This is a genomic window from Acinetobacter sp. FDAARGOS_558 (assembly GCF_003937785.1).
In the GTDB taxonomy this organism is placed as follows: domain Bacteria; phylum Pseudomonadota; class Gammaproteobacteria; order Pseudomonadales; family Moraxellaceae; genus Acinetobacter; species Acinetobacter baumannii.
Genome location: NZ_RKJH01000001.1, coordinates 2,422,206 through 2,479,876, shown reverse-complemented (window position 1 = coordinate 2,479,876; position 57,671 = coordinate 2,422,206). Strand labels below are relative to the sequence as shown.

The 57,671-nt window shown below is 37.8% G+C and carries 50 protein-coding genes and 1 pseudogene (2 of these 51 cut by a window edge); 14 read left to right on the top strand and 37 right to left on the bottom strand.

The window, feature by feature from the left end; translation table 11 throughout:
• From EGT34_RS11935 to EGT34_RS11915, 5 genes are all read right to left on the bottom strand, one after another.
• Positions 1-1,284 carry the 5' portion of an amino acid permease gene (locus EGT34_RS11935; protein ID WP_000178999.1) on the bottom strand. Its footprint begins 147 nt before the window's first position, so 1,284 of the gene's 1,431 nt are visible here — the first part of the coding sequence; the start codon lies at positions 1,282-1,284; the stop codon falls past the left edge of the window.
• 370 nt (positions 1,285-1,654) lie between these two features.
• Positions 1,655-3,094 (bottom strand): amino acid permease, encoded by a 1,440-nt coding sequence (locus EGT34_RS11930; protein WP_000205436.1) that lies wholly within the window; start codon positions 3,092-3,094, stop codon positions 1,655-1,657.
• A gap of 162 nt (positions 3,095-3,256) precedes the next feature.
• Entirely contained in the window at positions 3,257-3,616 is a 360-nt protein-coding gene (locus EGT34_RS11925) for a RidA family protein (protein ID WP_000071347.1), read from the bottom strand.
• A gap of 10 nt (positions 3,617-3,626) precedes the next feature.
• Positions 3,627-4,730 (bottom strand): alanine racemase, encoded by a 1,104-nt coding sequence (alr, locus tag EGT34_RS11920; RefSeq protein WP_024437050.1) that lies wholly within the window; start codon positions 4,728-4,730, stop codon positions 3,627-3,629.
• 20 nt (positions 4,731-4,750) lie between these two features.
• Positions 4,751-6,016 carry a D-amino acid dehydrogenase gene (locus EGT34_RS11915; RefSeq protein ID WP_001263977.1) on the bottom strand — a complete coding sequence of 422 codons (1,266 nt, stop codon included), beginning with the start codon at positions 6,014-6,016 and terminating at the stop codon, positions 4,751-4,753.
• A 136-nt stretch (positions 6,017-6,152) separates the two neighbouring features.
• Here EGT34_RS11915 and EGT34_RS11910 point away from each other — a divergent pair, with 136 nt between their 5' ends.
• Positions 6,153-6,620 (top strand): Lrp/AsnC ligand binding domain-containing protein, encoded by a 468-nt coding sequence (locus tag EGT34_RS11910; RefSeq protein ID WP_001247568.1) that lies wholly within the window; start codon positions 6,153-6,155, stop codon positions 6,618-6,620.
• A 40-nt stretch (positions 6,621-6,660) separates the two neighbouring features.
• On the opposite strand, the gene EGT34_RS11905 is transcribed toward EGT34_RS11910, so the two are convergent.
• Positions 6,661-7,806, bottom strand: coding sequence for a DUF1624 domain-containing protein (locus EGT34_RS11905; RefSeq protein WP_000051092.1), 1,146 nt, complete (start codon positions 7,804-7,806; stop codon positions 6,661-6,663).
• A 75-nt stretch (positions 7,807-7,881) separates the two neighbouring features.
• Here EGT34_RS11905 and EGT34_RS11900 point away from each other — a divergent pair, with 75 nt between their 5' ends.
• Positions 7,882-9,972 (top strand): TonB-dependent receptor, encoded by a 2,091-nt coding sequence (locus EGT34_RS11900; protein WP_001216151.1) that lies wholly within the window; start codon positions 7,882-7,884, stop codon positions 9,970-9,972.
• Positions 9,973-10,016: 44 nt separating this feature from the next.
• Here EGT34_RS11900 and EGT34_RS11895 read toward each other — a convergent pair whose 3' ends face one another.
• The 4 genes from EGT34_RS11895 to EGT34_RS11880 all read right to left on the bottom strand — a co-directional run bounded on the left by EGT34_RS11895 (position 10,017) and on the right by EGT34_RS11880 (position 12,389).
• A complete protein-coding gene (locus EGT34_RS11895) occupies positions 10,017-10,397 on the bottom strand; it encodes a nuclear transport factor 2 family protein (RefSeq protein ID WP_000059268.1) in 381 nt (126 codons plus the stop codon).
• Between the two features lie 28 nt (positions 10,398-10,425).
• The gene (locus EGT34_RS11890) at positions 10,426-10,800 is read right to left on the bottom strand and encodes a ribonuclease E inhibitor RraB (RefSeq protein ID WP_001078192.1); all 375 of its coding nucleotides are present in this window, start codon (positions 10,798-10,800) and stop codon (positions 10,426-10,428) included.
• Positions 10,801-10,910: 110 nt separating this feature from the next.
• A complete protein-coding gene (locus EGT34_RS11885; RefSeq protein ID WP_001130511.1) occupies positions 10,911-11,576 on the bottom strand; it encodes an RluA family pseudouridine synthase in 666 nt (221 codons plus the stop codon).
• A gap of 111 nt (positions 11,577-11,687) precedes the next feature.
• Positions 11,688-12,389 carry a DUF1003 domain-containing protein gene (locus EGT34_RS11880; RefSeq protein ID WP_000428564.1) on the bottom strand — a complete coding sequence of 234 codons (702 nt, stop codon included), beginning with the start codon at positions 12,387-12,389 and terminating at the stop codon, positions 11,688-11,690.
• An 802-nt stretch (positions 12,390-13,191) separates the two neighbouring features.
• On the opposite strand from EGT34_RS11880, the gene EGT34_RS11875 reads away from it, so the two are divergent.
• A complete protein-coding gene (locus EGT34_RS11875) occupies positions 13,192-13,893 on the top strand; it encodes an SDR family NAD(P)-dependent oxidoreductase (RefSeq protein ID WP_001063511.1) in 702 nt (233 codons plus the stop codon).
• A 96-nt stretch (positions 13,894-13,989) separates the two neighbouring features.
• Here the strand turns inward: EGT34_RS11875 and EGT34_RS11870 are convergent, their stop codons facing one another.
• Positions 13,990-15,219 (bottom strand): beta-ketoacyl synthase N-terminal-like domain-containing protein, encoded by a 1,230-nt coding sequence (locus tag EGT34_RS11870; protein ID WP_000442897.1) that lies wholly within the window; start codon positions 15,217-15,219, stop codon positions 13,990-13,992.
• A gap of 677 nt (positions 15,220-15,896) precedes the next feature.
• On the opposite strand from EGT34_RS11870, the gene EGT34_RS11860 reads away from it, so the two are divergent.
• Positions 15,897-16,181 carry a hypothetical protein gene (locus EGT34_RS11860; RefSeq protein WP_002040498.1) on the top strand — a complete coding sequence of 95 codons (285 nt, stop codon included), beginning with the start codon at positions 15,897-15,899 and terminating at the stop codon, positions 16,179-16,181.
• A 391-nt stretch (positions 16,182-16,572) separates the two neighbouring features.
• Complete coding sequence (locus EGT34_RS11855) at positions 16,573-17,430, top strand: DUF3800 domain-containing protein (RefSeq protein ID WP_024437049.1); 858 nt, start codon at positions 16,573-16,575, stop codon at positions 17,428-17,430.
• A gap of 126 nt (positions 17,431-17,556) precedes the next feature.
• On the opposite strand, the gene EGT34_RS11850 is transcribed toward EGT34_RS11855, so the two are convergent.
• From EGT34_RS11850 to EGT34_RS11810, 9 genes are all read right to left on the bottom strand, one after another.
• Positions 17,557-17,928 carry a type II toxin-antitoxin system PemK/MazF family toxin gene (locus EGT34_RS11850; protein WP_000911538.1) on the bottom strand — a complete coding sequence of 124 codons (372 nt, stop codon included), beginning with the start codon at positions 17,926-17,928 and terminating at the stop codon, positions 17,557-17,559.
• Positions 17,929-18,496: 568 nt separating this feature from the next.
• Entirely contained in the window at positions 18,497-18,997 is a 501-nt protein-coding gene (locus EGT34_RS11845) for an NUDIX hydrolase (RefSeq protein WP_001065613.1), read from the bottom strand.
• Between the two features lie 265 nt (positions 18,998-19,262).
• Positions 19,263-19,838, bottom strand: a complete 576-nt coding sequence (locus EGT34_RS11840; protein WP_000447792.1) for a DUF4126 domain-containing protein — start codon at positions 19,836-19,838, stop codon at positions 19,263-19,265.
• A 123-nt stretch (positions 19,839-19,961) separates the two neighbouring features.
• The gene (locus tag EGT34_RS21120; RefSeq protein ID WP_001983336.1) at positions 19,962-20,096 is read right to left on the bottom strand and encodes a zinc ribbon-containing protein; all 135 of its coding nucleotides are present in this window, start codon (positions 20,094-20,096) and stop codon (positions 19,962-19,964) included.
• A gap of 330 nt (positions 20,097-20,426) precedes the next feature.
• Complete coding sequence (locus tag EGT34_RS11830) at positions 20,427-20,693, bottom strand: hypothetical protein (protein ID WP_000450436.1); 267 nt, start codon at positions 20,691-20,693, stop codon at positions 20,427-20,429.
• 159 nt (positions 20,694-20,852) lie between these two features.
• The gene (gene acnD / locus EGT34_RS11825; protein ID WP_001093585.1) at positions 20,853-23,459 is read right to left on the bottom strand and encodes a Fe/S-dependent 2-methylisocitrate dehydratase AcnD; all 2,607 of its coding nucleotides are present in this window, start codon (positions 23,457-23,459) and stop codon (positions 20,853-20,855) included.
• Positions 23,459-24,616 (bottom strand): bifunctional 2-methylcitrate synthase/citrate synthase, encoded by a 1,158-nt coding sequence (gene prpC, locus EGT34_RS11820; RefSeq protein WP_000097514.1) that lies wholly within the window; start codon positions 24,614-24,616, stop codon positions 23,459-23,461. Before prpC ends, acnD begins: the two co-directional genes overlap by 1 nt.
• A 265-nt stretch (positions 24,617-24,881) precedes the next feature.
• Positions 24,882-25,766, bottom strand: a complete 885-nt coding sequence (prpB, locus tag EGT34_RS11815) for a methylisocitrate lyase (protein ID WP_017725591.1) — start codon at positions 25,764-25,766, stop codon at positions 24,882-24,884.
• Positions 25,759-26,469 carry a GntR family transcriptional regulator gene (locus EGT34_RS11810; protein ID WP_001153625.1) on the bottom strand — a complete coding sequence of 237 codons (711 nt, stop codon included), beginning with the start codon at positions 26,467-26,469 and terminating at the stop codon, positions 25,759-25,761. The genes prpB and EGT34_RS11810 overlap by 8 nt, the downstream gene beginning before the upstream one ends.
• Before the next feature lie 45 nt (positions 26,470-26,514).
• Between EGT34_RS11810 and EGT34_RS11805 the strand changes: the two genes are divergently transcribed.
• Both EGT34_RS11805 and EGT34_RS11800 read left to right on the top strand, forming a co-directional pair.
• Positions 26,515-26,649 (top strand): hypothetical protein, encoded by a 135-nt coding sequence (locus tag EGT34_RS11805; protein WP_086241980.1) that lies wholly within the window; start codon positions 26,515-26,517, stop codon positions 26,647-26,649.
• A 335-nt stretch (positions 26,650-26,984) separates the two neighbouring features.
• Positions 26,985-28,199, top strand: a complete 1,215-nt coding sequence (locus EGT34_RS11800) for an aromatic amino acid transaminase (protein WP_000486246.1) — start codon at positions 26,985-26,987, stop codon at positions 28,197-28,199.
• A gap of 48 nt (positions 28,200-28,247) precedes the next feature.
• Here the strand turns inward: EGT34_RS11800 and dld are convergent, their stop codons facing one another.
• From dld to lldP, 4 genes are all read right to left on the bottom strand, one after another.
• Positions 28,248-29,954: a D-lactate dehydrogenase gene (dld, locus tag EGT34_RS11795; RefSeq protein ID WP_001193030.1), complete on the bottom strand. Its 1,707-nt coding sequence runs from the start codon at positions 29,952-29,954 to the stop codon at positions 28,248-28,250.
• A gap of 291 nt (positions 29,955-30,245) precedes the next feature.
• Entirely contained in the window at positions 30,246-31,397 is a 1,152-nt protein-coding gene (lldD, locus tag EGT34_RS11790; protein ID WP_000587290.1) for an FMN-dependent L-lactate dehydrogenase LldD, read from the bottom strand.
• The gene (gene lldR / locus EGT34_RS11785; protein WP_001222772.1) at positions 31,394-32,146 is read right to left on the bottom strand and encodes a transcriptional regulator LldR; all 753 of its coding nucleotides are present in this window, start codon (positions 32,144-32,146) and stop codon (positions 31,394-31,396) included. The genes lldD and lldR overlap by 4 nt, the downstream gene beginning before the upstream one ends.
• A 19-nt stretch (positions 32,147-32,165) precedes the next feature.
• Entirely contained in the window at positions 32,166-33,833 is a 1,668-nt protein-coding gene (lldP, locus tag EGT34_RS11780) for an L-lactate permease (protein WP_171057068.1), read from the bottom strand.
• A 374-nt stretch (positions 33,834-34,207) separates the two neighbouring features.
• Between lldP and EGT34_RS11775 the strand changes: the two genes are divergently transcribed.
• The 4 genes and pseudogenes from EGT34_RS11775 (at position 34,208) to EGT34_RS11765 (ending at position 38,517) form a co-directional block, all read left to right on the top strand.
• On the top strand, positions 34,208-35,578 hold the full coding sequence (locus tag EGT34_RS11775) for a phosphomannomutase/phosphoglucomutase (RefSeq protein ID WP_024437048.1): 1,371 nt from the start codon (positions 34,208-34,210) through the stop codon (positions 35,576-35,578).
• Between the two features lie 128 nt (positions 35,579-35,706).
• Positions 35,707-36,780: an acyltransferase family protein gene (locus EGT34_RS21260; protein ID WP_227503877.1), complete on the top strand. Its 1,074-nt coding sequence runs from the start codon at positions 35,707-35,709 to the stop codon at positions 36,778-36,780.
• 64 nt (positions 36,781-36,844) lie between these two features.
• Positions 36,845-37,659 (top strand): annotated as a pseudogene (locus EGT34_RS21255) (SGNH hydrolase domain-containing protein).
• A gap of 6 nt (positions 37,660-37,665) precedes the next feature.
• Complete coding sequence (locus EGT34_RS11765; protein WP_024437047.1) at positions 37,666-38,517, top strand: hypothetical protein; 852 nt, start codon at positions 37,666-37,668, stop codon at positions 38,515-38,517.
• A gap of 97 nt (positions 38,518-38,614) precedes the next feature.
• On the opposite strand, the gene galE is transcribed toward EGT34_RS11765, so the two are convergent.
• The 13 genes from galE to tviB form a co-directional block, all read right to left on the bottom strand.
• On the bottom strand, positions 38,615-39,634 hold the full coding sequence (galE, locus tag EGT34_RS11760) for a UDP-glucose 4-epimerase GalE (RefSeq protein WP_024437046.1): 1,020 nt from the start codon (positions 39,632-39,634) through the stop codon (positions 38,615-38,617).
• Positions 39,627-41,297 carry a glucose-6-phosphate isomerase gene (pgi, locus tag EGT34_RS11755; RefSeq protein ID WP_002133346.1) on the bottom strand — a complete coding sequence of 557 codons (1,671 nt, stop codon included), beginning with the start codon at positions 41,295-41,297 and terminating at the stop codon, positions 39,627-39,629. Before pgi ends, galE begins: the two co-directional genes overlap by 8 nt.
• Positions 41,294-42,556, bottom strand: coding sequence for a nucleotide sugar dehydrogenase (locus EGT34_RS11750; protein ID WP_031974852.1), 1,263 nt, complete (start codon positions 42,554-42,556; stop codon positions 41,294-41,296). Before EGT34_RS11750 ends, pgi begins: the two co-directional genes overlap by 4 nt.
• A 115-nt stretch (positions 42,557-42,671) precedes the next feature.
• Positions 42,672-43,547: a UTP--glucose-1-phosphate uridylyltransferase GalU gene (gene galU / locus EGT34_RS11745; protein WP_031974853.1), complete on the bottom strand. Its 876-nt coding sequence runs from the start codon at positions 43,545-43,547 to the stop codon at positions 42,672-42,674.
• Positions 43,548-43,571: 24 nt separating this feature from the next.
• The gene (locus EGT34_RS11740) at positions 43,572-44,192 is read right to left on the bottom strand and encodes a sugar transferase (protein WP_031974854.1); all 621 of its coding nucleotides are present in this window, start codon (positions 44,190-44,192) and stop codon (positions 43,572-43,574) included.
• Positions 44,193-44,665: 473 nt separating this feature from the next.
• On the bottom strand, positions 44,666-45,832 hold the full coding sequence (locus EGT34_RS11735) for a nucleotide sugar dehydrogenase (RefSeq protein ID WP_031975042.1): 1,167 nt from the start codon (positions 45,830-45,832) through the stop codon (positions 44,666-44,668).
• A 28-nt stretch (positions 45,833-45,860) separates the two neighbouring features.
• Positions 45,861-46,637: a glycosyltransferase family 2 protein gene (locus tag EGT34_RS11730; protein ID WP_031975043.1), complete on the bottom strand. Its 777-nt coding sequence runs from the start codon at positions 46,635-46,637 to the stop codon at positions 45,861-45,863.
• Positions 46,638-47,717, bottom strand: coding sequence for a glycosyltransferase (locus EGT34_RS11725; protein WP_031975044.1), 1,080 nt, complete (start codon positions 47,715-47,717; stop codon positions 46,638-46,640).
• A complete protein-coding gene (locus EGT34_RS11720; protein WP_031975045.1) occupies positions 47,714-48,904 on the bottom strand; it encodes a hypothetical protein in 1,191 nt (396 codons plus the stop codon). The genes EGT34_RS11725 and EGT34_RS11720 overlap by 4 nt, the downstream gene beginning before the upstream one ends.
• The gene (locus EGT34_RS11715) at positions 48,901-49,869 is read right to left on the bottom strand and encodes a glycosyltransferase (protein WP_050591082.1); all 969 of its coding nucleotides are present in this window, start codon (positions 49,867-49,869) and stop codon (positions 48,901-48,903) included. The genes EGT34_RS11720 and EGT34_RS11715 overlap by 4 nt, the downstream gene beginning before the upstream one ends.
• Positions 49,863-50,828: a polysaccharide pyruvyl transferase family protein gene (locus EGT34_RS11710; RefSeq protein WP_050591083.1), complete on the bottom strand. Its 966-nt coding sequence runs from the start codon at positions 50,826-50,828 to the stop codon at positions 49,863-49,865. The genes EGT34_RS11715 and EGT34_RS11710 overlap by 7 nt, the downstream gene beginning before the upstream one ends.
• 3 nt (positions 50,829-50,831) lie before the next feature.
• On the bottom strand, positions 50,832-52,349 hold the full coding sequence (locus tag EGT34_RS11705) for an oligosaccharide flippase family protein (protein WP_031975048.1): 1,518 nt from the start codon (positions 52,347-52,349) through the stop codon (positions 50,832-50,834).
• Positions 52,350-52,364: 15 nt separating this feature from the next.
• On the bottom strand, positions 52,365-53,639 hold the full coding sequence (gene tviB / locus EGT34_RS11700) for a Vi polysaccharide biosynthesis UDP-N-acetylglucosamine C-6 dehydrogenase TviB (protein ID WP_031975049.1): 1,275 nt from the start codon (positions 53,637-53,639) through the stop codon (positions 52,365-52,367).
• A 355-nt stretch (positions 53,640-53,994) separates the two neighbouring features.
• On the opposite strand from tviB, the gene EGT34_RS11695 reads away from it, so the two are divergent.
• The 3 genes in view from EGT34_RS11695 to EGT34_RS11685 are tightly spaced (at most 19 nt apart) and all read left to right on the top strand, a layout consistent with a single transcriptional unit that may run on beyond the window.
• Positions 53,995-55,095: a polysaccharide biosynthesis/export family protein gene (locus EGT34_RS11695; RefSeq protein ID WP_031975050.1), complete on the top strand. Its 1,101-nt coding sequence runs from the start codon at positions 53,995-53,997 to the stop codon at positions 55,093-55,095.
• Positions 55,096-55,099: 4 nt separating this feature from the next.
• Entirely contained in the window at positions 55,100-55,528 is a 429-nt protein-coding gene (locus EGT34_RS11690; protein ID WP_031975051.1) for a low molecular weight protein-tyrosine-phosphatase, read from the top strand.
• A gap of 19 nt (positions 55,529-55,547) precedes the next feature.
• Positions 55,548-57,671: the 5' portion of a polysaccharide biosynthesis tyrosine autokinase gene (locus tag EGT34_RS11685; protein ID WP_031975052.1), read on the top strand. The gene runs 63 nt beyond the window's last position; 2,124 of the gene's 2,187 nt are visible here — the first part of the coding sequence; the start codon lies at positions 55,548-55,550; its stop codon lies off the right edge, out of view.

The following is a 57,671-nucleotide window of genomic DNA, read 5'->3' as shown; positions in this document are numbered from 1 at the left end:
GAATGCAATAACGGCATAAGCCATCAACACACCGCCCGGCATTTTGAAGGTAGATGCTGCATGTAACTCTGGGCGAATTTTACGATAACGTAAATAACACGCCATGATTAAAATCCACACGCTAATGAATAAAATCACACAGAGCGAACTTGCCAAAGTAAATGCTTCCATTGTGTTTGGAACAAAGTACTGAAGCACCGCTCCGCCCATAATGAAAATACATGAGAAGATTAAGCCATTTGACGGTACAGCACGTTTTGATAAACGTCCCAAGACACTCGGTGCCTGACCATCTTTTGATAAACCAAACAACATACGGCTCGTTGAAAACACGCCACTGTTCATCGAAGACATGACCGAAGACAGCACAACCAAGTTCATGATAATTGCTGAAATCGGAATACCTGCATTTAAGAACAATTCAACAAACGGGCTTTTATCTGCACGGATATGATTCCAAGGCGTCACTGACATCACGACAAAAAGTGCCAGCACATAAAACAGAATAATACGTACCGGAATCGCGTTAATTGCTTTTGGTAAGTTAGTTTGCGGATCTTTCGTTTCAGCCGCAGTGGTACCAATCAACTCAACACCAATAAAGGCAAACACTGCAATCTGGAATCCGGCTAAAAATCCACTTACACCTTTTGGAAACAGACCACCATGCGACCAGACATTACTGATGCTGACAACGTCACCATGAGGAGCTTGGAAATGAGTGAGAATCATGTAGCCACCCACACCAATTAAGCCAATAATTGCCAAAATCTTAATGAGTGCGAACCAGAATTCTACTTCACCAAATAACTTGACCGTAAGCAAATTAAGTCCTAACACGAATAGTACACAGCCCGCACTAATCATGGCCTGTTGCATTGGTGAGAAACTGGCACCCTCGGGCAACCAGAAACTTAAATAATTAATAACTGCTGATAGATCGGCAATACCGACCAATACCCAGCCTAGCCAATAGGTCCAGCCAATATAATAGCCAGCCCATGGGCCGATTAAGTCATATGCCATATCAACAAATGACTTGTAATGTAAATTAGCAAGCAGTAATTCACCTAATGCACGCATAAGGAAAAAGAACATACCGCCAATTAACATGTAAATAACGAGAATCGAAGGACCTGCGAGGGAGATGGTTTTGCCCGAGCCCATAAATAGACCGGTACCGATTGCACCGCCAATTGCAATAAGCTGTAAATGGCGATTACTTAATTTCCGTTGTAAATGATCAGGGGAACTTGCCTCATCTGAATGATGAACCATTGTCATATTAGAAGTCCTTTTTATATTTGCTTAATTTCAATCAGCAACATATAGGGAGAAAACGAACCGTATATCGTGGGTTGCTGAGTCTATACATCGGGACAAGATGTTCAAGTATATTTTTTCCTTAATTGATCTATCTTTTATCCCTATTTTTTTAAATTGCATTATTTATGTACTGCCTTCACGGCAATTTTAATTATCCAATCTCAATTCACCAGATGAGCCGAAGTGTAGCATGCGATATTGTTCGATGTCGCTTTACCACCCCCTCCAAAACTGCACTGATGACTCAAAAATAAACAATATTATTCCGATAAAAAACCTAAAGAAAATAAAAAAAGCCAATCATGTTCGATTGGCTTTTTAATAAAACTTAATGGTCGTTGACGAGTTCACGTCCTAGTCTTTTCATGCGCGGTTTATACAGCACATGATAAGTCACACCTAAAATGATCAACCATACTGGACTGACATATAGCGCTTTTAAGGTATCAGGCTCTAATGCCAAGATCACCAAAGTGAAAAGCATGAATGCCAAAACAACATAACTCATCCAAATGCCGCCCGGCATTTTGAATGTAGATTTTTCATGTAATTCAGGACGTAATTTACGATAGCGTAAATAGCACACCATAATGAGACTCCAGACACTAATGAATAGAATCACACAGAGTGAACTTGCTAATGTAAATGCCTCCATTGTGTTTGGAACAAAGTACTGAAGCACTGCCCCGCCCATAATGAAAGTACAAGAGAAAATCAAACCATTTGAAGGGACTGCACGTTTTGATAAACGTCCAAATGCTCCCGGTGCCTGACCGTCTTTTGATAAACCGAACAGCATACGACTGGTTGAAAACACACCGCTGTTCATTGAAGACATGACCGAAGATAGCACCACCAAATTCATAATGATCGCAGAAACTGGAATACCCGCATTTAAGAATAACTCAACAAACGGGCTTTTATCTGCACGAATGTGATCCCACGGTGTTACCGACATCACAATAAATAACGCCAATACATAGAACAAAATAATACGTACCGGAATCGCGTTAATTGCTTTCGGTAAGTTCTTCTGCGGGTCTTTCGTTTCAGCAGCTGTTGTACCAACCAACTCAACCCCGACAAACGCAAAAACGGCAATCTGGAATCCTGCCAAGAAGCCTTCTGTACCTTTCGGGAATAAACCGCCATGTGACCAGACATTACTAATGCTGGCAACAGCGCCTTGCGGAGCTTGGAAATGGCTGAAAATCATATAGCCACCCACACCGATCAGGCCAATAATTGCCAGAATCTTAATAAGGGCAAACCAGAATTCAATTTCACCAAATAGACGTACTGTAAGGAGGTTAAGTCCCATCACAAACAACACACAGCCTGCACTAATCATGGCCTGCTGTATTGGTGAGAAGCTTGCACCATCGGGTAGCCAGAAGCTCAAATAGTTAATGACTGCTGAAAGGTCCGCAATACCGACCAGCACCCAACCTAACCAATAGGTCCAACCCAAATAATAACCGGCCCAAGGACCAATCAGGTCATGAGCCATATCAACAAAAGATTTGTAATGCAGATTTGCAAGGAGTAGTTCACCCATTGCACGCATTAAGAAAAAGAACATGCCTCCAATAATCATATAAATAAAGAGAATTGAAGGACCTGCAAGGGAGATGGTTTTACCTGAACCCATAAATAGGCCGGTTCCAATTGCACCGCCAATTGCAATCAGTTGTAAATGACGGTTAGACAGTTTTCGTTGCAGATGATCGGGAGAATTTTCCGTATCTGAATGACGAGCCGTTGTCATATTAAAATTCCTTTTTGAATTCCTTTGTTAAGATCAGCAACCTATGGCGAAAATTGAACCGTATGCCATAGGTCACTGAATCTGTTCACCAAAAAACGACTGGTTAAACCGTATCTATCTTCCTTCTGTTAGATACATCATCGTTTTTGGAGTAAAGCCGAATTACTTTTGTGCTGCCGTCACGGCAATTTCAATTAACCAATCTGGATTGACCAAATCGGCCTGAATTGTGGCACGCGATGGAGCAACACACCCTTTTAACCAGTCAACCCAAATTGCATTTACGGTTGAAAAGTCAGAAAGATTTTTCAAATAGAGCTGCGCAGAGAGCAAACGAGATTTATCGGTATTGGCTAACGCCAAAAGTTCATCAATTGTTGCAAGAATTTCACGGGTTTGGCCTGCCACATCTTGCTCGGTATTTTTAGGCACCTGACCTGACAAATAAACCACTTTGTTAAAAACAGTCACGGCGCTCATGACTTCGTTAGTGTTAATCTTTTGTATATCTGAATTAGACATTCGGATTTCCTTATACCTGATTAATAAATTGAACACGGGCGGTGACGGCACACATCAATTCATAACCCACCGTACTGGATGAAACTGCAACATCGTCAATAGGTAGAACGACGCCTGTACTTGATTGACCCCAGAGCACCACTTCACTACCAACTTTGGCACTCTCAATGCCCGTTAAATCGACTGCCAACATATCCATACTGACGCGGCCAACTGTACGCGTACGTACAGAGTCCACTAAAACCGGAGTACCTGTTGGCGAAATACGTTGATAACCATCGGCATAGCCGCAAGCCACAATCCCAATCGTCATGGGTTGCTCTGCGACAAAGTTTGAGCCATAACCTACGCTTTCATTCGGCTCCAAATGCTGAACGGAAATAATTTCACTACGTAAACTCATGGTTGGCTGCAAGCCCCAATCCGCAATACTATGGGTCGGGTAATCTGGCGAGCTGCCATAAAGCATGATGCCGCTACGGACATAATCTGATTTGAGCTGGTCTTGATAACGCAGAATTGCCGCACTATTACTTACCGATCTTTCACCCGGTAAATCCTTCACAATTTCTTCAAAGGCAGTAATTTGATAATCAATACCTTGCTGACCAAAACGATCACCATCTGCATCAGAAAAATGCATCATGTGGGTAATCTTGGCGACATTTGCCAAATTATTTAAACGGTCCCAAGCCTGAACATAATGCTGTGGTTTAAAACCAAGACGGTTCATACCACTGTTCATTTTCAAAAAAACATCAAATTGAGCCGGATAAGGATGCTTTTCTAACCACTCGATTTGCGCTTCACTATGAATGGTGAAACTAAGCTGATACTGCACACAATCAAATAAATCTTGAGGAGAAAAAACTCCTTCGAGCAATAAAATCGGGCCTGTCCAACCTAGAGCACGAATTCGTTTTGCTTCATCAAGATCAAGTAAGGCAAAGCCATCTGCTGCTTTAAATGCTTCATAAACACGTTCAATTCCATGTCCATAAGCATTGGCTTTGACAACGGCAAAGACCTTACTGTTTGGCATAGCCTTGCGTACCACCGCCAAGTTATTTTGTAAGGCTTGACGGTGGATCACTGCGGTAATAGGACGAGGCATGATTACTTTCCTAACGTCCGTTAAGCCGCATGTGCGTGTGAATAACGCTGAATTGAAAGGCCATCGGTACTGATATCAGTCTTATGATTCAATACGATGTCACTGATTAATTTTCCTGAACCGCACGCCATGGTCCAACCTAAAGTGCCATGACCTGTATTCAAGAACAGATTTTTAAAGCGAGTCGCACCAATAATTGGAGTACTGTCTGGCGTCATTGGACGTAAACCTGTCCAGAAAGATGCTTGTTCCATATCACCACCCGGGAACAAGTCTTGAGTCACCATTTGCAAGGTTGCACGGCGGTCTTCGTTTAGACCTAAGTTAAAGCCACTTAGCTCAGCCATACCACCTACGCGAATACGTTGATCAAAACGAGTAATCGCGATTTTGTAAGTTTCATCCAGCACTGTAGATTGCGGAGCAAAGGCTGGGTCAACAATAGGAATCGTCAACGAGTAACCTTTTACAGGATATACAGGTAACTGTAGATCAAGCGGTTTCAAGAAATCACGTGAATAGCTACCAAACGCTAGAACATAACGATCTGCAGTTAAAACCTTGCCATTTACCTGTACGCCTTTAATTTGATCGCCTTCGACAATCAATTTTTCTACGTTCTGATTAAACTGGAAATTAACGCCCAACTCTTTAGCAATTTGAGCTAAAGCATTGGTAAATAAATAGCAGTCGCCTGTTTCATCATTTGGTAAGTGTAAACCACCCACGAGTTTATCTTGTGCATTTGCCAAAGCAGGCTCTACACGACCGAGTTCATTAGCATTTAATAATTCGTAGCTTACGCCGCATTCTTCAAGCACGCTAATGTCGCGTTGAACCGCTTCCATTTGTGCTTCTTTACGGAATAGCTGCAAAGTACCTTTGGCGCGGTTTTCGTAGTGAATACCCGTGTCTTTTCTAAGTTCACGTAAGCAGTCACGGCTGTATTCAGCCACACGCATCATACGTTCTTTGTTCACAGCATAACTTTGCGGGTTACAGTTTTTCAGCATTTGCGCCATCCACTGTAATTGCCACATACTGCCATCTAAATTAATCGCAAGCGGTGCATGGTGTTGGAACATCCATTTCACAGCTTTAAAAGGAATTCCTGGTGCTGCCCAAGGGGTCGAATACCCAGGCGAAATTTGACCTGCATTACCAAAACTTGTTTCTTCAGCAGGACCTGACTGGCGATCGAGAACAGTAACCTCGGCTCCTTGTCGAGCCAGATAATAGGCACTTGCCACTCCAATAACGCCGCTACCTAGTACAATTACGCGCATTTCCATTCCCTCACGCACACCAGTTTATTTCACTAGTATATTTCTGCTTCAATAGTTTATTTCACTGTTTTTCAGGCTATAATCTAGGTAAATTTATGTTTTTCTCGCGAGAATTTTAAAAAAAGAGGAAATATCTATGCGCCCCTTAGATCGTATAGATCGCATGATTCTGGATATTTTGCAGCGTGAAGGACGAATTGCGATTAGTGAATTGGCATCAAGAGTCAATCTCTCTACCACCCCCTGTTCAGAGCGTGTAAAGCGCCTTGAGCGCGATGGCATTATCATGGGTTATTACGCACGGCTAAACCCAGCCTACGTAGACCGTAACCTGCTTGTCTTTTTAGAAATTAAGTTATCTGCCAAATCTGGCGATGTATTTGATCAGGTGGCTAGAGATTTAGTTGAGATTCCTGAAGTACTCGAATGTCACCTCATTTCAGGTGAATTTGACTACCTTGTAAAAGCACGTTTAAAAGAAATGAGTGCATACCGCCGCTTGTTAGGAGATCTATTAAAGAAACTTCCTGCTTCGGCATCTTCACACAGTTATGTGGTCATGGAAGAAGTGAAAGAAACTCTATATCTCGATGTGAGCAAGTAAAGCGAGCATTACTGAACTCGCTTTACTCACCTTTTGAAAATTAGAAATATTTTAAAATCGAAATATGCTTGTTTTGATGTTTAAATTTCGAGAACCATTTCACCGCTGGATAGAGTACAAAAGACAACACAATCGTAATTAGCCACAGCATCCACACATGATTGACCGATAAATAATTCCCATAGTTAGCTCCCCACACACTGAGTGCGAACACATACATCAGTTTCAATACATATAAATGCAGTAAATAAAAGAACATCGGCACCGAACCAAACACGACCAATGGTTTTAGAAATGAATATTGCTGCATACGTTCAAAAGCAACTAGCACAAGCAAGCCAATCCCAACATTTAGCAAAATAAACAATAAAGACGGCGGATACTTGGTGAGGTTAAAAAAGCTCATTAACGTTAGTTGTAATGACTCAAAATGTTGCCACGGCTGGTCGCCATAGATATTGATAAGGCGTAATAAAACAAACAACCCAATACTTACTAAACCAAGGCTGAGTAAAGCGCGGCTTCTTTGCTTTGCTGAATATTTTGAACTAAAGAACTGACCTAATACGTAGCCTAATAAAATCACCCCAATCCAAGGTAAAACAGGGTAACTTGTACGAAGCTTGATACCCGCAAACTCAAGCCAGCCACGTTCATGTAAAACGAACCATATATTCTGTAGGATGCCTTGTGAGAAATGCACAGAATCTAGCAAGTTATGCCCAAAAATAATCACCAACGCTACACCAGCAAGAATAGGCAAAGGCAAACTTACACAACAAGCTAGCACCACCATGCTAATACCAATCGCCCAGATCACCTGTAAATAAATGACTTCAGGCGGAAAAGTTGCCGTCCATGCAAAGTTCACAAGGGTAAGCTCTAACACAATTAAAAATAAGCCACGTTTTAATAGAAAGGCACGCGTTTGTTGTAAGTCCTGTTTTTTTGATTGAAATAAAAAAGCAGAAATACCGGTTAAAAGTACAAAAACCGGAGCACAAATATGGGCCAATAATCGACTGCCAAATAAAGCCAGTTCTGTTACTGTTACGTCCATTGGGTCGGTAACCTGTTTATGTAAATAGAAAGTTTCTCTTACATGGTCGAGCAACATAATGATGATCACCAAACCACGCAATGCATCAATCGACTGTAAACGTTCAATATTCTTTTCTAAAGACATAGCAGTAATCAACAAAATAATGTAACGTTATACTATTACATTTAATTCCTTTTGTCTTTTTATGGCTGATTATTTATGCGACACAAATTAGGATTGTTGTCTTCGTTAGGTCTATCATTTATATCGACACTCACTTGGGGAGAAGAAACGTCAACGGTACTTGAGACCATACGTGTTCAGGCTGAAAGTACCCGAGAAGATGTGAGCCAAAATAGCTCGGCAACTAAATTTACTCACGATGTTTTAGATGTCCCTTTTAACCGTGCTTATCTTTCTAAACAAATAATGGAACAGCAAGACGTGCAACGGATTGATGACGCATTAACTTTAGTCAGTGGGGTTTTTCATCAAAATAGCTTTGGTGGTGGTTTTTGGGATAACTACTCATTTCGTGGCTTTAGTACCGACCCCAATTTAGGTGCGGCTATGATCCGTAACGGTTTGAGTGTTAACCGAGGAATTAGCGCTCCAAAAGATGTAGTGAATATTGAATCTTTAGAGTTTTTAAAAGGACCAATGGCGGCGCTATATGGTCGCGGCGAAACAGGAGGTTTGCTGAACCTCAACAGTAAAAAACCACAGTGGGAAAGCGAAAGTGAACTTAACCTACGCGCCAATACCCAAGAACAATATCGCATAAGTCTGGAACACACCGCGCCTATTAACGATGAACTGGCCTATCGTTTAGCAGTGGCTCACGAAGATAATCAAAGCTTTCGTGATCATGTTAGCAGTGAACGCTGGTTCTTTTCACCACAGCTTACATGGAAAATTTCAGACCAAACACAACTCGACTTTGACAGTGAATTTACAGAGCACAAAGGAACCTTTGACCGTGGTGTCAGCACAGTCAATCATCAGTTTGTGATGGACCCGAAAACCTTTACAGGTGAGCCTGACGATGGCGACCTGAAGATAAAAGATTACTTTTACCAATTACGTCTAAGTCACGAGTTTAATCCTGACTGGAAACTAAATAGTGCGGTCAGCTATAAAGACGCCAAAATGGTCGGCTTTGCAACCGAACCTCGGCGTATGCAAGCCGATGGACGTACTTTAGAACGTCAACGTCGCTATCGTGATTATACAAGTGAAGATGTTCTGGCTCAGACAGAGTTACTTGGCAAGATTGATACTTCGTGGGCTCGCCATGAAATTTTACTTTCAACCGAGCTTGGTCAACTCGACTATAAGCAAAACCAGCTTCGTCGCAATCACAGCACAAGCTCAACAAACACAATTGATATCTACCAACCTGAATACGGCAAATATTTACCGAATCTCACTCCGTTTACCGACACCAAAGAGCGCCAGCGTTATTTCGCACTTAATGTACAAGATCAGATCTTTTTCAATGACCAGTGGAGCGTGTTACTCGGTAATCGTTTTGATCAGGTCGAACAAGACTTTAAAAATCATATAAAACAGACCGAGGACAACCAGACACTTCACCAAAATAGTCCACGTTTCGGAGTAAATTTTAAAGCCTCTGAGCAATGGGCGTTTTATACAAACTATGGCCGCTCATTTGCCATGAATAGTGGTATGAACCGAAATGGACAAACCTTCGCTCCTGAAAAAGGCGAAAGCTATGAAGTCGGCACCAAATATAAAATAAACGACCAAAGTGTGCTGAGTCTCGCTCTGTTTAAAATGAAAAAACAGAATGTGCTAACGACAGACCCAATCGACAGTAACTTTCAAACCGCAGCAGGCGAAGTGAGTAGTAAAGGGATTGAGTTTGATTTAAATAGCCAGATCAATGACCGCTGGTTCGTCAATGCCAACTATAGTTATACCGATGCTCAAATTGAAAAAGACCAAGACTTGGCAAAAGGCGCTCGTCTGAGCAATGTTCCAAAACACCAAGGCTCCGTAAGCACCAATTATGAGTTTCTCCAAGACGGTGCAAGAAAAGCGGGTGTAGGTGCCAACCTTACCTATGTCGGTGAGCGCAGCGGGCATAACCTAGATAACGGTTTTAATTTACCGAGTTATACGCTGGTCAATTTAAATGGCTACTATGCACCATCTGACCGTTTACGCTATCAGCTGAATGTAAATAACCTATTTGATAAGACCTACTATGTCTCAAGTTATAGCGATTTATGGGTTCAACCGGGTGAACCATTGAACGCCTCAATTTCGGCACAGTGGAAGTTTTAATTTATCTATAAAATAAAAAAGCCCGAATAGTTTCGGGCTTTTCACTAAAACATACCATTTTCATTAACGAGTGGATCGGGCTGTATTTGCCCAATATCCCAAAACTCCGCAATTTTTCCATTTTCAAAACGGCATATATGAACCACAGCTAAAATTGTTAGCTTGTCATTCATTTGCATTTCCAGTTTCGAATGTACTGCAACTAAAGCACCATCCTCAATGACATGTTGAACTTCAAGAACTTTGTTTGGAGTTTCAATTGCACTTTCACGCATCCCTTCCTTTAAAGAAGTCTTATCACCAGCATAATAAGGATTGTGATGCTTAAAGTTTGGGGCGGTGTAATTGCCGTAGGCTTCATCGACCTCGCCAGCGGCAGCAAGCTCTAAAAAACGTACCGCAATTTCTTTTTGAGATAAGCTCATTGTAGAACCTCCCGGCTATATTTAGGCTTTACTGTAAAATGTCATCATCTTCTTCGTCGAAGACATAAGCCATGCAGCCCCACCCATCATATTCGCCGTTAAATTGCTCAGCGATTGTCGAAAACCACTGCTCCAGATCAACAATATCTGAATACTCTGGTTCCATCGTAACAAAGATGGTAATGATCCATTCATTCGGTTCAACAGAATCATCTTGGAAAAGAGAAATTTTTTGCTCTTGATAGAGTAAATGCATCGCGCATTGCTCTGCATTTTGTTGATCTTGAAATGCAATTGAAAATTCAATTTCATGAAGCTCGGTTAAATCATCCCCGTCTTCAACCATTTGCCAAAGTACATTGCCGTTATCATCATCTGGAAATTGTTCGTAATCGCGGTTCATTAGATTGTCCTTGTTGTTGCTCTATTTGTATTATTCGGCATTAAGAATAACCGACTTTTATTGCAGTTTGGATATGTATTCAGTTGCGAATTGCATCAAATTTTAATTTTTTAAAAAGGCACTTGTGACTCAATCACCACATCTGTTCCCTTCAAAGGATGTTGAAAAGCGAGATATGCAGCGTGTAAAGCCATACGATTCAAATGAAACCGTTTAGGTTCAGGATGATATAACTTGTCCCCCATAATCGGATGCCCAATATGCATCATATGTACACGTAACTGGTGCGAACGCCCTGTCACAGGCTCAAGTAACACTCGACTTTGATCTGTTGTTTCATCATAAACCAATGGTTGAAACAATGTTTTAGCATGTTTGCCTAATTCAAAATGTACAATTTGTCTTGGGCGATTTTCCCAGTCAGTAATGAGAGGAACTTCAACACTGCCCTCTTGTTTTACTTGGCCTTGCACCAAAGCAATATAATGTTTTTTGACTGTTCTGGCCTGAAACATTTTACTTACCGCAACTTCTGCATCGCGATGCTTGGCAAACATAAGTAAACCTGAGGTTGCCATATCTAAACGGTGCGTAACCTTTGCTAAAGGGAACTTTTCCAATACCCTTAAATACGCACTGTCATGATGTTCAGGTAACCGACCCATGACCGACAACAAACCCGCAGGTTTATCAACCACAATTAAATCGTCATCTTCAAATAAAATTGAAAGCGGATCTTGTGGTGGAGCGTAAACAAAGTTGTCGTTTAAAGGCATGGTCGTAGAAACAGCAATGGAGCATGGCGGCAAATCATAAAGAAATTTCAGACCTACCGCAAAATAATCTATAGTGCCCTACTTATGTTCCACGTGAAACTCGGAAAATCTTTATCGTTTTTTATTCATTTCAGCTAAAAGATCGAGCTGAATTTCTTGAATATGTGCAAGTCTTTCCCACTGATGCGATAAAAGATGGTCCATTTTTTCATGTAAATGGCGAATCTCAAGCTCGGCTTTTAAATTAATTTGATAGTCATGTTGGGAACGCAAACGGTCTTTTGCTTCTTGACGGTTTTGACTCATCATAATAATAGGTGCCTGAATTGCAGCTAAACATGACAACACTAAATTCAGCAAAATAAAGGGATAAGGGTCAACGGGACGGACCACCATCACAACCGTATTTAAAACAATCCACCCCGTTAAAAATAAAGCAAAACAAATAAGAAAAGCCCAGCTACCACCAAATGATGCGATTTTATCTGCCAGTTTTTCTCCAAACGTCCAGTTTTGATCAAAATCTGACTCTGTATTTCGGCTAATCAGTTCATGCCGTTGCATACTGCCAATTACTTCATTTTCTAGGTTAGATAACTCACCCTTTTCCGAGCGTAATAGGGACTGCACATATTTAATTCGATAATCTGCCAGATCGGCCCGACAAATAAAGCTTGAGTAACTCCAATCTGGATAGTCTTTTAAAATTTCATCACTAATCACGTTACGGATGACTTCACCAGATACTAAATCTTTTAAAGGAAAGCTCTTTCCACATACGGCGCATTGGCGACACTGATTTTTATTCTCCATATTATCCAGCTCGCAATTAATCATAAGATTAGTATATAAACGATTTTGATTGATCGCATCGTAAATAAAAATAGCGCTCTAACCTAAAATCTGTAAAGTCGCTGAAACTATTTTTCGGTGAGCAGAAATCACAGGCTTCATATAATGAGATTTGAATGTCAGGAGGTAGCGCAGAAAGATTAGGCTTATTCATAAATTATATTCTTGTAAAATATCATTTTTATTATTGAGAATTTTTTAGGGGGTCAAGGGAAAACATCTATGGTTTACTTCAACAATCATAACTTTGTAAGTTATAACCTTGTGCCTATAAACTTTTGATCTATAGCGTCCTAAGCCGAATCGAGACCTTTTGGGTGAGTACACACTAACGTTATACGTTTCGGTGCATGCTACTCTTTTCGATCCCTATCACACCCTTGAGATATAGTTTAGCCAGCAGCCTGCGGGATTGTTTTTCTAAGAAAAGCGAATTTTCACTATTTTTGGGAATTTTTACGCAATTAGTCAAATTTAAAAGAATATATTCCCATTTACCTATAATTAGTTAAATTTAAATTCCACTTTATTTGTATTTTTCGGTTTATTTTACCAATTAAAAAATTTGTAGACCAAATTGGGAACTCTTCCATCAATCTATGTTTAGCCGAATAACTCATGTAAAGCCGACTTATTAATCCCGCTTTTAAGTATTTTTATTCTTTGCGTACTATTCTTAGAGATAACTTTTGCGCTTGAATACATTATAAAAACATATTATAAATTATTTCTAACCAAATGATTGGTTTTTTGGAACTTTATAATGAACAACAATATTATAATTTTTGGTTATGGAACAGGTATTTCCAAAGCCGTAGCACATAAGTTTGGTAAAGAAGGCTATAAAATCGGGTTAGTGGCACGAAACGCCCAAAAACTTGAAAAGGCTATTCTAGAATTTAAGGCACAAGGTATTGAAGCTTACGCTTTTGCATGTGATTTAGCTGTTCTTGAAGATATACCAAATCTTATTAAACGTATTAAAGATCAATTAGGAGAGATTAAAAATATTCATTGGAATGCTTTCCATGATATTGAAGGCAATATTTTAGAAACCCCTCCACTAGAACTTACCAAAAGCTTTCATATTCGCGTGTCGAGCTATATTGCGACGGTACAGGCTTGTTTAGGTGATTTAGAGAAGAACCACGGTAGCATTTTATCGACAAACGGAATTTTTGCTTTCGATGCAGTGGGCATCGACTTGGTTGCCAAAGAGTACTCATCGTTAGCAACTACCGCTGCCGCTCAGTATAAAACTACCAACTTACTTGCTCACAGTCTTGCTGACACAAATGTTTATGTGAGCCAAGTGGTTGTAAATGGTTTCGTAGATGGCAGACCTGAAGCCAAAGATAAAACCTACACGGTACATCCAGAAACGGTTGCGGAGCAGTTCTGGTACTTACACCAACATAAACAAGAAACAGTTTCTCTTTGTGGTGAAGCCATTCAAGCTGCTTAAACTATTTCTAATGAGAGAAAAAGCGTAATAAATTACGCTTTTCTTAACTTTTTAAATTTATTTTTTTCTAAAGCCCACATATATTTCGAGTTTAAATTACCCTTCCCACTTTCTAAAAACCAGACAAGTATTTACGCCACCAAAACCAAAGCTATTACTCATAACTGTTTTGAGTTCAGTTTCTCTGCTTGTTTGAACAATATCGAACTTTTTAGCTTCTTCGCGTAGTTCGGTAATATTAATGCTCGGCGCGATAAAGCTATTTTGCAGCATTAAAATAGAATAAATAGCTTCGTGTACCCCTGCGGCCCCTAAACTATGGCCAGTCATAGACTTGGTCGAACTGAGCGGCGGTACTTTTTCGCCACCAAAAGCTCGCTCTATGGCCAATAGTTCGGGAATGTCCCCTGCCGGCGTTGAAGTGCCATGTGTGTTGATATAGTCGATGGTGTCAGAGCCGTTTTGCTTGGCTTCTGCGAGTGCCAGTTTGATGCAACGAGTCGCCCCCTCGCCACTTGGGGCAACCATATCGACACCGTCACTATTGGCAGCGTACCCAACCACTTCGGCCAAAATTTTTGCTCCGCGCTTTTGGGCATGGCTTAAAGACTCCAAAACCACCATGCCACCGCCGCCAGCAATCACAAAGCCATCGTTATCTACTGAATATGGGCGTGAAGCCGTTTCTGGTGCATCGTTATATTTAGAGCATAATGCGCCCATTGCATCGAATATTGCAGTTTGCGACCAATGGTCTTCTTCGCCGCCACCCGCCAGCATGAGATCCTGTTTGCCAGCGGCAATAAGGTGATATGCATAGCCAATTGCATCGGCTGAAGTCGCGCAGGCACTCGCAACCGATTGAGATACGCCTTTTAAGTTGAAAGCGCGTGATAAGTTAGAGCTAATGGTGCTGGTGAGGTAGCGTGGTGCTAAATCGGGTGATACTTCGCTTGCGCCTTTTTCTTTTAGGGTATGCAACATGTCGATGATAGATGCTGTTGAGGTGCCGCCTGTTCCCCCAATCACGCCATATTTTGGGTTATTGGCAATATCATTTACATCAAGCTTGGCATATTGTAGCGCATCGAGTGCCGAGTTGTAGGCATACATCGCGCAAACGCCCATGTGTTTTTTTAGCTCAGGATCAATATTTTCAAAATTCATTTCGGCAGTGGCGCTCACATGACTTCGAAAGTTTAGTTTTGCATAGACTTCGTTATAGCGAATGCCAGAGCGGCCTGCTTTTAAGGACTCGGTTACTTTCTCTAATGTATTTCCAATACAAGAATTAATTCCCATACCTGTGATGACAACACGTTCCATTCTTATCTCTATAGAAACGACAAAAATAGATCTTAACAATCAAGTTCTTTTTTGAAACTGGCAAAATATTTCTATATTTATTACTTTTTCTCATCGAATATAAATAAAAAGTTAATAATAATGTTTTTATTTTAAAATAATATTTAGTTTTATTATTAAATCAAAAATATTTTAAATATTAAATTGACGTATTTAAAATCACCGATTATTATTCCGTTGCTGGCCTACATTGCCAGACGGTTTTGACAGACCGTAACTCGTAGCGAATTGTAGTTCTACTATAATTCGTTAGACCCTTGCGTCCCCTTTCTTTGCGGTAGGACGGGAGGGGGACGCCCCGCGCGTGCTGGTTCTACGAGTCCAGTCTGTCAACCCCCTTTCGTTCTACCACCCTAAATTAATTCGCGGTAATTCGGTGGTAGAACTCCATTTTTAAGGAGTTGACTATGCCATTTTTCAAAATCATTTTCTCTCTTATTTAACTATTTTATTGATTTAAAATTTGGTTTTTTACGCCCTATTTTTTAAATTTATAGATTATTTTTTATTTTAAAATTTTAATTATTTTATTTTCCTGTATGCATGGGAGGATTAATTATTACCTAAAAAATTATTTTAATTTTTAAACAGATTATATTTTTATTCTACTCATAGATACAAATCATTATGAGAATAACATGACAATTTATACACCTTTTTTGGCTTTAAGTTTTGTTCTAATGAGCTTGGGTATTTCAGGCTGTAACCTCCACACTCAGCAAGAGTTTGAAAAAATTTGCCTATCGGGTGGGCATAGCAAGAACAGTTGCGAATGTATTTACCAGCGACTCGAACAAACCTATTCCCCGAAGCTTATGCAGCGTCTAGAACATGTCAGTTTGCAAAGTCCTGTTCTCCCACGGGACTTTGCCCCTACTTTTTTAAGCACCATGCAGCGGTGTGACAAAAATAGTCTGGGCTAAGCGTTTAGCTCGGCCCCTTTATCTCTGTGTTGCAATGGTTTATTACTTTAAATCAGCGCAAAAAATTAAAGTCTGTTGTGACACAGAGGCCTAAGCCTAATTCAAAATAAATAAACAGCGATCTTGTACGTTTTATCCTACAAACTTTTAAGGATTTTGCGGATTGGCGACACTCTGCTTTTTTCCTAATATGAAGTCATACAGGAACAGGATGTTCCGGAACACAAAACAACAATAATATGTTCAAGCACCAGGAGCGTGAGATACGACAGGAGTCATATCTAATCACCAAATACGAAAAAGCCCGACAGGATGTCGGGCTTTTCTCTATCAAAGATAAATCAATTTGTTTACAATTCAACATTCAATAAATTTTAGGAAAATTTACTAAATGTTGAAATATGTCATTTATGCTGACGAAGCATGGACACAAACTAAACCACTTTATAGATATCATTGTTTTTTTGGTGGGTTTATTTCAACAAGTAGTGAATTCGATAATTTAGAAAAAGAAGTTAAAAAATTAAAGAAGGAATATAAATATACAAAAGAAATCAAATGGGCAAATATCTCTAATCAAGATATTGATTTCTACAATCAACTCATTGACTTAATCTTCCAGTTTTTACAAAAATCTCAAGATAGTAAATATCGACAGTTTTTTATGGATAGAGCTAGGCCTTATGTTGGTGAGCCCTGTTCTAATATTGAAGCACAATTCAAAGTTTACTATCAATTTATAAAACATAGCTTTGGTTTCCAATTTATTGAGGAACCAGCCGAGATTACTATTCGATTAGATAGTCATTCTAGCCATGTACATAAAAAAACTTTAATATCTTTTATTAATGAATTATCTACTCATAATTTAAAATTTAAAATCGAATTCATAAATAGTAAAAAGTCTATACCTTTACAATTATGTGACTTACTTATGGGTTCTGCTGGATATTATGGTAATCGAATCGATTGGGATTTATTACCTGGAAAGACTCGTAGAAGTAAAAACCAAATAATGAAAGCAACATTTGGAAAAAATGTTTATAGCATGCTTAGACAAATTGATAATATTTATAAATCATCACAGGCTTTTAATTGGTTTGAGTCAACTGGAACTGATGGCAACACTTCTAACAGATTTCATCATAAATTAAGGATTTGGAAGTTTATACCACATGAACATATAGAAGATAAAAGATGGGAAAATGACGGATTTAAGAAAAATAGAGTTAGAAAATTAGAACTATAAAATGACAAAGGACATCTTTCGATGTCCTTAATAACAGTATTAACGAGCTTATCATCGCTAATGTAAATACTGGCTCTAAATAAATTCAGAGTCTTCCAAGCCCCTAATGGGTACCATCTAATTATCCTAAAAATTAAAGTATTTAGCAATAGTTTTCTTAACTAATTCAAACGTCTCATCTTCCAAGCTCTTAACAACCCATTCATTTTTATTATCTTTTCTAATTTTTAATCTATCTAAACGCTCTATACAAACAGTAGTTAACATATCACATTTAATCCACGCTTCTTTACCATCAATTGGCCCAGCAATAGGAATATGCATTTCTGACATAGGTTCTGGTTTAGTCGTGCTAATAGGCAAAATAGTTACTAATTTAGCATTTTGGTTATTTTTTTTAATAACTAGAGCAGGCCTATTCTTTACCATTTCAGGCACAATAAAACCTTTAAAGTCACACATAACTATAGTATTTGCCTTTGGTTGAAACTTTAACATTTCTAATTTAGAACCATGAAAAAAAATAATCTTATATTAATAATATCAAATAGTTCCTTCTTTTATAAACTTAAATAATGAAATTATCTTATAAAACAGGAGAGTAATTTTCAAATTTTTATAGATAAGAAAATATACATTTACATACAAAAATATAACTTGTAAATTTAATAACTTTCCTAATATTTATAATAAGTTAATACATTATTTGTACTTTTCTTTCATATCAAAATAACCTACTATAAGCATCACAATTGTGACAATTAAGCAGAATATAACCAAAACCCAAAGTAAGATCCCTCATCTATTAAAACTAAAAAAATATTACTCAAGCTACTTCTCATTGTATGTTTTAACCTACAAACTTTTAGGGATTTTGCGGATTGGCGATGCCCTACTTTTTTCCTAATATGAAGTCATACAGGAACAGGATGTTCCGGAACACAAAACAACAATAATATGTTCAAGCACCAGGAGCGTGAGATACGACAGGAGTCATATCTAATCACCAAATAAGAAAAAGCCCGACAGGAAGTCGGGCTTTTTTATATCTGAATATTAGGAAATATTAGGATTTAAAAATTTCAGGCAAACTATCTACAAGAATATTAGGAATATTGTTTGGATACACAATCTCATCTGTTTGGCTTAGCTCATCAAACGTCCACCAACGGCTTTTACTAATCACAAACTTTTCTTGTTCAGTCCAGTTTGCTGTATTCACTTCTTCATTTTTAATAAAAACAATAAAAAGCCTTTCATCAGAAATCACAACTTCTGCACTAGGTAGCATCATTTCAAAATTGCGTGTTGCCACATGAGTACCTACATTTTGCCTTACTATACCTAACTCTTCATAAAGCTCTCGGCAAGCTGCTTGTTCGAAGGTTTCCCCTTCTTCAAGACCTCCACCTATGGTTGCCCAATGTGATTGTCCAGCTAAGGCATCATTTGTATGAGTGAATTGAAATAAGAGGATTTGATGATTTTCATTAATGACTAATAGTCTTGAAGATTTTCTAATACGCATTTGATTTTTTCTTAAAGCAACAAGATGGCTATTATTCATATTCACTTTGAAAAGTTAAATCATTTCTCTATGTACGTTTTATCCTACAAACTTTTAGGGATTTTGCGGATTGGCGACACTCTGCTTTTTTCCTAATATGAACTCATACAGGAACAGGATGTTCCGGAACATAAAACAACAATAATACGTTCAAGCACCAGGAGCGTGAGATACGACAGGAGTCATATCTAATCACCAAATACAAAAAAGCCCGACAGGATGTCGGGTTTTTTTATGCTTATTAAAAAATGATATTTACACTCACCTATAGCGGGGTATGCGCCTGTTCTTGCTTTTTATGGCGAATCCAACGCACCACCCAAATAACCGCAATCAGCACCACTATTGCAACAAGCGCAGGCACCAGCATAGCTGAAACCGAAAGTAAGATTGCACCAATCCATTCACCTGTCGCAACGACAAAATTACCCAAACCACCTGTGGTTGCAGTTGAAACACCACGTGCAGCGACGGTACTCATTTGCACCACACCTGCCGTGCCACCACCGACAATAATGGCTGCTGCCCAACTGGCAAACTGAGACATTTCTCCACTACTGACCGCCATTGTCGCTAACGTACCCGCGATCATCGCCGCAGGGGTTGCGACTGTGTCTAAGGCATTATCGACCCACGGGATATAGTAGGCTGCGACTTCACACACCGTTGCCACACCTAAAGCCAAACACACCGATGGCAGAGCTAACCAATCAAAGCCTTTTGATGGCTCAAACCAACCCATCATGGTGGCAATGCTCATAACCAGTAGCGGCACAAACACCCGAAAACCGCAGGCAGCGCTCAAGCCCACACCAATACATAAACCCAATATTGTTTCCATAACGGTTTCCTTCTTCATGCCCATCACGGGTCTTGTTATGTAAGTCTTATTTTTAAATTAACAAAAAGCCCCATCGGGTGACAGGGCTTTTTGTTAAATGCGAACGCAAATATTATTTCATTCTTAACGTTTAAATTGCGTGCAGTAGCATTTCGTGCAAGGTGGTAAAGGGTCGGTATTAATTTCTAAAAACACTCTATGTCCGCACTGAGCACAGAAATAGAAGCCTGTTCCGGGTTTTTCGCCAGCTGTTACCATGATTACATTCCTATAATCGTATATATATTAAACAGGAATATAACCCAGTTAGAGTGATTGTCAATTGTCCATTTCGCCCGATGATGATGGCATAAATGCAAAAAATGTTATTTGTACGATTTATCTTACACAGATTTAGGGATTTAGCGGATTGGCTGACCCCTGCTTTTTTTCTAATATGGACTCATACAGGAACAGGATGTTCCGGAACATAAAACAACAATAATAGGTTCATGCATCAGGATCGTGAGATACGACAGGAGTCATATCTAGCAACCAAATACGAAAAAGCCCGACAGGATGTCGGGCTTTTTTATACGATAAATCACTTTAAAGAAAATACATTCGAATCAAATTTGCCGCAATAAGCATAAGAATAATAGCCGTTAAACCTGTCAACAAATTGAGTAGTACTTTAGCGATATTTGATAAGTTTGATTTATAGATCTTAACATTTATACCATAGGCACTTGCTCCAAGAACTCCGCCAATAGCACCTCCAACCAACATAAGTACGAGTGGCCAGCCACATAATAGATGCGCTTTAACTGGCAACTTCCTCTCAGCTTGATTATCTAATTTATTTGTTGTTTCCAATTTTTGATCCTTTTTTATATGGATATTTATCTAAAAAAATCTATTTTAAATGCATTTTTTTATGAGGCTATCAACTCTTTTTACACAATGTATAGTAAAAAACCCCATCATCAAGATAGGGCTTTTTTTGAACAATATCAATAATGTTTAACTAAAATATTAAGCCACTTGGCCTTCTAAAAAGTCTTGCGCAAAACGCTGTAATACACCGCCCGCTTCATATACAGAAACTTCTTCTTCTGTATCTAAACGGCAAGTCACAGGTACTTCAAGAATCTCTTCTTTACCATCCGCTGTGGCACGTTCAATCACTAAAGTTAAAGTCGAACGCGGCGCAATATTACCAATCACGCTATAAAGCTCTGTACCATCTAGTTTTAAAGTCTTACGGTTTACACCCGGTTTAAACTCAAGCGGTAACACGCCCATACCCACCAAGTTGGTACGGTGAATACGCTCAAAACCTTCTGCCACAATCGCTTCAACACCCGCAAGGCGTACACCTTTTGCAGCCCAGTCACGGCTTGAACCCTGACCGTAGTCAGCACCCGCGATAATAATTAACGGCTGTTTACGGTTCATGTAGGTTTCAATTGCTTCCCACATACGCATCACTTCGCCTTCTGGCTCTACACGTGCTTTTGAACCTTGCTTAATAGTACCGTCTGAACGGCGAACCATTTCGTTATAGAGTTTCGGGTTTGCAAATGTTGCACGTTGTGCAGTCAAGTGGTCACCACGGTGCGTTGCGTATGAGTTAAAGTCTTCTTCTGGTACGCCCATTTTGTGAAGGTATTCACCCGCAGCCGAATCCATCAAAATCGCATTTGAAGGTGACAAATGGTCGGTGGTGATGTTGTCACCCAAAATCGCAAGCGGACGCATGTTCGCCAAAGTACGTGGTGCAGCCAACGCCCCTTCCCAATATGGTGGACGGCGGATGTAAGTACTTTGCGGACGCCAGTCGTAAAGTGGGCTCTTCGCTTGTTCAACTTCGCCCAAGTCAAACATTGGAATGTAGACTTTACGGAACTGTTCAGGCTTCACGGCTTGCTTAACTAAGGCATCAATTTCAGCGTCAGATGGCCAGATGTCTTTGAGGTAAATCGGGTTACCTTCTTTGTCATGACCTAACGCATCTTTTTCGATGTCAAAACGGATCGTACCTGCAATTGCATATGCCACAACAAGCGGCGGAGATGCCAAGAACGCTTGTTTTGCATAAGGATGGATACGGCCATCGAAGTTACGGTTACCAGAGAGTACTGCGGTTGCGTACAAGTCACGGTCAATAATTTCTTGCTGGATAGCTGGATCTAACGCACCAGACATACCGTTACACGTTGTACAAGCATAAGCCACAATACCAAAACCAAGTTTCTCTAAGTCTTTTAGAACACCTGCTTCTTCAAGGTAAAGTGCAGCCGCTTTTGAACCCGGTGCAAATGATGATTTCACCCAAGGTTTACGAACCAAACCTAGCTCATTTGCCTTACGTGCCAACAAACCTGCCGCCACGGTGTTACGTGGGTTAGAAGTGTTGGTACATGAAGTAATTGCAGCAATAATGATTGCGCCATCTGGCATTAAGCCATCGTCGCGGTTTTCAACAACACCTGCAATGCCTTTTTCTTTAAGGTCGGCAGTTGAAACGCGCGCATGCGGGTTTGATGGGCCAGCAATGTTACGTGTGACTGTCGATAGATCAAAACGTAGTACACGTGGGTACTCTGCTTTGGTCATTTCAGATGCCCAAAGGCCGATTTCTTTTGCGTACTGTTCAACCAATGCCACTTGAGCATCTTCACGGCCTGTTAGGCGTAAGTAGTCGATTGTGTTTTGGTCAATGTAGAACATCGCAGCCGTAGCGCCATATTCTGGTGTCATGTTCGAAATGGTTGCACGGTCACCCACAGACATACTGTCAGCGCCTTCACCAAAGAACTCAAGGTAAGCACCAACCACACGCTCTTTACGCAAGAATTCAGTTAGAGCAAGTACGATATCTGTTGCAGTAATGCCTGCCTGACGCTGACCAACCAACTCAACACCAATAATGTCTGGCAGACGCATCCAAGATGCACGGCCCAACATTACGTTTTCAGCTTCTAAACCACCTACACCCACAGAAATTACGCCCAAAGCGTCTGTATGTGGTGTATGTGAGTCTGTACCGACACATGTGTCTGGGAATGCTACGCCATCACGCGCCTGAATCACCGGAGACATTTTCTCTAGGTTAATCTGGTGCATAATACCGTTCCCCGCAGGGATCACATCGACATTTTTAAATGCAGTTTTGGTCCACTCAATAAAGTGGAAACGGTCTTCGTTACGGCGGTCTTCAACAGCACGGTTTTTTGCAAAAGCGTCTGGGTCAGCACCACCATATTCCACTGCTAAAGAGTGGTCGACAATGAGCTGTGTTGGTACAACCGGGTTAACTTTAGATGGGTCGCCGCCCTTCTCAGCAATCGCATCACGCAAACCTGCAAGGTCAACCAATGCAGTTTGTCCCAAGATGTCATGACACACCACGCGCGCAGGATACCAAGGAAAGTCCAAGTCCTGACGGCGTTCAATCAACTGCGTTAAATAAGCAGTTAAGTTCTCAGCATCGGCACGGCGTACCAATTGCTCTGCGAGTACTTTAGAGGTGTAAGGCAGTTTTTCGTATGCGCCTGGCTGAATATCTTCAACGGCTTGACGCACGTCGTAATATTCAAGCTGGGTACCTGCCAGCGGTTTACGGTATTTTGTGTTCATTAACCACGCTCCGCCAATGGTTTAAATTCGAGGTTTTCAGGGCCTGTGTAGTTCGCGCTTGGACGAATGATTTTGCCGTCTTGGCGTTGTTCGATCACGTGTGCTGACCAACCTGCTGTACGTGCAATTACGAATAACGGTGTAAACATTGCAGTTGGAACACCCATTAAGTGATAGCTCACCGCACTGAACCAGTCGAGGTTCGGGAACATGTTTTTCACTTCTTTCATCACTGCTTCTAAACGCTCAGCGATGAGGTACATTTTGGTGTTCTCTTGCGCTTCTGCTAAGTCATGTGCCACTTTCTTGATCACTTCGTTACGTGGGTCAGAAACTGTATATACAGGGTGACCAAAACCGATCACGACTTCTTTATTTTCAACACGTTTACGGATGTCCGCTTCTGCTTCATCTGGATTGTCGTAACGTTGTTGAATCACGAATGCAACTTCGTTTGCACCACCGTGCTTAGGTCCGCGAAGTGCACCAATACCGCCTGTAATTGCCGAGTACATGTCAGAACCTGTACCTGCAACCACGCGTGACGTAAATGTAGATGCGTTGAACTCATGCTCAGCATACAAAATAAGTGATGTATGCATCGCTTGAATCCACTCTTCACATGGTTTTTCGCCATGAAGTAAATGTAAGAAATGCGCTGCAATTGAGTCGTCATCTGTTTCAACTTCAATGCGACGACCGTTGTTGCTGAAGTGATACCAATAAAGCAGCATTGAACCTAAGCTTGCCATTAATTTGTCAGCAATGTCTTTTGCGCCAGCTTCATTGTGGTCTTCATGTTCTGGCGTTAAACAACCTAGAACTGAAACACCAGTACGCATCACATCCATTGGGTGTGCAGACGGTGGTAATTGTTCAAGTGCAGTTTTAAGTGCTGCCGGTAAACCACGAAGTGCTTTTAATTTTGCTTTATATGCTTTGAGTTCAGCTTTGTTTGGTAATTTGCCATGTACGAGCAAGTGAGCAACTTCTTCAAACTCGCTACCTGCCGCAAGGTCAAGAATGTCATAGCCACGATAGTGCAAGTCGTTACCACTACGTCCTACGGTACAAAGTGCTGTGTTGCCTGCAACTTGTCCGCTAAGTGCAACTGATTTTTTTGGTTTGAAGCCTGTTGTTGTTTCATTTGAGCTCATAAGATTGTCCTTTCCTATCTGAGTTTATTTATTAAGCACGACGGAGTCGCACCGTTTTCACTTCTTATTTCGGGATTAACCTTCGGTTCGACCTACTTTTCTTTCGGGAAAAGTAGGCAAAACCATTGTCATCTGCAAAACTCATCCACAACCATCAAATATCCTATCTATCGCAGAACCAATTTTAAAAAATGTAGTCCTGTCTCAAACAGTTGCAGATGACGCCTCCGAGTATCAGATTCCAATTAATAAACTTTTTAATTTATTACTTCTTTTTAGCAAATGCGTTGTCTAAGTAGTCTTCAAACGCGTAGTAGTTAATGCGTTCATATAACTCTTTACGCGTTTGCATAATATCAACCACATTCTTTTGCGTGCCTTCTTTACGCAAGGTTTCATACACAGTTTCGGCTGCCTTGTTCATGGCACGGAAAGCAGAAAGCGGATAAAGCGCAAGGCTTACATCAGCAGATGCCAACTCTTCAGTGGTAAACAGTGGTGTAGAGCCAAACTCGGTAATGTTTGCCAAAATTGGTACGCCTGTCTTCTGAGCAAATTGCTTGTACATATCAAGCTCGGTAATTGCTTCAGGGAACAACATGTCTGCACCTGCCTCAATGTAGGCACCCGCACGGTCAATTGCCGCTTGTAAGCCTTCAACCGCTAACGCATCAGTACGCGCCATAATCACAAAGCTGTCATCACCACGCGCATCAACCGCAGCTTTAATACGGTCAACCATTTCTTCTTGAGTCACAATGGCTTTGTTCGGACGGTGACCACAACGTTTTTCACCCACTTGGTCTTCAATATGCATTGCCGCAGCACCAAACTTGATCAGTGATTTTGTAGTACGGGCAATATTAAATGCAGAAGCACCAAAGCCTGTGTCAGCATCGACTAATAATGGAAGATCACATACATCAGTAATACGGCGTACGTCGGTCAACACATCATCAAGGTTACTGATTCCTAAATCAGGTAAGCCTAAAGAACCAGCTGCTACACCACCACCTGATAAGTAAATCGCTTTATAACCTGCACGTTTTGCCAAAAGTGCATGATTGGCATTGATGGTTCCAACCACTTGTAATGGCTTTTCTTGGGCTACGGCATCGCGAAATAGCTGACCTGCGGATTGTTTAGCCATTGTTATGTTCTCCTTGTGCTTGTAGCAGTGTTTGCTCAATAATTTTGTAAGAAGCATTGATATGTCGATGCATGAGCAGCTCGGCAAGTTCACCATCGCCTTCTGCAATTGCATCTAAAATACGGATATGTTCGTCCCAAGCTTTGCTCGGTCGATCGGGTGTGTTTGAAAACTGAATTCGGTACATACGGATGAGGTGATAAAGCTCATCACATAGCATTTTTTCTAGGGTTTTATTGCCACTACTTTTGATAATGCAGTAGTGAAAATCGTCCTGCCCTTCTTGCAAGTAATATCCTTTACCTGCTTTAAAGTTTTCATCTTCAGCATGCATACGCAATACATCACGTAATGCCAAAATTTGCTTTTTATCAATATGCTGTGCAGCAAGTTTGCAAGCCAAACCCTCTAAAGAAGCCCGAATTTGGTAAAGCTCTTTAAACTGTTGCAGTGAGAGTGAAACCACGCGCGCGCCCACATGTGCGGTACGCTCAACCAGTCGTTGACCTTCAAGGCGATGAATTGCTTCACGCAAAGGCCCACGGCTAATACCGTAAGTGCGCGCCAGTTCAGGCTCAGAAATTTTGCTACCTGCCGGAATTTGACCCAAAACAATCGCCGTCTGTATTTGCTTAAATACATGCTCGGTCAGTGTTCTTCCCTGACTTTGTAATGGCTCTGGTGCGAAGGTCAAATCTTGCATATTGTCGACAATTTTTAATCAATTATGAGTTTTATAGCGGGATGAATGAAAAAAATCAAGGTGATTGTTGACACTTTGCTGAACGCATCAGGTCAAGTTTTATCGTTTAGCCTGTTCTCTCACCTTATATTTAGAGCATTACACCACTTGCCAGTTAATATTTATAAAACAATAATTTAGTGTCAATTTATCTATAGATTTATGGCACTTTTTTAGTTGCTTTTCGGCCTCTAATCTTTTGTTTCAAACTTTAGTCTACAACCAATGTATTACAGCAAGATTGTAGACAATCTGCTTGAATGAAAGCATGAGTTAGAAATTAGTTTCTATTTACCGTAATTTCTTTTAAATCTTTTTATCATTTTCATCCAGAAAATATCGATATTAGTGAAATTATCAGGTGCTTCACGGTAGCTTTATTGATACATTATTGAGCATCGACATAGTTGTGGCGTATTTTTCGAGACAGAAAAAACCCAGCACTATGCATATTGTTGAATGAAAGGACTTTTTTGATGTTTCAACATATCCCCCCATACGCAGGCGATCCAATTCTCTCTTTAATGGAACAGTTCAATGCTGATACTCGTTCTGAAAAAGTAAACTTGAGTATTGGTCTTTATTATAACGAAGACAGTATTGTTCCTCAGTTAGAGACCATTATCGAGGCACAAAAGCGTATTGAGCCTAAGAACGGTAAAACCAAACTTTATTTGCCAATGGAAGGCTTCAAACCTTACCGTGAAGCAATTCAAGCACTTTTATTTGGTGCAAACAGCCCAGCAGTTAAAGCTGGCCGTGCTGTAACCATCCAAACGCTTGGTGGTTCAGGTGCATTGAAAGTTGGTGCAGATTTCTTAAAAACTTATTTCCCAAATTCAGACGTTTGGGTAAGCCAACCAACTTGGGATAACCACGTTGCGATTTTCAATGGCGCTGGCATCAAGACTCATTTCTACCCATATTTCGATGCAGAAACGCGTGGTGTAGATTTTGACGGTATGTTGTCTACACTTAAAACTTTGCCTGAGCAAAGCATTGTGTTGTTACACCCATGCTGCCATAACCCAACGGGTGCTGACTTAAACCCAGCGCAATGGGACCAAGTGATTGCAGTATTAAAAGATCGTAACCTTATTCCATTCCTAGACATCGCTTACCAAGGTTTTGGTGACGGTATGGAAGAAGATGCGTATGCAATCCGTGCCTTAGACCAAGCGGGTCTAAACTTCATCGTGAGCAACTCGTTCTCTAAAATCTTCTCTTTATATGGCGAGCGTGTTGGCGGCTTAACTTTCGTATGTGACGATGCAGAAGCTGCTCAGTGCACATTCGGTCAGTTAAAAGCGACTGTACGCCGTATTTACTCTAGCCCTCCTACAACAGGTGCTTGGTTAGTTGATGAAGTATTAAATGACGCTGAACTTAACCAACAATGGCAAGGCGAAGTGAAAGAGATGCGTGAGCGTATTATTAAAATGCGTAGCATCTTGAAAGACGAACTTACTAAAGCATTACCAGATCGTGACTTTAGCTACCTTGTAAACCAAAAAGGTATGTTTAGCTACACAGGTCTAACTGCTGAGCAAGTAGATATCTTGCGTGAAGAATATGCAATCTACTTAGTACGTAGTGGCCGTATTTGTGTAGCAGGTTTAAACATGAACAATGTTTACACTGTTGCTAAAGCGATGGCTGAAGTGCTTGCTAAATCAGTAGAAGCAGCATAAATCATCTATTAAAAAAGGCGCTTCGGCGCCTTTTTTTATGTCTCGATATTAAGATTTAGCCTTACCCCAATATTTCAGTTTTGAGGTATGGCCAATACCCACATTAAAGCTATTGGTTGGGTCGAGTTTTTGATAGAAATTGGCTAATGCAGGTTTGGCAATGTAAAGATGCCCAACATTATGCTCTGCCGGATATTCAGCACGGCGCGCATCGAGTAATTTCCACATTTGATGTTCCATTTCTAACGGGTCATGGCCCTTTTTAAGGATATAGTCCTGATGGAACACATGACAAAAGAAATGCCCATAATAGAGTTTATGGATGATTTTCTTTTCCATCTCGGCTGGTAGTTGCTCTACCCATTCGCGGTCATTACGACGTAGCGCAATATCAAGCGCTACAATATCTTCAACTTCACTACGGTGCGTATCACGATAACGAATTGCCGCCCCTGCAATCGCAAAACGGTGTAAGAACGCCTTTCGCCCCTCTTCTTCGCTACATACGAAATAGTTACCTGACTGATGCACAGTAAAATATTCTTTTAAAAACTGCTCTGTCTGTGCTTTCGAATTATTTTCGACACGTAAAACCAAATGGTGCTCATAACGGTCTCGATATTCGGTCATACGCTTCGGCAAATGACTCGGTAAAAAGAAGGTAATCGCCTGTAAAATCTGGTCTGTTAAACCTTTTATTTTAAATTTTTCTAAAAAGCCATCGACTTTATCTTTCATCGCAAAGGCTTTTGGAACATTGGCTGTACCAAATTTTTCAATAAATAAGAACGTGTCTTTTCCGTACTTTTCACCAATCAAGTAAGCATCTCGATGAATATATTCACCCGCAATCGGTAGGCTTGGCAGTGAGGTCAGTAAGTAACGACGAATGGCCGTTAAATCATCGGCATCATTACTACCAATATAAAAAACACTGCTCTCTACTTTTTCATAGGTATCAAGGCGTACAGCAAACACACAGACTTTACCTGCCGAACCTGATGCTTCAAATAATCGTGACGGGTCTGCATTAAAACGAGCAGGCGTATCCTCATCCACTTGCGTCACGTCGTGCGCATAGCGATGGTCCGATGCCTGCTTTTCGTTGTCATCTAAAATATCTACGGCTTGGTATTGCTGCTTCTCTAAACGAGTCAAAATTTCTTCGGGTGTCGAGCCTAAATTCACCCCTAAATGATTCACCAGCTCTAATTGACCAGCAGCATTGACCTGAGCATATAACGCCAGTTCAGTATACGCGGGACCACGGCGTACCAAGGCACCACCAGAGTTATTACATACACCACCGAGTACCGAAGCACCAATACAAGATGAACCAATCACCGAATGTGGTTCACGATTATAGCCTTTTAAAATTTGCTCTAAATTATCTAAGGTCGCACCCGGTAAGCAGATCACTTGCTTACCGTCATGAATGACCTGAATGCCCTTTAATCGGCGCGTGCTCATCACCAAAACAGGACGGTCATAATCATCACCATACGGAGTTGAACCGCCAGTGAGTCCTGTATTTGCTGCCTGCATAATCACAATACAGTCTGCCTCAATTGCAGCCTGCAACACTTGCCATTGCTCTAGCAAGGTCCCTGGTACAACCACTGCAAGCACTTTCCCCTCACCAAAACGGCGACCTTGGCGGTACTGACGCGTACTTTGGTCATCGGTCAAAACATAAGAACGCCCTACAATATTTTGTAAGCGTTCGATCACTGCTTGAGGAGAAAATGTTTGCATGATGGTTTCCTTTTGGTCATCCATTTATCAAATTAGACCAACACGACGGGATCTTACCGTTTGTAATTTATAATTTAATTAGCTCATTCTCTAATGTGAATCAGCCCTATATTTACTATCGTGGTGGCGGCATGGATGCCGCCTGTTGAGCAACCGTACAAGGAAGTACGGTTTGCTCAACAAAAGGTTTTTGGTTACTTTTGACCTTTCAAAAGTGACAAATGCCTATACGTAAAACATCAGCAAATCACCAAATTTTGAGGCTGTGCTTATTGCTTTACTTACCATGTCTTAAAGTCCTTGTTTAATCGCCTGTACTAAACAATCCGCATTAATATCCGAAATCGACTTAGCACCCGTGAGCGTCATCGCAACACGCATTTCCTTATCAATTAAATCAAGTAAGTTCGACACACCTTGTCCACCTGCTGCAGCCAAGGCATAAACAAACGCACGGCCAAGTAAAACCGTATCCGCACCAAGCGCCAACATGCGCACCACGTCTAAACCATTACGAATACCTGAGTCAGCCAAAATTGCTAAGTCACCTTTGACTGCATCAGCAATTGCAGGCAATGCACGAGCAGAAGACATCACGCCATCTAACTGACGACCACCGTGATTCGATACCACAATGCCATCTGCACCAAAACGCACAGCATCTTTGGCATCTTCAGGATCTAAAATACCTTTAATCACCATTGGGCCATCCCAAAACTCACGAATCCACTCAAGGTCTTTCCATGAAATGGATGGGTCAAAGTTCGAGCCTAACCAACCAATATAATCTTCAAGCCCAGTCGGCTTACCTAAATATTTAGAGATATTTCCCAAATCGTGCGGACGACCCATTAAGCCCACATTCCATGACCAGTGCGGATGAAACACTGACTGCATATAACGGCGCATCGCAGCATTTGGCCCACTCATACCCGAATGGGCATCACGATAACGTGCACCCGGTACAGGCATATCTACGGTAAACACCAGTGTTGAACAACCTGCCGCTTTTGCACGTTCCAAAGCATTACGCATAAAACCGCGGTCACGTAATACATAAAGCTGGAACCACATCGGACGGTTAATTGCAGGTGCAACTTCCTCAATCGGGCAAACAGAAACCGTTGAAAGCGTAAATGGAATACCTTTTTTATCGGCTGCCATTGCGGCTTGTACTTCACCACGGCGTGCATACATACCTGTTAAACCCACAGGAGCCAAGGCAACTGGCATCGACAGCGTTTCATTAAACAGTTTTGTCTCTAAACTCAACGCGGACATGTCATTCAGCACACGCTGACGCAATGCAATTTCTGACAAATCTTGTACGTTACGCTTTAAGGTATATTCCGAATACGCTCCACCATCAATATAGTGAAATAAAAATGGGGGTAAGCGACGTTGTGCCGCAGCACGATAATCATTGCCAGAAGAAATAATCATTTTGAATCAACTCTATTTAAACGATTTGCACGTTTCTGGCGAGCTTCATCTTCATCCAGAGAACGCACATGATTAATCACAAATTCAATATGACCGCAAACAGCTTGGCGTGCGGCCTCGGGATCTTTACGATCAATAGCATCCATCACCTGAAAATGCTGCTCGCTCAGCAAGTCACCATTTACGGGGTCGTTATAAACTTTCTTACGCCCTAACAAGACGTTGTATTGCAGCAAATCAAATAGACTTCGCATCATTTGAATCAGCACCACATTGTGGGAGGCTTCAGCAATCGCCAAGTGGAATTCAGCATCCGCGACCGCAGCCTGTGCTGAGTCACCCGCATTTTGATGGCGACTAATTTCATTAAAATAATGATGAATTTTGGCGCGATCTTCTGGGGTCGAACGTAACGCGGCATACCATGCAGTTCCCCCTTCGAGCACCAAACGCGCCTCTTGCACATCAAAACGGTATAACGGATCTTCTTCAATCAGGTTACTGATTGGATTCACAATCAGTTGCTGTGGCCATTGTTCAGGTAATTGCTGAATATAAGTTCCATCACCACGGCGACTAATCAGTACACCTTGACTATTGAGCTGTTGAATTGCTTCACGTAAGGATGGACGAGAAACTCCTAAGCTAGTTGCAAGCTGGCGCTCGGCAGGCAAGCGGTCACCTTTTTTCATGTGACGCTCTTCAATTAATGCCTGCAATTTCATGACCACTTGATCGGAGATTCTCATCGCGTTTCCTTCACTGGAGTTATGGAATCATCCACGGAACCAGATAAGCCTGAACCGTGATAATGATGCCAACAAAGACAGTGAATATGATGCTATGTTTTACCGTGAAACGGAACAAGTCAGACTCTTTTCCAACTAAGCCTACTGCGGCACACGCAATCGCAATCGACTGCGGAGAAATCATCTTACCGGTCACACCACCGCTGGTATTCGCAGCGACCAATAACACTTCCGGAATACCAATTTGCTGAGCTGTAGTTGCCTGTAGTGCCGAGAACAAAGCATTTGAAGAAGTGTCTGAACCAGTAAGGAACACACCAAGCCAACCCAAAAATGGCGAGAAGAAAGTAAACGCATGACCCGTATGCGATAGAGCCAAAGCCAAAGTTGCAGATAAACCTGAATAGTTCGCAATAAAAGCAAATGCCAACACCATACCAATCGAGTAAATCGGTGTTTTTAACTCATTGAGCGTTTCACCGAAGGTTGTTACTGCCTCACTTGCTTTCATTTTTAAGAAAATAACTGTGATGATTGCAGCAATAAAAATTGCAGTACCTGTTGCAGAGAACCAGTCAAACTTATAAATCGCTTCGTATGGTTTCATCTCGGACACAATCGGTGGCATTTTCTCGACCAATTTGTGTAAATACGGCACTTCAAGTTTAAAAATCCAGTGTTCAAGAGCACCATCTTTTGCAAATAATGCTTTGAATGGCTTAACGCTCCAAATCGTGACCATTACCGTTAAAATAGCAAATGGAGACCATGCTTTTGCAATTTTCCCAATGCTATAACGTTGAACTGTTGTAGGTTGCTGAGTCAAAGTCTGACCCGCTTCAGGTTCAAAACGGAAAATATGTTTTGGTTTCCAAACACGGAATAACAACGTCAGGCTGACCAATGAAGCAATTGCTGCGGTAATGTCTGGTAACTCAGGGCCAATAAAGTTAGAGGTGAGATACTGAGCAATCGCAAAAGCACCACCACCGACCAATACCGCAGGCCAAGTTTCCTTAACACCACGCCAGCCATCCATAATCGCCATAATCCAGAACAGCACAATAATGGTTAAAAATGGCAACTGACGACCCACCATCTGGCTAATTTCCATAGTGTCTACACCAGAAACCTGCCCCGCCACAATAATTGGAATACCCATTGCACCGAATGCAACTGGCGCTGTATTTACAATTAAACATAAACCAGCAGCGTAAAGTGGTTTAAACCCTAAGCCGACAAGTAGTGCTGCGGTAATTGCGACAGGAGCACCAAAGCCCGCAGCTCCTTCAAGGAAAGTACCAAATGCAAAACCAACGAGTAACATTTGCAAACGTTGGTCTTCGGTAATAGATAGAATGCTTGAGCGGATAATTTCAAACTGGCCTGTTTTTACCGAAATCTTGTATAGAAAAACTGCCCCGATAATGATCCATGAAATTGGCCATAGACCGTAGAAGAAACCGTAAATGATTGACGCAAAGGCCATTTGACCCGGCATTTGATAGAAAAATAGCGCAATCAGTAATGCAATAATAACTGTGCCCGTACCCGCGATACTGCCTTTTAAACGAAAAACAGCTAAGGCCAAAAAGAAGAAAATAATCGGGATTAATGCAACCGCACTAGACAGCCAAATATTATTTAAAGGGTCATAAAGTTGTTGCCACATATTGAGCATTGTCATCTCCTTGAAATGCCGGGGCGAATTTTTGTACCTTAAAATTTCAACATTCAACACAAATTGGTATGACCAATTAAAATTTAAGTGCAAATGTTTTTCCTTAAACCACAATGCGCATCATAAACACAGTTATTGGTAAGATCAATGATTAAATAATTACCGAAATTGGTATGACCAATAGTGCTAAGTAAAATCAAGCTCTTTCTGATCTATAATTTTTTTTATTCGACTAAAGTCTTAAAAATACTTTCTTATAAACTTAAATATGACCTACAGAAATGAAGTGCAAAATTTGAATATAAAAACTATAAACATACCTGTTTCATGATCTATGTATAATGTGCACACAACTCAAACCACATGTATTGAATTGAATAATGACTACTTTAACGTGTTTTAAAGCTTATGATATCCGAGGAAAACTCGGCACCGAATTGAATGAAGAAATCGCCTATAAAATTGGCCGTGCTTACGGACAAATCTATAAACCAAAGACTGTGGTTGTAGGTTGTGATATTCGTCTAAGCAGTGAGGCCCTAAAACAAGCGACCATCCGCGGGTTAAATGATGCGGGTGTGAATGTGCTTGATTTGGGCATGACGGGTACTGAAGAAGTTTATTTCGCTGCTTTTCATCTAGATGTGCAAGGTGGTATAGAAGTTACTGCAAGTCATAACCCAATGGACTATAACGGTATGAAATTGGTACGCGAAAATGCTCGTCCAATTAGTGCCGATACCGGTTTAAAAGAGATTCAAGCATTAGCAGAGACCAATAACTTTGAAGAAGTTAACCAAAAAGGTACAACTCAAAGCTATAATATTTTGCCTGAGTTCGTTGACCATCTACTGACTTATATTGAACCTGCAAAAATCCGTCCATTAAAGTTAGTGGTAAACGCGGGTAATGGTGCAGCTGGTCATGTGATTGATGCCATTGAAGAAAAATTTAAAACGCTTAATGTACCAGTTGAATTTATTAAAATTCATCATGAAGCAGATGGTACTTTCCCAAATGGCATCCCTAACCCAATTTTAATTGAAAACCGTGACAGTACCCGAAATGCTGTTCTTGAGCATAAAGCAGATATGGGTATTGCATGGGACGGCGACTTTGACCGCTGTTTCTTGTTCGATGAAAAAGGTCAATTCATTGAGGGCTACTATATTGTCGGCCTATTGGCTCAAGCTTTCTTAATCAAACAGTCAGGCGAAAAAATTGTGCATGACCCACGTTTAGTGTGGAACACATTTGATATCGTCGACGAATATAAAGGTGTTGCTGTACAGTCAAAATCGGGGCATGCATTTATTAAAGATGTTATGCGTGAACACAATGCCGTATACGGCGGTGAAATGAGTGCTCACCACTATTTCCGTGATTTTGCTTACTGTGACAGTGGTATGATTCCTTGGCTACTCACCATTGCCCTACTTTCTGAAACAGGACAATCTCTCTCAACACTCGTTGAAAATATGATTGCCAAGTTCCCTTGTAGTGGTGAAATCAACTTTAAAGTAGCCGATACGCAAACTACGATTCAAAAGATTTTCGACTTCTATGCCGATCAAAATCCACAAATTGACCGCACCGATGGGGTAAGCCTCGACTTTGGCGCATGGCGTTTTAACGTCCGTGCCTCAAACACTGAGCCTTTGTTACGTCTTAATATTGAAAGCCGTGCAGACCGTCAAGCTCAGCCAATGCAGCATTATATAGATGAATTGACGGGTTTAATTCAGTCCTAGTTCTATTAAAGCAGTTAAAGAAATATTTATAGTTTATAGTCCTTTTAACTAGAGCCAATATTAATTCGAGTTAAAAGGACTTAACTATAAATTTATATATAATCAAAGAAAGGCAATGAAAAAAATTTATGAATAATAGTTTTCGTTACGATATCAATGGTTTAAGAGCATATGCTGTTATATTAGTTGTTCTATTCCACTTTGGAATATTAGGCTTTTCTGGAGGATTTATTGGTGTAGATATATTTTTTGTTATTTCTGGTTTTTTAATGACAAAAATTATTGTTTCAGGAATAGAGAAAAATTCCTTCAATATTCTAAAATTTTATCTTTCTAGAGCTCACCGAATCATTCCTGCTTTAGCCATTCTATGCCTATTTATTACATTAATAGGCTGGTTTACCTTAACACCTCAAGAATTAAAGGATTATTCAAAACATGCAATTTCTAGTTTGAGTTTTATATCTAATATACAATATTTTAGAGAAGCCGGTTATTTTGATGCTGCTTCACATGAAAAACTTCTTTTACATACTTGGTCATTATCTGTAGAGTGGCAATTTTATATAATCCTACCCTTATTATTAGTATTATTTAATAAAATATTTAAATCAGCAAATACATTAAAAATCCTTTATCTTATTTTATTTTTAATTTCTCTTACATTATCTATTATTGTCTCCAAATCAAATTCATCTGCAGCATTCTATCTTCTTCCAACTCGTGCCTGGGAAATGATGGCTGGTGGTTTAATATTTATATTATTTCAAAACTTAACACTTAATAATTTAACAAAAAAAATTATTGAATGGATAGGGTTTATACTTATAGCAATATCATTAATAATTTTTACAGGATCAACTTTATGGCCAAGTTATAATGCTTTCTTACCTGTTCTAGGAACATTCTTAATTTTACTCGCAAACGATAACAATTCTATATTCACAAATAATAAAATTTGTCAATTTTTAGGAAATTCATCTTATTCTATATATTTGTGGCATTGGCCAATTGTATTTTATTTATCTTATTTTGAAAAAGAAAATAATATTATATACATTACTTTCTCTATAGCTTTATCTATATTTTTAGGATATATTTCATATAAAATTATAGAAATTCCATCTAGAAAATGGTTATCTCAAAAAAAAAATAAACTCTGGATATTTAATTACCTTTACATACCTATTTATTTCTATTAGCTTTTTTTCTTTCCTATATTTAAAAGATGGCTTAATTAAAAGATTTCCTCAAAATATACAAATAATGATAGAAAAGGGTAATGAAAAAAATCCGCTTTTTACAAAATGTCAAATAGGTTCAGGTACAAATGTACCAGAATGCAAATATGGTAATGGCAATATCAAACTAATTGTTATTGGAGATAGTCATACTGAAGCGATGATCCCTGCTATTCAAAAAGCCCTACCACGAGAGTCAGCTCTAATAGACTGGACTTATTCAGGCTGCCCAACGGTAGAAAATATAAAGAAAATTAATAACCCTGATTTTAAATGTGGAGAGGTTATTTCAAAGTTTACAAAGAAAATCAAAAAATATCCTCATACTCCTATTTTAATTATTAATCGAATAAATGTTTTATTTCATGGAGCAAAAGATGGTGATAGTGATATAGTCCACCCTATAAGATATATAGATAAGCCATTTAAAGCATATAATGCTGAGTATGAAAAAACAATGAAAGAGGCCTATATAAATACACTATGTAAATTTTCAGAAAATAATGAAGTGTATGTTACGAGGCCAATACCTGAATTTCCCGTGAACGTACCTAAAATATTAGTACATAGAGAAATTATGAGATCTTCTACCCCTCTAACAATTACTAGAGAAGCACATATTAAACGTAGTCGACTGGCATGGGAAGCGCAAGATGAAGCCGCAAAAAAATGTGGTATAAAGATATTAGACACAACGAATTTTTTTGCGATCAAAAAATTTGTTATTCTGGGAATAAAGGGATTCCATTATATTTTGATGATGATCATTTAAATTTATATGGAACAAGGATTTTACCACCCTTATTTAGAACCATTTTCAATCAATTTAAACGAGCATGAAATAAAATGAAATTCTTTTTGATTTTTTTAATTACTTTACTATATCCTATATCAGGTTATAGCTTTGAAATTTACCAATATATTTTTTGGAAAGATTATATTGATCAACATGGTAAGCATCATTCTAATAGTAATAATTTCCAAGTTTTTTTAAAAGAAAATCATTTAAAACCTATTGAGGTTATTTATCAATATAGATTTCTAAAAAATAATAAGCCTGATAAAGAGAAAATTAAAAAAATAGTTGCAATATCAAAATTAAATCCAACTATTCCTATTTCTTTTGACATTGAGGTAGGTAATAAGTTCAAACCAGAAACTGTTTTACCTGTAGTTAATGAAACACTAGATCTTTACCATCAATATGGGGGGGCTGCTCCTGTTGGGATCTTTGGAGTATTGCCACAAAATCTTTTTGGTTCAGAGGACCTGAATCCAAAAACAAAACAGTTATATAAAGAATTAAATAAACAATACGAAGGAGTTGCTCAAAAAGTTAACTTTCTTAGTCCTGTAGTTTATAATTTGTGGTTCAGAGATTATAATGAGTGGGTACAAAGAACAGACTTTCATATTGAAGAAGCAAAAAAATATGCAAAAAAATACAACCTAAAAGTGATTCCCTACTTTTCTAGTTCATATCTCGATAGAGATTATTTTAACAATAATATAATATATCCTTTAGCAGAGAAGGAAATACAACAGCGCTTAAATTATATACACTCAAAAAATGTAGATGGAGTTATTATTTGGGATTCAAGTATAGGATTTCTAAAAAATGGAAATCGCCCAATCTTTAATGTAAATAAAGGAGGGGCAAAAGCTATTATTAAATTCTCAAAATCATATAATCAATAATTATTATTTATTAAATTTATTTCATTGTATATTAAAAATATAGTAAATACACTCTTCTCCTGTATTTACTATATTATTTAATACTTTTAATAACGTGTTAACCCTTATATCCTTTGGGATTTTGCTTCTGCCAGTTCCAACTATCCTTAAGCATATCCTCTAAACCATATTGTGGCTGCCAACCTAGTTCGGCAATTGCACGAGCATTATCGGCAAAAGATGTCGCCACGTCCCCTGCTCGGCGTGGAGCAAACTCAAAAGCAACTGGTACGCCATTGACCTGCTCAAATGTATTTTTAACTTGCAATACAGATGAGCCATTACCCGTACCAATGTTCCATGCACGGCAGCCTTTCGTTTCCAATCGGTTATTTAGAGCACATAAATGCGCATTCGCCAAGTCAACAACATGGATATAATCTCGCACACCTGTACCATCTACTGTATCGTAATCATTACCATAAATAGATAGTTTCTCACGGCGACCAACAGCAACTTGAGTCACATATGGCATTAAATTATTTGGAATACCTTGCGGGTCTTCACCAATACGTCCGCTTTTATGTGCACCTACTGGGTTAAAATAACGCAGTAAAGCTATCGACCATTCAGAATTAGACTCTGACAATTTTTGTAATAACTGCTCAACAATTAGTTTTGTATATCCATAGTTATTACTTGGCATACCCGTTGGCATTTCTTCATTCAACGGTGATGTATTCGCCTCATCGTACACTGTAGCAGAAGAGCTAAACACAAGCGTATACACACCCGCCTTTTCCATTGATTTAACCAGTTGAATACTGCCAGCAATATTATTATCAAAATAAATGAGTGGCTTTTCTTGGCTTTCGCCGACTGCTTTCAAACCTGCAAAATGAATCACTGCATCAATTGCATGCTCTTGAAATACGCGATCAAGCTCATCTGCATTACGGATATCACCTTTTATAAAAACTAAGCTCTTTTGTGTAATATCTTGAACTCTCGTTAATGATTCTTCAGAGCTGTTTGAAAGATTATCAAAAACAATAACTTCATGACCAGCAGTTAGAAGTTCCACACATGTATGAGAACCAATATAACCTGCACCACCTGTAACTAAAATTTTAGCCATCGACTTTTCCTAATAAAATTTTAATCAAACCACGTGTTGAAGCATCAAGGGTTGAAAGATCATTTTGAGCACCATTTAAAATTGGAAGTAACTGATCAGCAATCTGCTTACCTTTTTCAACACCCCATTGATCAAACGGATTAATATTCCAAATTACTGACTGGACAAATACTTTATGTTCATATAAAGCAATCAACATCCCTAAACTATAGGGATTAAGTTCTTTTAAAAGTAATGTCGAACTTGGCTGATTACCTTCATATTGTTTATAAATTGGTAAATTCTTTAGTTCAGCTGAATCCAAAGCTTCATTACCAAAAGCCAATAAACGTGATTGCGCCAAACAATTTGATAATGCGAGGTGATGTTGTTCAATCAATGCCTCAGCATTCTCCACATACGTAAAGTGATCTGCATTATAACGTTGGATCGGTGCAATAAAATCACAGCTTACTGCCTGTGTTCCTTGATGAAGTAGCTGATAAAATGCATGTTGAGCATTTGGACCAACCTCACCCCATACAATCGGGCAAGTATCTAATTCAACTTTTTGGCCATCACGTTGTACCGACTTACCATTAGACTCCATTTCAAGCTGCTGCAAATAGGCAGCAAAATACTTTAATCTTCCGTCATAAGGTAATACCGCATGGGTTTGAATATTTAAAAAATTATTATTCCAAATACCGAGTAATGCCATGAGAACCGGTATATTTTGCTCAAAGCTTGTATTTTGAAAGTGCTCATCAACAGCATGTGCGCCAGCTAAAAGCTGTTGAAAGCCATCTATACCAATCGTTAGGGCTATAGGGAAACCAATACAAGACCAAAGAGAATAACGTCCACCTACCCAGTCCCAAAGCAACAACTGATTTTCAGGAGCAATACCCCACTCAGTCATTTTTTCAGCTTTTGTAGATACACCAATGAAGTGACTTTTTACGACGCGATCATGCTTGCCTAAAGCTTTTTCAAGCCACTGACGAACTGTTTGTGCATTTGATAAGGTATCAATGGTACCAAATGACTTTGAAGAAATAATAAATAACGTCGTTTCCGGACGTAGTTGATGGAGCAAGTCTGATAACTGGCTACCATCCATAGTCGAAACAAAGTGTACATTAAGCGGTTTGGCAGTCTTTACCTTAAAATCGCATAGCGCATGGGTCACCATTTGAGGCCCTAAATCGGAACCACCTACACCAATATTAACGACATCCTGAATCACCTCACCCGTAGCACCACGATATTGCCCAGCATGGATTTTTTCAACCAAGGCGTACATACGCTGTAATTGGGTATGAACCTGTTTTGTGAGCTCAGGAAATTTAGAATATTCCGATGGTAAACGTAAGGCCCAGTGCATAGCTGCACGCTGCTCAGTACAGTTGACTTTGTCTTGGGAAAATAAGCGCTCAATCCAGTGAGTCAATTGTTTCGTCTTTGCTAAAGCAAACAATTGTTCTAGAACACTTTTAGTTATACGGTGTTTACTATAATCAAAAACCAATTGATCGAACTTTACCGAATAGTTTTGAAAGCGGTCTTGCTCGGCTGCAAATAATTCTTTGATATGTAATTTTGAATTCTTCTCAACTAAGGAATGAAGCTGTGCTATAGGCGAGACTAACTCTTTAGGAAACTTCTCGATAGATTTACTCATAATCGACCTACTCCTTCATAAGCGAAACCTTTTGCTTTCACATATGCCGGATCGTAAATATTACGCCCATCCAAAATAAGAGGATGCTGCATTACTTGTTGTAACTGTTTAAAATCAGGGCTCCAATATTGTTTCCATGCTGTCACTAAGCATAAAGCATGAGCTCCCTGTGCAGCTTCATATTGGTCAGCACATAAAACCAGATCTTCACGGTCTCCATAAGTTGTTGCGATCTCATCTAAGGCTTGTGGGTCATGCAAACGCACTTTTACCCCTTGTGCCCATAATGCAGCTAACAAAATATGAATCGGTGAGTTATGAGTACTAGAGGTGTTTTCCTTAAATGAAGCCCCCCAGATTGCAACAGTTTTACCGCTCAAATCACAGTGATAATAATTCCATAATTTACGGAATAAAATTTCTTTTTGTTGCTCATTAATCGCCCACACTTGCTCGAGTAGCCGACTTTTAGCGCCTGTTCCAGATACAGTACTCGAAAGGGTTAAAATATCATGTGAAAAGTTTTCACCACCAAATCCAACACCTGCCGACAAATAGGCTGCTCCAATACGTGTATCTGCAGCCATACCATGTTTTACATTAGCAATATCAATACCGAGTTTTTCAGCGACCATCGCCAAATCATTCATGTAGCTAATACGGGTTGCCAACATTCCCGAAATGCTGAGCTTGGTAAATTCAGCATCTAAAATTGGCATAAATAAATATTGATAGCTAAAACGGAAAAAAGGACGTAACAACTCTTGCATAGTATCTTGAGCATAGCTCGATTCAACACCAACAATTACATGTTTTACGTTCAGCACACTATTAATCGCATTTCCTTCTTGAATCACATCAGGAAAATAAACCCACTCATCTTTTGGCAAATGTTGTTTTAATTGTTCCGTACCATGTAGACCAAAAGTAGAGCCATTAATCATTAAGCGTGGATGAACTATAGGGCGCTCGCTCAACTTTTCAACTGTTTTTAAAGCAAGCTCGATTTGTGTTGGGCTAAAACAAAATAAATAAACTTCAATATCTAAAGGAATTTCAGAAAAGGGACTTTCTTTTAAAAAACCTGCTTTTCTCTGTTTATTTAAATATTGATTAACTTCTTGATCTTGATAAGAAAGTATAGAAATGTTTTCTTCACAGGTGACACTTGTACACCAATAGATCTGATTACCATATTCAGCTAATAATGCTGCCATTACACCAGCATGTAAGGTGGTTCCAAATACCGCGATTTTCATTGTACACCTGATTTTAATATTCTATAAAATTCTCTTCCCTTTACAGGAAGAGAATATATTGCTCTGCTCATATATTCATTCGTTTTTACAAATAGTTAAGCAGAGCTACAAAATTTTATAATTTAAGTTCCTGAATCAACTGTTTAAAGTCATTTCCTAACTTAGGGTGTTCAACTCCATAGTGTAGTACAGCTTTTAAATAGCCAAGCTTACTGCCACAGTCAAAGGTTTGCCCCTGCATACGATAAGCTTCAACAGTATCTGTGTCTTGAAGCATTGCAATTGCATCAGTTAACTGAATTTCATTACCCGCACCTTTCGGTGTATTCTCAAGTAATTGCATAATTTTAGCAGGTAATACATAGCGGCCAACCACAGATAAGTTTGATGGTGCAGAGCCTACAGCAGGCTTTTCAACAATACCCTGCATAGCAATACTTTCACCTTCATTTGGGCTATGTTTTACATCCACAATTCCATATTGATCTACTAAATGGTCTGGCACTGCCTCAACCATGATTTGAGCAGCTTGGCTTGAGTTGTAACGAGAAATCATACGGGATAGATCATTTTGTCCAGATCTATCTTTCACTAATACATCTGGTAATAGCACAGCAAAATCATCTTGACCAACAACACTCTTTGCACATAACACAGCATGCCCTAAGCCTAAAGGCTGAGGTTGTCTTACACTTACTACACTCACATGCTCAGGCACAATCTGAGTAATCTCTGCAAGTAAATCAAATTTTTTCTTTTGTTCTAGGGTGGTTTCCAACTCAAAGTTTCGGTCGAAATAATTTTCAATTGATGCTTTCGATGAGTGAGTGACTAAAATAATTTGCTCAATTCCAGCCTCTACCGCCTCGCGTACCACATATTCAATAGCAGGACGGTCAACGACTGTAACCATTTCCTTTGGAATAGACTTACTTGCCGGTAAAAAACGTGTGCCTAAACCGGCTACTGGTAAAACTGCTTTTTTGATCATAATTAAGATTTCAGGATATAAAATTTACTTTACAGACGAATCGACATTTTCTTGAGTATCGTTACCCTTAAACAAAGATGGTCCAACATGTCCTGGCGCATTAATGCCTTCACGACTTAACATTACTTTGACTGTTTTAAACATGATTTTAAAGTCGACCCAGACGTTGTGGTTATCTACATACCATACATCACATTTAAATCGTTCCTCATAATCGAGTTCGTTACGCCCACTTACCTGAGCCAAGCCTGTCATACCTGGGCGAACTTCTAAACGACGTGCTTGTTCCGGTGAATATAAGGCAACAAAGTCTTTTAGCATTGGACGCGGACCGACTACACTCATGTCACCTTTTAATACATTAATGAGCTGTGGCATTTCATCTAGGCTAGTTGAACGCAATTTTTGACCAAATGGAGTAATACGAGCTTCATCTGGCAATGGATTCCCATTAGCGTCAAAAGCATCTTTCATTGAACGGAACTTAATCATTTTAAATAATTTTCCGTCCTTTCCAGGTCTTTCTTGGTAAAAGAATATTGGTGAACCTAAATTTTTACGGACCTTATATGCAACAATCAGAAATATTGGCGACAGTAAGGTTAAAGCTATCAACGAAATGACAATGTCTACTAGACGCTTCATATTTTCATTCACTCTCTTCTCAATCTTTCCTAGGAAAGCATATATAAACATGAAAGTAATATAGATTACACACTATTAACTTCGACTTAAGAAATAACGAAGCTGAATCAAAGATAAGACACAACATTATAGTAGTGTATTAAAGTTCCCATTTCAAACTTTGTAATCTCAACTAATAAAATTACAATAAAAAATAAATACACAACACTTAGTATTTAAATTTTATATAAAAGTTACAAAAATTAAAAATTATACATACACCTCATAGTCAGTAACTATTAATTATTTCCAATTAACTTCACACCTAAATGTAGTCACCTACACACTAAAAAATATACAAATCAGAATTATAACTAGACTTTTCTCTAAAAAATACATCCAACTAACGAAAAATATATAAACTTTATAGGACTGCGTAATAGAATTTAAAATTCCAATTACACAGCCTTATTTATAATCCAGATAATATATAATTAATTATTATTAAAAATATCACGTGTATAAACTTTATCTAAAACATCTAATAAATTATCTTCAAGGCGGTTAGAGATAATAATATCACACTGTTTTTTAAAAATATTAATATTATTCTCTATAGAACATCCATTAAATATGTTCTCATTTAAAGTAGGCTCATATATAATAACATTAACTTTATTTTTCAATAAATTATCTATAATAGTCTGTACTGCAGAAGAACGGAAGTTATCAGACCCTTGTTTCATGATAAGTCGATAGACTCCAACTGTTCTGACATCTCTAGAAAGTAGACTCCGCACAATAAACTCTTTACGTGTATTGTTAGCTTTCACAATCGCTTTAATAATATCATTAGGTATATCAGTATAATTAGCTAATAACTGTTTAGTATCCTTTGGCAAGCAATAACCGCCATAACCAAAAGAAGGATTATTATAGTAGTTACCAATACGAGGATCTAAGCATACCCCCTCTATAATTTGTTTAGCATCTAAATTCTTAATTTCTGCATATGTATCCAGCTCGTTAAAAAATGCAACTCTCATAGCGAGATATGTATTTGCAAATAATTTTACCGCCTCAGCTTCTGTTGAATTAGTTAATAAAATAGGAATATCCCGTTTTATTGCACCTTGTTGTAATAAATATGCAAACTCTTGAGCTCTTTCAGATTGTTCTCCAACAATAATTCGTGAAGGATATAAATTATCGTGTAAAGCTTTACCTTCTCGAAGGAATTCTGGAGAAAAAACTATATTATCAGTATTATATTTAGCGCGCATTGTATTAACAAATCCAACTGGAACAGTAGATTTAATAATAATAAGGGCTTCTTTATTAATTTCTAAAATACTCTCAATAACCGATTCAACCGATGAGGTATTAAAATAATTTTTAACCTCATCATAATCAGTAGGCGTAGCAATAATGATAACTTCAGATTGTCTATAAGCTGATTTATAATCCAAAGTTGCTTGAAGATTTAACTTTTTATTCTTAAGATATTCTATAATTTCTCTATCATGAATCGGGGCTTTTTTTTCATTTACTAAGTTTACACGCTCTATATTATTATCTATCGCAAACACCTGATTATGCTGAGCCAAAAGTATTGCATTAGAGAGCCCAACATACCCTAAACCTACCACAGATATTGTTATAGACATAATCATCCTACCTTATACATCATTAAATTTTTAATAAATCAGCTACTTTTGGAAATTTGCTGCGAATAATACCCTTTACCGCATAATGAAAAAAATAATAGCAACTTTTTAATAATGGCAATTTTTCAATATGTCTATATAACTGCCAATTATATTGGGCTGCTTTAAATTTATTCGCAGATATTGAATCCGATCGTACAGTATAACTTGCAAGATCTTCTTGCAATCCATAAGCAAAAGATTCTTGCTTAAGAATCTTCAACCATAAAGCAAAATCTTGACGCTTACGTATAAGAGGGAATTCTACCTTTCCTAATTTATGTACGTCGTACATTGCAGTTAAGCAACCAATAATACAGGTTTTTAATAATTGATGGTAATTTACTTTATTAGGAATATACATATTTCCTATATTTTCATCTAACTCATTTACTTTATGATAAGCTGTATATGTAAAAGCGTAATCATTTGCCAACATGAAATGAACTTGTTTCTCTAATTTTCTATCATTCCAGCTATCATCACTATCTAAAAAAGCAATAAAACGTCCTTGGGCATATTGAATGCCTGTATTACGAGCAACAGCTGCACCAGAATTCTTCTGAAGTTGAATCAACTTAATTCGAGAATCTATACTTACGAAATCATTTATAATATTAACAGAATTATCAGTAGAACAATCATCTACTATTATCATTTCCCAATCATCATATGTCTGTAAAAGAACAGACTGTATAGTTTTAGAAATATATTCTGCCGAGTTAAAAGATGGGGTTATAATAGAAACTAATTTATTCATTTAATTAATCAACTTATAAATGTCCAAAAGATCTTTAGCAGCATACTTAATATTAAATTGAGAATTTTCAACAATATTATTATACTTGTCCCTTTCTATTACTAAATTTGTATTAATAATCTTATTAACCCATATCTGTCTTTCTAGAGGAATGTATGAAATAATATCCGTTACCTTCGTTTCAACAGGAACATTTTCAGAGACAATACTTTTTAATCCAACAGCCTGGGCTTCTACTACACTAATTCCTAGACCTTCAAACTTTGAAGGAAATAAAAATATATCAAACATTGATAACAAAGAGTTTACATCATCTCTTTGTCCCAGAAAGAAAATTTTCTTCTCCAATTTTAATTCTTTTACTTTAGAAATTACTATCTCTTTCAAGTCTCCATCACCCACAAAAAAAAGTATATAGTTTTTCTTCATTTTCAAAAGCTCATCAAAAATATCAACTATAAAGTCTTGATTTTTTATAGAGTTGAAGGCCCCTACATGGCCTAGAATAATATCACTTTCATCCAACCCAAACTTCTCCCTATAAAGCCTTCTATCACTCAATGAATATTTATATTCATTTATATCAATACCATTAAAAACAACTTGAAACTTATTATTTTTAAATTTTGCAATTCCAGCTTTTTTACTACAAGCCAATTTATTAGTAGAAAAAATATTTAGAAAAATATTTAGAAATTTATTTATATAACAATTTATAATTTTAGCTGAAAAAACAGAGCTATGGCTATGCACAATTCTATTCTCAACACCAAAAAACATTGAGAAAAAGATATCAATAATCCCTATGTTTGGATTATGGACATGAACAACATCTATTTTATTTTTATAATAAAAAGACAATAAAAAGACAATATAGTGAATAAAATTTCTAAAATTTGGGATTACAACCACTTGAGCTCCCAATTTTTCTAATTGATAAATAACTTTAGGATCAGCATAATCCTCCATGACTAAATATATAAATTTACAGGTATCTTTCAACTCTTTATTAAAATTTAGTACCATGTTGAAGACGCCACCCTTCAATGTTCCACCTAACGCATGAGCCACTACTATCATTTAGATCTACCACCAGTTTTCAAGAATAATAATATTGCCAAAAAATAATAAATATTAGCAACTCCCTTAAAATTTAAAACTAAAAATAGTAAAATAAGCAAAAACATTAGAACTTTTGATTGTTGGATAAATCTAGATTTCAAAATCATAAAAAAAGAAACAAACATATAATAAATTAAGCCAATTATCCCTCCACTAAAAATAATCCTAAAATATCCAACATCTGTATTCTTATAATACCCACCATCTTCTGTACGATAAAAAACATCACCAAACACCCAAGTTTTTAAATTATCAGGGTATATATCAAACATTGATGTCAATTTGCCAAAAGATTGTGCAGCTTGTGAATCATCTGTATCTAGTAAAAGATCAAAGCCAAAATCCTTAAGTAATATTATTTTATCATTTTGAATTAGAATATTATAAAATGGAATGACTAAAACAATAAGAAAAAACAAACCTAAAATAGATTTTAAAATAATCTTGGGATTCTTATAAAACAAAATCAAACTTAATAAAAAACCAACAATAGTTGTCCTAGCTCCTAAAAAACCTACAAAAGCAATTGTAATATAGGCTATCACATCCCATACAATGTATTTTGTTTTTTTACTAATTTGAAATGCTAATAAAAGCAAAGTAATACAATTCAAGACTCCCAATCCAAAAAAAGATTTACCAACACCAACCATCCGTGCATCATTAAACGCAGCTAATGTATCGCCTTCAAGATTATCAACTTGTACAATAGAGAATATGATATTAAAAAATGTTGGACTTAAATATGCAATAAAAGACAAAAGCAACTGAAAAACAACCACCTGCCCAATCATTGTTATTACAAAATCTGGATCTTTGTTTCTTGTATAATAATTAATAAATAATGCAGAAAATAAAAAAAGAATTGAGGTAATAAAAATCTCTTTTATGTAATCATAACTAGATACACTGTTTATTATAGAGCTAATTGACCAAAAAAATAAAAAACCAAGCAAAAGAAATAATTGGCTTACAAAAATTTTATTTACTCTACCAAAATTATTTAGATTTAAGTAAAACAACAAACCACCTAAAAATGCGATTGGAAGAATCATATAATAGGGTGGAAATACCACTTTAAGATTTAAAAGATAAACAAACAATATTAGGAATAACCCTAAAGTGTAACTTACATGATTAATCATCTTTTTATCAACTCTTTATACAGTAACACTCCACCCTTATATGTCAATTTATTACATAAGAAAAGATTTATATATTGAAGTATTTTCTTTGGATTAAATAAAAAAGAGATAATCCACCTATATCCTAAATTATTCTTAATTTCTCGATTATTCAACTTACTAATAATCCGAAAATAAATTTTCGATAGTTTTTTAAAATCAATATCTTTAGCACAATACCGAACCATACTCGAAGAATATGTTTTCAATTCATCTTCACTAAAGCTAATATTATTATTCAAGAAAAGAATTCTATAAATATTTATTAGCGCATCTCTTTTTTTAGAATAATTTTTGTTTAATAATTTTGACTCACTATTATCTAAATACCTATATTTTAATAAAAACTCATTTATATTATGAAATTTACTATTTTGGGACATTCTAATCCACAACATATAGTCTTCCACTCTATAAAATTCTTTTTCATATTCAAAGCTTCTAAAAACTGTTGTACGCCCCATAATAGAAGGATGAATAAATGGAGACTGAATAAAAAGCATCATTTTTATATCATGATCTGATGCAGGCATATTAATAACACCTATTCTGTCACCGTTATTATTAATCTTAATTGCATTTGTTCCAATAAGATCAATTTCATTATTCTTTTCTAGAAAATCAACCTGTTTTTTAAATCGCTCTGGTAAGCAAATGTCATCGGCATCCATGCGAGCAATATATTTACCTTTTGCTAAATTAATCCCTTTGTTTAAAGTACCAATTAAACCTAAATTTTTCTCATTCTTCACATAAACAATACGACTATCATTATACGATAAAATAATTTCTTCCGTTCTATCTATCGAACCATCATTAAGAATAATTAACTCAAAGTCAGTAAATGTTTGAGATAAAACACTATCAATTGCTTCTTTAAGATATAATTCAGCATTATATGCAGGAAGCACAACACTAACTAACATGATTCCACCTCAATATTAGTACTATCCGTTAACCAAGCTTCATAATATGCTCGATTCTTACCATAAGAATTATCAAGTAAAATGATTTTCTTATCTAATAGTAAAGACAAAATACAGCCATGCAACCGTGTTGTATAAATCACGTCAAAATCATTAATAAATCGGATACCCGTATCAATCAATTGAGTACGAACTGTATTCATTGCAAAATTATTAATATATTTAATAAGAAAAGGATGCTGTTTATTTCGCTGCCCTTTTGATAATTTTCGATTTATAGCGAATAAAAATTTCAAATAATTACAATATATTGGAGTCTTTTCAAAAGTCGGCCAATCTGACTGTAAATTTACTTGATCTCTATATTTTTTATCTAAAGGGACAGCTTCTACGTCTATACGACTCATCAATAACTTTTTACCTGTAGATTGAGATTTAATAAACCTTTCATCCTTAATACAAAAAGCCATATCAGGTAAAAATAGAACCTTACCTTTATCTAAATATTGACAAGCCAAATTATAAGAGAACTGATCACGGACACATAAATATAAATTTTTATGTTGAGCAAAATATTGAAAATCTTCTTTCTCAACGTCCTTATCTTTAAAATAAATAGTTTGCGGTAAAATAATGATCTTATTATCAGGATATAACTTTATGACATCTTTTCTAAATTTCTGACTTGAGCCATAAATATCACCAAAATTCCCTCCACCATGTAATAAAATAACTACATTAGAATCAAGAGGGGTTAGAGAAGCCGTAGCTGAATTTCCATAATCCATCATTTTATATGGTTTATCTGATAAAAAATCCAAAGTTCCTTGCCAAATTAATGTATCGCCAATATTTATATGGTAAGGTAAATCCCAATAAACATAATTACTATCAATTAAAGGTGATAGTTTAGATTCAATAATAGACTGTAGGTGTCTCTTTAAATCTTTTGCATTCATTATTTAAACCTTTCTTAAAACCTTAGATACAAAAGTAAAAATTATTTTATGTTCATTTCGATTGAGCAATACAGGAAAAGCTACAATGCTCAGTAAAAACATTATAAATAATATATTTAGTATAATATCTATAATACTCAAGCTATTATAAGACATATATACCCAAACAATAGGTGTCATTACAATTAACAGTAAACATATTCTTAAAATTAATTGCTTGAAATATTCAAGAAGATTCAGACACTTCAGAGAATGGACATTATGTACTCTATAGATATAAGCTAAGATCGCAGTGAGTGTTTTTGCAATAAAAGCTAGCATCGGCTGTTTCCATACCATAAAACTCATGTAAGCAATCGGTAAATTTAGAGTTAAAATACATGAGATTACCATTTGGTAACGTCGAATATTACCAGATGCTTGAACAGTCAACCATAAAGGGGCTGAAAGCACTTCAAATAGTATTACAACTAAAGTTAAGCGCGTAAACAATACTGCATGCTCTGGCACACGCCCTAACCACAATTGCAAAATTTGATCAGAAAAAGTGAATAATGGTACAGCAACTAGTAAATATAGAAAAATAGAAAATTTAGAGAAAAAAACAATTAATTTTTTTAACTTATCAAAGTCTTCTTGTGCATAAGTTTTCATCAAATACGGACTATAGGCCGTTTGAAAACTACTTACAAATTGATAGACGGCTGTATAGATTTGTTGAGCAACAGCATTAGCAGCATTAACAAGAACTCCAAAAAACTTATTTAATGTGATTGATAAACCTTGTTGTGAAAATAAAGCAGCACTACTTCCAAATAATGTCCATCCCGAAAATGATAATATTTCTTTATAATATTTTTTTTCGACCCTTTTCTGCAACTTAGGCATATTTAGTTGCATATAACACATCAAAACATAAACTAGTGTAACTACAAGGGTTACTGCACTCAAAATATAACCATAAACAACTAAATTAGATTGACTTATTGAAATATAGCTTAATACTAAGACGCCCAGAAATTTCAGCACCGCATCAAAAATTGAAATCGATGCATATACACTCATTTTTTCATTTGAAATTAATAAAGCAATAAATGGCAGTCTAAAAACCATAAATACGAGATTAACCACACATAACTTAAAGAATGTGACTGCATCATCACTATGATAAATCGGTATATTCAATTGGCCAACAATACCACCAGCAAGACTAAACCCAAGACCCAGCACCAATAAACTAATAAGCAAAAAGATTTGTAGAGACACACTATAAATATTTGATTGTTTTTTGGAATCTCCATGTGATACATTGTAGAAACGTTGCAATGTGGTCGCCATTGATCCACTCAGTATATTGAAAAGAATAACGACCCCAAAAATTAGATCATAAATTCCGTACCCTTCAAAACCTAGTGTTTTTAATAAAAGACGAGTAGAAAAAAGCGTTAAGAACATTACAAAGAACATTCTTAAAAACATATAGAGTGTATTTTTTACAACTATTGTAGCTTCTTTTTTCAAATTTAACCTTTCGAATCAAAGTCGAATAGAGGACTCATTTTGAGTTAAAACATATTTCAAATCATAGAGTACATGCTTTTCTTTACCTAAGGCATGAAACTCATGTGCACTCATTGATTTAAACTGATTATGGGCAACGGCAATAACGATCGCATCATACAAGCCTTGTTGTAATTCTTTAATTGGCGCTAAACCATATTCGTGTTGTACTTCTGTATCATCTACCCACGGGTCATAGATATCTAAATCTAAATCGTATTCTTTCAAGGCTTTAATAAAATCGACAATTTTTGTATTACGAATATCAGGACAGTTTTCTTTAAAACTAAGACCCATCACTAAAATACGTGCGCCAACGACCTGAATTCGTTGCTTAACCATCTCTTTTATAAGCTGAGTCGCCACATGCTCACCCATACGATCATTTAAGCGCCGAGCCGCTAAAATAATTTCAGGATGCAACCCGATAGACTGGGCTTTATGGGTAAGATAATAGGGATCTACACCTATACAATGCCCACCCACCAAGCCTGGACGAAATGGTAAAAAGTTCCACTTTGTTCCAGCTGCTTTAAGGACTTCTTCAGTATCAACGCCTAACTTATTAAAAATAAGGGCCAATTCATTGATCAGTGCAATATTAACGTCACGCTGAGTATTTTCAATTACTTTAGCTGCTTCTGCAACTTTTATGCTCGGTGCCTTATGAGTGCCCGCTTCAATAATTAAATTATAAATCTCATCAACATAATCAGCTACATCAGGTGTGGAACCCGATGTGATTTTTAGAATATTAGTTACACGATGTTGCTTGTCACCGGGGTTAATCCGCTCTGGACTATAACCGGCAAAGAAATCTTGATTAAACTTGAGTCCTGATACTTTTTCTAATACAGGAATACACACTTCTTCTGTCGCACCTGGATATACTGTGGACTCATATACCACCACATCTCCCTTTTTAAGCACCTGACCAATACTCGTCGAGGCTTTAATTAAAGGAGTTAAATCAGGCTGCTTAAAGTCATCAATTGGTGTAGGTACTGTGACTATGAAAAAATTAGAGTCCTGTAAATCATCTAAATGAGCAGTATATTTGAGGTGAACAGCTTGCTTTAATTCTTCAGGTGAAACTTCTAAGGTATGATCTTGACCATTCTTAAGCTCATCTATACGTTTTTGATAAATATCAAAGCCGACAACCGGCACCTTTTTTCCAAACTCAACTGCCAACGGCAAGCCAACATAGCCTAACCCAATAATTGCTATTTTTAATTTGGCAATTTGCATATAAACGAGCCTTTTTCCTTAGAGTTTATATCTAATAAATCATGCTTTTGGCACTAACAGTGCAGCGTACTATATCAGATTTTCTTTTAGCGCCGTATATCAATTGTATAAATGTGTTTACAACATCTATAAGTAATCTTTTCCAATTTAGCCAAAACTATACATTTTTAATATTTCTACACCGTGACTACTGCTTAAAAGCCCGACCTAGATAAACTAAACATACAAAGCCTTGCGATTTTTCGGTGTTTTTTCATTTCTTTTAAGCTAGAATCTGTGCATCCTGCGTTTAATAGACACTTGTCACTATGCAGTAGACAATATCAATTAAAGATAAATACACAAAGGGTCGCGTGTGAAGTATTGCCAGTTTTTCTCTGTTCTTGCCTTGAGTTTAAGTGCTGCCAGTTGTGCAGTTACGTCCGGCTTACAAACCTATGATATTCCGAGTGAAGGTGTTTATAAAACAGATCTTGGAACGACCGTTAATGTCGTTAAAATTTCTCAAGAAACATTACCAGCAATTCAGCCTGCTCAAATCGACTACCAACGCGACTACGCATCTTTATTTAAAAACCAACAATCTATTTACCGTTTAAGTCCAGGAGATATTCTCTCGATTCAACTATGGGCTTATCCAGAAATTACACCACCCGTAAACAATATTAGTAGTGAACAGTCTATTCAGGCGAATGGTTATCCGATTGATCAGAGTGGTTATATTCAATTTCCTCTAGTCGGCCGTTATAAAGCTGCCGGTAAAACACTGGCCCAAGTGAACCGTGAACTTCATAACCAACTTTCTCGTTTCTTAAAAAACCCTGATGTGGTTGTACGTGTATTGTCTTATGAAGGTCAACGCTTCTCTGTGCAAGGCAGTGTTACCAAAGGTGGACAATTTTATTTAAGTGACCAACCTGTGAGTATTTATACTGCATTGGGTATGGCAGGTGGCGTCACTACTACTGGTGATAATACTTATATTCAACTCATTCGAAATGGTAGAACCTATAATCTAAATACGATTGATTTAGAAAAAGCAGGCTATTCACTGCACAAACTTTTGGTTCAGCCGAACGATACCATTTATGTCAGTACTCGTGAGAACCAAAAAATTTATGTGATGGGTGAATCAGGTAAAAATCAAGCGCTACCAATGCGCGATCAAGGCATGACATTGACTGATGCTCTAGGTGAAAGTTTGGGTATTAATCCAAATTCAGCCAGCGCTAGCCGCATATATGTAGTACGGACAAACCCAAATGACCACACAACCCAAATTTATCATTTAAATTTAATGAGTATTGGAGATTTTGGCTTAGCGAATCAATTTAGATTACGCAGTAACGATATTGTTTATGTCGATGCGACTGGCTTGACGCGTTGGCAACGTGTGGTTAATCAGATTATCCCGTTCTCAAATGCTTTATATAACATAGACCGTTTGGGACAATAATTTTATGCAAATTAAAAATATTTTGGTGGTTTGTATTGGGAATATTTGCCGTAGCCCTATGGCAGAATATCTTTTAAAACAGCAATATCCTCAACTCAATATTGAATCTGCGGGTATTTCGGGGTTGATTGGGCATCAAGCCGATGAAAAGGCCCAGCTCTGTATGCAGCATTTAGGCATTGATATGCAGCCTCATATTGCGAGAAAGCTCAATGCCGAGCTCATCAAAAAAGCTGATCTTATTCTAGTGATGAGCAGTAACCAACAAAAGCATATTGAACAAACTTGGCCCTTTGCAAAAGGAAAAACTTTCCGTTTAGGTCATTGGCAAAATAAAAATGTGCCCGATCCCTACCAGCATGAGCAAGCTGTATTTGATGAAACTTGCCAACTCATTCAGCAATGCGTGGCTGACTGGAAACCTTATATTTAACGTATAGATTTTTAAGCATATGAACCAACAGAATACTAATACCGAAGATACAATTGACTTAAAAGAATTGTTTTTTTCACTGATTGCTCAGTGGAAACTCATTGCTCTATGCGTTATTTTAAGCGTTGTATGTGCCCTACTCTATTTACGTGTAACGCCAGATACCTATTCGGTAGATGCTTTAGTTCAGGTTGAAGACAGTAAAGGGGCTTCTGCTGCACTTTTAGGTGATTTATCACAAATGATCGAGCAAAAATCACCAGCCCAAGCAGAAATAGAAATTTTAAAATCTCGTTTGGTTTTAGGCACGGTCATTAAGGACTTACATCTAAATATACAGGTCTCTAGCACTGAAAATACACTTACCCATCGCTTACTAAGTGATACTGACTATAAAACTGAATACACTAAAAAATCGGTTTTATTTAAAGATGACTTAAAAAGTTTTGAAGTACGTGAATTTGAAGTTCCAGCTTACTATCTTGACAGAAACTTACTTCTTAATTTTGATAAACAGTCTTTACGTTTAACAGATCCAGATACTGAAGAAGTCATCTTAACTGTTCCATTAAACCAAACTAATCACGTTGCTGGTCCTCATGGTTTATGGAAAGTTGCTATCTTTACGAAAGATCAATTTGATGCAACTTATAATATTAAAAGTCAATCAATACCAGCTGCTGTAAATGCACTTAGCGCAAATTATTCAGTAGCAGAACGCGGCAAACTTACAGGAGTGTTAGGTCTTAACTATCAAGGTCAAGACAAAGAGCATATTACCAAAGTTCTCAATGCGATTTTAGCAACCTATAGTGCACAAAATATTGAGCGCCGTTCGGCAGAATCTGCTCAAACCTTAAAATTTTTAGATGAACAACTACCTGACCTGAAAAAACAGCTAGATGATGCAGAGCGTCAATTTAATAAATTCCGTCAACAGTATAATACCGTTGATGTGACTAAAGAATCTGAGCTTTATTTAACCCAGAGTATTACTTTGGAAACTAAAAAAGCAGAGCTTGAGCAGAAACAAGCTGAAATGGCAGCTAAATATACTGCAGAGCACCCAGCAATGCGTGAAATTAATGGCCAGCTCGCTGCGATTAATAAGCAAATTAGTGAGCTCAATAGTACTTTAAAACAATTACCCGATGTTCAGCGCCAATATTTACAGCTTTATCGTGAAGTTGAAGTTAAAACACAGCTCTATACAGCTCTTTTAAATTCATACCAACAACTTCGTATTGCCAAAGCCGGTGAAATTGGTAATGTACGTATTGTCGACACTGCAGTTGAGCCAGTTGAACCTATTAAGCCTAGAAAACTGTTAGTTCTTATTTTATCAGTATTTGTGGGCGGCTTTATTGGAGCTCTACTAGCCCTATTACGTAATATGTTACGTACGGGTATTAAAGATTCTGGCCAAATTGAAAATGAATTGGATTTACCGGTTTATGCAACTGTACCTCGTTCTCCAATTCAAGAAAGCCGCATCAAGATTTTAAAGAAGAAGAAGAGTATTCCTATTCTTGCGGTTAAAAATAGTGATGATATTGCTATTGAGAGCTTACGTAGTATTCGTACAGCTATTCACTTTGCATTAGCAAATGCAAAAAATAATATCATTATGATTGCAGGTCCCTCTCCTGAAGTAGGTAAATCGTTTATTTCGACCAACCTTGCAACTATTTTTGCTCAAAGTGACAAGCGTGTATTACTCATTGATGCAGACATGCGTCGTGGCTATATGCATAAATATTTCGATGTTGATGTAAAGCCTGGTCTGTCAGAATTTCTAAGTGGACAAGCTGATTTACAAAAAGTATTGCACAAAACTCAGGTAGCCAATCTTGATGTGATCACTCGTGGTAAGAGCCCAACAAATCCTTCAGAGATTTTAAGCTCAAACCAGTTTAAGGAATTACTTGAGCAGCTACAAAGCCAATACGACCACATCATTATTGATACTCCACCAGTGCTTGCGGTAACCGATGGTATTATTATTTCGCAATATACTGGTGTGAACTTAATTGTTGCACGCTACGCCAAGTCACAAATGAAAGAGCTTGAACTAACTGTTAATCGTTTTGAACAGGCGGGTGTTAAAGTTAACGGCTTTATTCTCAATGATATTCAACGTGCT

What these genes read in the sequence shown, in the direction of transcription:
- EGT34_RS11890 (WP_001078192.1), bottom strand. Translation starts at nt 10,800, where the DNA reads ATGAACCGCGATTACGAACAATTTCCAGATGATGATAACGGCAATGTA.
- prpC (WP_000097514.1), bottom strand. Translation starts at nt 24,616, where the DNA reads ATGAGCTCAAATGAAACAACAACAGGCTTCAAACCAAAAAAATCAGTT.
- EGT34_RS11875 (WP_001063511.1), top strand. Translation starts at nt 13,192, where the DNA reads ATGAACAACAATATTATAATTTTTGGTTATGGAACAGGTATTTCCAAA.
- lldP (WP_171057068.1), bottom strand. Translation starts at nt 33,833, where the DNA reads ATGACAATGCTCAATATGTGGCAACAACTTTATGACCCTTTAAATAAT.
- pgi (WP_002133346.1), bottom strand. Translation starts at nt 41,297, where the DNA reads ATGAGTAAATCTATCGAGAAGTTTCCTAAAGAGTTAGTCTCGCCTATA.
- EGT34_RS11805 (WP_086241980.1), top strand. Translation starts at nt 26,515, where the DNA reads ATGAAAAAAATCAAGGTGATTGTTGACACTTTGCTGAACGCATCAGGT.
- EGT34_RS11810 (WP_001153625.1), bottom strand. Translation starts at nt 26,469, where the DNA reads ATGCAAGATTTGACCTTCGCACCAGAGCCATTACAAAGTCAGGGAAGA.
- EGT34_RS11740 (WP_031974854.1), bottom strand. Translation starts at nt 44,192, where the DNA reads ATGAAGCGTCTAGTAGACATTGTCATTTCGTTGATAGCTTTAACCTTA.
- EGT34_RS11905 (WP_000051092.1), bottom strand. Translation starts at nt 7,806, where the DNA reads ATGTCTTTAGAAAAGAATATTGAACGTTTACAGTCGATTGATGCATTG.
- galU (WP_031974853.1), bottom strand. Translation starts at nt 43,547, where the DNA reads ATGATCAAAAAAGCAGTTTTACCAGTAGCCGGTTTAGGCACACGTTTT.
- EGT34_RS11775 (WP_024437048.1), top strand. Translation starts at nt 34,208, where the DNA reads ATGACTACTTTAACGTGTTTTAAAGCTTATGATATCCGAGGAAAACTC.
- EGT34_RS11885 (WP_001130511.1), bottom strand. Translation starts at nt 11,576, where the DNA reads ATGCCTTTAAACGACAACTTTGTTTACGCTCCACCACAAGATCCGCTT.
- alr (WP_024437050.1), bottom strand. Translation starts at nt 4,730, where the DNA reads ATGCCTCGTCCTATTACCGCAGTGATCCACCGTCAAGCCTTACAAAAT.
- EGT34_RS21260 (WP_227503877.1), top strand. Translation starts at nt 35,707, where the DNA reads ATGAATAATAGTTTTCGTTACGATATCAATGGTTTAAGAGCATATGCT.
- EGT34_RS11880 (WP_000428564.1), bottom strand. Translation starts at nt 12,389, where the DNA reads ATGGAGAATAAAAATCAGTGTCGCCAATGCGCCGTATGTGGAAAGAGC.
- EGT34_RS11720 (WP_031975045.1), bottom strand. Translation starts at nt 48,904, where the DNA reads ATGATTAATCATGTAAGTTACACTTTAGGGTTATTCCTAATATTGTTT.
- EGT34_RS11900 (WP_001216151.1), top strand. Translation starts at nt 7,882, where the DNA reads ATGCGACACAAATTAGGATTGTTGTCTTCGTTAGGTCTATCATTTATA.
- EGT34_RS11845 (WP_001065613.1), bottom strand. Translation starts at nt 18,997, where the DNA reads ATGAATAATAGCCATCTTGTTGCTTTAAGAAAAAATCAAATGCGTATT.
- EGT34_RS11840 (WP_000447792.1), bottom strand. Translation starts at nt 19,838, where the DNA reads ATGGAAACAATATTGGGTTTATGTATTGGTGTGGGCTTGAGCGCTGCC.
- EGT34_RS21120 (WP_001983336.1), bottom strand. Translation starts at nt 20,096, where the DNA reads ATGGTAACAGCTGGCGAAAAACCCGGAACAGGCTTCTATTTCTGTGCT.
- EGT34_RS11870 (WP_000442897.1), bottom strand. Translation starts at nt 15,219, where the DNA reads ATGGAACGTGTTGTCATCACAGGTATGGGAATTAATTCTTGTATTGGA.
- dld (WP_001193030.1), bottom strand. Translation starts at nt 29,954, where the DNA reads ATGCAAACATTTTCTCCTCAAGCAGTGATCGAACGCTTACAAAATATT.
- EGT34_RS11910 (WP_001247568.1), top strand. Translation starts at nt 6,153, where the DNA reads ATGCGCCCCTTAGATCGTATAGATCGCATGATTCTGGATATTTTGCAG.
- acnD (WP_001093585.1), bottom strand. Translation starts at nt 23,459, where the DNA reads ATGAACACAAAATACCGTAAACCGCTGGCAGGTACCCAGCTTGAATAT.
- EGT34_RS11750 (WP_031974852.1), bottom strand. Translation starts at nt 42,556, where the DNA reads ATGAAAATCGCGGTATTTGGAACCACCTTACATGCTGGTGTAATGGCA.
- EGT34_RS11895 (WP_000059268.1), bottom strand. Translation starts at nt 10,397, where the DNA reads ATGAGCTTATCTCAAAAAGAAATTGCGGTACGTTTTTTAGAGCTTGCT.
- EGT34_RS11855 (WP_024437049.1), top strand. Translation starts at nt 16,573, where the DNA reads ATGTTGAAATATGTCATTTATGCTGACGAAGCATGGACACAAACTAAA.
- EGT34_RS11710 (WP_050591083.1), bottom strand. Translation starts at nt 50,828, where the DNA reads ATGAATGCAAAAGATTTAAAGAGACACCTACAGTCTATTATTGAATCT.
- prpB (WP_017725591.1), bottom strand. Translation starts at nt 25,766, where the DNA reads ATGGCTAAACAATCCGCAGGTCAGCTATTTCGCGATGCCGTAGCCCAA.
- EGT34_RS11850 (WP_000911538.1), bottom strand. Translation starts at nt 17,928, where the DNA reads ATGTTAAAGTTTCAACCAAAGGCAAATACTATAGTTATGTGTGACTTT.
- EGT34_RS11930 (WP_000205436.1), bottom strand. Translation starts at nt 3,094, where the DNA reads ATGACAACGGCTCGTCATTCAGATACGGAAAATTCTCCCGATCATCTG.
- EGT34_RS11915 (WP_001263977.1), bottom strand. Translation starts at nt 6,016, where the DNA reads ATGCGCGTAATTGTACTAGGTAGCGGCGTTATTGGAGTGGCAAGTGCC.
- EGT34_RS11725 (WP_031975044.1), bottom strand. Translation starts at nt 47,717, where the DNA reads ATGATAGTAGTGGCTCATGCGTTAGGTGGAACATTGAAGGGTGGCGTC.
- galE (WP_024437046.1), bottom strand. Translation starts at nt 39,634, where the DNA reads ATGGCTAAAATTTTAGTTACAGGTGGTGCAGGTTATATTGGTTCTCAT.
- tviB (WP_031975049.1), bottom strand. Translation starts at nt 53,639, where the DNA reads ATGCAAATTGCCAAATTAAAAATAGCAATTATTGGGTTAGGCTATGTT.
- lldR (WP_001222772.1), bottom strand. Translation starts at nt 32,146, where the DNA reads ATGAGAATCTCCGATCAAGTGGTCATGAAATTGCAGGCATTAATTGAA.
- EGT34_RS11715 (WP_050591082.1), bottom strand. Translation starts at nt 49,869, where the DNA reads ATGTTAGTTAGTGTTGTGCTTCCTGCATATAATGCTGAATTATATCTT.
- EGT34_RS11925 (WP_000071347.1), bottom strand. Translation starts at nt 3,616, where the DNA reads ATGTCTAATTCAGATATACAAAAGATTAACACTAACGAAGTCATGAGC.
- EGT34_RS11690 (WP_031975051.1), top strand. Translation starts at nt 55,100, where the DNA reads ATGCAAATTAAAAATATTTTGGTGGTTTGTATTGGGAATATTTGCCGT.
- EGT34_RS11860 (WP_002040498.1), top strand. Translation starts at nt 15,897, where the DNA reads ATGACAATTTATACACCTTTTTTGGCTTTAAGTTTTGTTCTAATGAGC.
- EGT34_RS11800 (WP_000486246.1), top strand. Translation starts at nt 26,985, where the DNA reads ATGTTTCAACATATCCCCCCATACGCAGGCGATCCAATTCTCTCTTTA.
- lldD (WP_000587290.1), bottom strand. Translation starts at nt 31,397, where the DNA reads ATGATTATTTCTTCTGGCAATGATTATCGTGCTGCGGCACAACGTCGC.
- EGT34_RS11765 (WP_024437047.1), top strand. Translation starts at nt 37,666, where the DNA reads ATGAAATTCTTTTTGATTTTTTTAATTACTTTACTATATCCTATATCA.
- EGT34_RS11730 (WP_031975043.1), bottom strand. Translation starts at nt 46,637, where the DNA reads ATGAATAAATTAGTTTCTATTATAACCCCATCTTTTAACTCGGCAGAA.